The 57671-nt window shown below is 39.2% G+C and carries 50 protein-coding genes (2 of these 50 running past the window's edge); 21 read left to right on the forward strand and 29 right to left on the reverse strand.

The features are described 5' to 3' along the window. Positions 1–1134, forward strand: partial view of an ABC transporter substrate-binding protein gene (locus tag ANA7108_RS0122610; RefSeq protein WP_016953109.1) — the 3' portion only. 189 nt of this gene lie to the left of the window's left edge; 1134 of the gene's 1323 nt are visible here — the last part of the coding sequence; its start codon lies off the left edge, out of view; the stop codon is at positions 1132–1134. A 220-nt stretch (positions 1135–1354) separates the two neighbouring features. Here ANA7108_RS0122610 and ANA7108_RS0122615 read toward each other — a convergent pair whose 3' ends face one another. Further along, positions 1355–2257 carry a hypothetical protein gene (locus tag ANA7108_RS0122615; protein ID WP_016953110.1) on the reverse strand — a complete coding sequence of 301 codons (903 nt, stop codon included), beginning with the start codon at positions 2255–2257 and terminating at the stop codon, positions 1355–1357. A 691-nt stretch (positions 2258–2948) separates the two neighbouring features. On the opposite strand from ANA7108_RS0122615, the gene ANA7108_RS0122625 reads away from it, so the two are divergent. Then, on the forward strand, positions 2949–4988 hold the full coding sequence (locus ANA7108_RS0122625) for a hypothetical protein (protein ID WP_016953112.1): 2040 nt from the start codon (positions 2949–2951) through the stop codon (positions 4986–4988). Between the two features lie 226 nt (positions 4989–5214). Here the strand turns inward: ANA7108_RS0122625 and ANA7108_RS0122630 are convergent, their stop codons facing one another. The 4 genes from ANA7108_RS0122630 to ANA7108_RS0122645 form a co-directional block, all read right to left on the reverse strand. After that, positions 5215–6873 (reverse strand): glycosyltransferase family 39 protein, encoded by a 1659-nt coding sequence (locus ANA7108_RS0122630; protein WP_016953113.1) that lies wholly within the window; start codon positions 6871–6873, stop codon positions 5215–5217. Between the two features lie 87 nt (positions 6874–6960). After that, a complete protein-coding gene (locus ANA7108_RS0122635; protein WP_026104394.1) occupies positions 6961–7293 on the reverse strand; it encodes a multidrug efflux SMR transporter in 333 nt (110 codons plus the stop codon). Between the two features lie 36 nt (positions 7294–7329). Further along, positions 7330–7899, reverse strand: a complete 570-nt coding sequence (locus ANA7108_RS0122640) for a YqeG family HAD IIIA-type phosphatase (protein ID WP_016953115.1) — start codon at positions 7897–7899, stop codon at positions 7330–7332. 42 nt (positions 7900–7941) lie between these two features. Beyond that, positions 7942–8898, reverse strand: coding sequence for a decaprenyl-phosphate phosphoribosyltransferase (locus ANA7108_RS0122645; RefSeq protein ID WP_016953116.1), 957 nt, complete (start codon positions 8896–8898; stop codon positions 7942–7944). Between the two features lie 516 nt (positions 8899–9414). Here ANA7108_RS0122645 and ANA7108_RS0122650 point away from each other — a divergent pair. Next, entirely contained in the window at positions 9415–10398 is a 984-nt protein-coding gene (locus ANA7108_RS0122650) for a folate-binding protein YgfZ (protein ID WP_016953117.1), read from the forward strand. 184 nt (positions 10399–10582) lie between these two features. Here the strand turns inward: ANA7108_RS0122650 and ANA7108_RS0122655 are convergent, their stop codons facing one another. The 3 genes from ANA7108_RS0122655 to ANA7108_RS0122665 all read right to left on the reverse strand — a co-directional run bounded on the left by ANA7108_RS0122655 (position 10583) and on the right by ANA7108_RS0122665 (position 12770). Then, positions 10583–11320: a DUF5331 domain-containing protein gene (locus ANA7108_RS0122655; protein ID WP_016953118.1), complete on the reverse strand. Its 738-nt coding sequence runs from the start codon at positions 11318–11320 to the stop codon at positions 10583–10585. Between the two features lie 56 nt (positions 11321–11376). Then, the gene (locus ANA7108_RS0122660; protein WP_237741540.1) at positions 11377–11688 is read right to left on the reverse strand and encodes a ferredoxin; all 312 of its coding nucleotides are present in this window, start codon (positions 11686–11688) and stop codon (positions 11377–11379) included. A gap of 107 nt (positions 11689–11795) precedes the next feature. Further along, entirely contained in the window at positions 11796–12770 is a 975-nt protein-coding gene (locus tag ANA7108_RS0122665) for a cysteine synthase A (protein ID WP_016953120.1), read from the reverse strand. Positions 12771–13036: 266 nt separating this feature from the next. On the opposite strand from ANA7108_RS0122665, the gene ANA7108_RS0122670 reads away from it, so the two are divergent. The 3 genes from ANA7108_RS0122670 (at position 13037) to ANA7108_RS0122680 (ending at position 17674) form a co-directional block, all read left to right on the forward strand. Continuing rightward, complete coding sequence (locus tag ANA7108_RS0122670) at positions 13037–13342, forward strand: hypothetical protein (RefSeq protein WP_016953121.1); 306 nt, start codon at positions 13037–13039, stop codon at positions 13340–13342. 12 nt (positions 13343–13354) lie between these two features. Further along, the gene (locus tag ANA7108_RS0122675; RefSeq protein ID WP_016953122.1) at positions 13355–15436 is read left to right on the forward strand and encodes a dynamin family protein; all 2082 of its coding nucleotides are present in this window, start codon (positions 13355–13357) and stop codon (positions 15434–15436) included. 75 nt (positions 15437–15511) lie between these two features. Continuing rightward, on the forward strand, positions 15512–17674 hold the full coding sequence (locus ANA7108_RS0122680; RefSeq protein ID WP_016953123.1) for a dynamin family protein: 2163 nt from the start codon (positions 15512–15514) through the stop codon (positions 17672–17674). Positions 17675–17742: 68 nt separating this feature from the next. Here the strand turns inward: ANA7108_RS0122680 and petJ are convergent, their stop codons facing one another. The 3 genes from petJ to ANA7108_RS0122695 all read right to left on the reverse strand — a co-directional run bounded on the left by petJ (position 17743) and on the right by ANA7108_RS0122695 (position 20142). After that, positions 17743–18078, reverse strand: coding sequence for a cytochrome c6 PetJ (petJ, locus tag ANA7108_RS0122685; RefSeq protein WP_016953124.1), 336 nt, complete (start codon positions 18076–18078; stop codon positions 17743–17745). 270 nt (positions 18079–18348) lie between these two features. After that, positions 18349–18837, reverse strand: a complete 489-nt coding sequence (locus ANA7108_RS0122690; protein WP_016953125.1) for a GNAT family N-acetyltransferase — start codon at positions 18835–18837, stop codon at positions 18349–18351. A 135-nt stretch (positions 18838–18972) separates the two neighbouring features. Then, positions 18973–20142 carry an RpoD/SigA family RNA polymerase sigma factor gene (locus tag ANA7108_RS0122695; protein WP_016953126.1) on the reverse strand — a complete coding sequence of 390 codons (1170 nt, stop codon included), beginning with the start codon at positions 20140–20142 and terminating at the stop codon, positions 18973–18975. Positions 20143–20887: 745 nt separating this feature from the next. On the opposite strand from ANA7108_RS0122695, the gene priA reads away from it, so the two are divergent. Beyond that, a complete protein-coding gene (gene priA / locus ANA7108_RS0122700) occupies positions 20888–23455 on the forward strand; it encodes a primosomal protein N' (RefSeq protein ID WP_016953127.1) in 2568 nt (855 codons plus the stop codon). A 91-nt stretch (positions 23456–23546) separates the two neighbouring features. Here the strand turns inward: priA and ANA7108_RS0122705 are convergent, their stop codons facing one another. From ANA7108_RS0122705 to kdpA (ANA7108_RS0122720), 5 genes are all read right to left on the reverse strand, one after another. Next, positions 23547–24668, reverse strand: a complete 1122-nt coding sequence (locus ANA7108_RS0122705; RefSeq protein WP_016953128.1) for a sensor protein KdpD — start codon at positions 24666–24668, stop codon at positions 23547–23549. Positions 24669–24686: 18 nt separating this feature from the next. Beyond that, on the reverse strand, positions 24687–25295 hold the full coding sequence (kdpC, locus tag ANA7108_RS0122710; protein WP_016953129.1) for a K(+)-transporting ATPase subunit C: 609 nt from the start codon (positions 25293–25295) through the stop codon (positions 24687–24689). A gap of 174 nt (positions 25296–25469) precedes the next feature. Then, entirely contained in the window at positions 25470–25691 is a 222-nt protein-coding gene (kdpF, locus tag ANA7108_RS31445; protein WP_084776963.1) for a K(+)-transporting ATPase subunit F, read from the reverse strand. A 26-nt stretch (positions 25692–25717) separates the two neighbouring features. After that, positions 25718–27784: a potassium-transporting ATPase subunit KdpB gene (kdpB, locus tag ANA7108_RS0122715; protein WP_016953130.1), complete on the reverse strand. Its 2067-nt coding sequence runs from the start codon at positions 27782–27784 to the stop codon at positions 25718–25720. A gap of 73 nt (positions 27785–27857) precedes the next feature. After that, positions 27858–29543: a potassium-transporting ATPase subunit KdpA gene (gene kdpA, locus ANA7108_RS0122720; protein ID WP_016953131.1), complete on the reverse strand. Its 1686-nt coding sequence runs from the start codon at positions 29541–29543 to the stop codon at positions 27858–27860. Positions 29544–29853: 310 nt separating this feature from the next. On the opposite strand from kdpA (ANA7108_RS0122720), the gene ANA7108_RS0122725 reads away from it, so the two are divergent. The 9 genes from ANA7108_RS0122725 to ANA7108_RS0122770 all read left to right on the forward strand — a co-directional run bounded on the left by ANA7108_RS0122725 (position 29854) and on the right by ANA7108_RS0122770 (position 40752). Then, positions 29854–30963 carry a sensor histidine kinase KdpD gene (locus ANA7108_RS0122725; RefSeq protein ID WP_016953132.1) on the forward strand — a complete coding sequence of 370 codons (1110 nt, stop codon included), beginning with the start codon at positions 29854–29856 and terminating at the stop codon, positions 30961–30963. A gap of 9 nt (positions 30964–30972) precedes the next feature. Beyond that, positions 30973–31644 carry a response regulator transcription factor gene (locus tag ANA7108_RS0122730; RefSeq protein WP_016953133.1) on the forward strand — a complete coding sequence of 224 codons (672 nt, stop codon included), beginning with the start codon at positions 30973–30975 and terminating at the stop codon, positions 31642–31644. A 495-nt stretch (positions 31645–32139) separates the two neighbouring features. Next, positions 32140–33825, forward strand: coding sequence for a potassium-transporting ATPase subunit KdpA (gene kdpA, locus ANA7108_RS0122735; RefSeq protein ID WP_016953134.1), 1686 nt, complete (start codon positions 32140–32142; stop codon positions 33823–33825). A gap of 27 nt (positions 33826–33852) precedes the next feature. Further along, entirely contained in the window at positions 33853–34113 is a 261-nt protein-coding gene (locus tag ANA7108_RS27825; protein ID WP_016953135.1) for a hypothetical protein, read from the forward strand. Beyond that, positions 34110–36215 carry a potassium-transporting ATPase subunit KdpB gene (kdpB, locus tag ANA7108_RS0122750; RefSeq protein ID WP_016953136.1) on the forward strand — a complete coding sequence of 702 codons (2106 nt, stop codon included), beginning with the start codon at positions 34110–34112 and terminating at the stop codon, positions 36213–36215. Before ANA7108_RS27825 ends, kdpB (ANA7108_RS0122750) begins: the two co-directional genes overlap by 4 nt. A gap of 153 nt (positions 36216–36368) precedes the next feature. After that, complete coding sequence (kdpC, locus tag ANA7108_RS0122755) at positions 36369–36971, forward strand: K(+)-transporting ATPase subunit C (protein WP_026104396.1); 603 nt, start codon at positions 36369–36371, stop codon at positions 36969–36971. 152 nt (positions 36972–37123) lie between these two features. Then, positions 37124–38299 carry an anhydro-N-acetylmuramic acid kinase gene (locus tag ANA7108_RS0122760; RefSeq protein ID WP_026104397.1) on the forward strand — a complete coding sequence of 392 codons (1176 nt, stop codon included), beginning with the start codon at positions 37124–37126 and terminating at the stop codon, positions 38297–38299. 91 nt (positions 38300–38390) lie between these two features. Beyond that, positions 38391–38837 (forward strand): hypothetical protein, encoded by a 447-nt coding sequence (locus ANA7108_RS0122765; RefSeq protein WP_026104398.1) that lies wholly within the window; start codon positions 38391–38393, stop codon positions 38835–38837. A gap of 316 nt (positions 38838–39153) precedes the next feature. After that, positions 39154–40752, forward strand: a complete 1599-nt coding sequence (locus ANA7108_RS0122770) for a serine/threonine-protein kinase (RefSeq protein ID WP_016953140.1) — start codon at positions 39154–39156, stop codon at positions 40750–40752. A 462-nt stretch (positions 40753–41214) separates the two neighbouring features. Here ANA7108_RS0122770 and ANA7108_RS0122775 read toward each other — a convergent pair whose 3' ends face one another. From ANA7108_RS0122775 to ANA7108_RS0122800, 6 genes are all read right to left on the reverse strand, one after another. After that, positions 41215–41412 (reverse strand): NblA/ycf18 family protein, encoded by a 198-nt coding sequence (locus ANA7108_RS0122775; RefSeq protein ID WP_016953141.1) that lies wholly within the window; start codon positions 41410–41412, stop codon positions 41215–41217. Positions 41413–41983: 571 nt separating this feature from the next. Continuing rightward, positions 41984–42718, reverse strand: coding sequence for a Stp1/IreP family PP2C-type Ser/Thr phosphatase (locus ANA7108_RS0122780; RefSeq protein WP_016953142.1), 735 nt, complete (start codon positions 42716–42718; stop codon positions 41984–41986). Between the two features lie 18 nt (positions 42719–42736). After that, positions 42737–44422, reverse strand: a complete 1686-nt coding sequence (locus ANA7108_RS0122785) for an AarF/ABC1/UbiB kinase family protein (protein WP_016953143.1) — start codon at positions 44420–44422, stop codon at positions 42737–42739. 173 nt (positions 44423–44595) lie between these two features. Next, on the reverse strand, positions 44596–44919 hold the full coding sequence (locus ANA7108_RS0122790; RefSeq protein ID WP_016953144.1) for a DUF6825 family protein: 324 nt from the start codon (positions 44917–44919) through the stop codon (positions 44596–44598). A gap of 316 nt (positions 44920–45235) precedes the next feature. Further along, positions 45236–46234 carry an aspartate carbamoyltransferase catalytic subunit gene (locus tag ANA7108_RS0122795; protein WP_016953145.1) on the reverse strand — a complete coding sequence of 333 codons (999 nt, stop codon included), beginning with the start codon at positions 46232–46234 and terminating at the stop codon, positions 45236–45238. 177 nt (positions 46235–46411) lie between these two features. Beyond that, positions 46412–47605: an RNA-guided endonuclease TnpB family protein gene (locus ANA7108_RS0122800; protein ID WP_026104399.1), complete on the reverse strand. Its 1194-nt coding sequence runs from the start codon at positions 47603–47605 to the stop codon at positions 46412–46414. Between the two features lie 62 nt (positions 47606–47667). Here ANA7108_RS0122800 and ANA7108_RS31090 point away from each other — a divergent pair, with 62 nt between their 5' ends. Continuing rightward, a complete protein-coding gene (locus ANA7108_RS31090) occupies positions 47668–47847 on the forward strand; it encodes a hypothetical protein (RefSeq protein ID WP_016953147.1) in 180 nt (59 codons plus the stop codon). A 112-nt stretch (positions 47848–47959) separates the two neighbouring features. On the opposite strand, the gene mgtE is transcribed toward ANA7108_RS31090, so the two are convergent. Further along, entirely contained in the window at positions 47960–49309 is a 1350-nt protein-coding gene (gene mgtE / locus ANA7108_RS0122810; RefSeq protein WP_016953148.1) for a magnesium transporter, read from the reverse strand. A gap of 595 nt (positions 49310–49904) precedes the next feature. On the opposite strand from mgtE, the gene ANA7108_RS0122815 reads away from it, so the two are divergent. Continuing rightward, a complete protein-coding gene (locus ANA7108_RS0122815; protein ID WP_016953149.1) occupies positions 49905–50330 on the forward strand; it encodes a DUF4363 family protein in 426 nt (141 codons plus the stop codon). A gap of 38 nt (positions 50331–50368) precedes the next feature. Next, a complete protein-coding gene (locus ANA7108_RS0122820) occupies positions 50369–50644 on the forward strand; it encodes a hypothetical protein (protein ID WP_016953150.1) in 276 nt (91 codons plus the stop codon). A gap of 126 nt (positions 50645–50770) precedes the next feature. Here ANA7108_RS0122820 and ANA7108_RS0122825 read toward each other — a convergent pair whose 3' ends face one another. Next, positions 50771–51259: a hypothetical protein gene (locus ANA7108_RS0122825; RefSeq protein WP_016953151.1), complete on the reverse strand. Its 489-nt coding sequence runs from the start codon at positions 51257–51259 to the stop codon at positions 50771–50773. Positions 51260–51424: 165 nt separating this feature from the next. Here ANA7108_RS0122825 and ANA7108_RS0122830 point away from each other — a divergent pair, with 165 nt between their 5' ends. Together ANA7108_RS0122830 and ANA7108_RS0122835 are read left to right on the forward strand one after the other, a co-directional pair. Continuing rightward, on the forward strand, positions 51425–53320 hold the full coding sequence (locus ANA7108_RS0122830) for a serine/threonine-protein kinase (RefSeq protein WP_016953152.1): 1896 nt from the start codon (positions 51425–51427) through the stop codon (positions 53318–53320). Between the two features lie 317 nt (positions 53321–53637). After that, the gene (locus tag ANA7108_RS0122835; RefSeq protein ID WP_016953153.1) at positions 53638–54276 is read left to right on the forward strand and encodes an NADPH-dependent F420 reductase; all 639 of its coding nucleotides are present in this window, start codon (positions 53638–53640) and stop codon (positions 54274–54276) included. Positions 54277–54390: 114 nt separating this feature from the next. Here ANA7108_RS0122835 and ANA7108_RS0122840 read toward each other — a convergent pair whose 3' ends face one another. The 5 genes from ANA7108_RS0122840 to ANA7108_RS0122855 all read right to left on the reverse strand — a co-directional run. Then, positions 54391–55047 (reverse strand): hypothetical protein, encoded by a 657-nt coding sequence (locus ANA7108_RS0122840; protein ID WP_016953154.1) that lies wholly within the window; start codon positions 55045–55047, stop codon positions 54391–54393. Positions 55048–55289: 242 nt separating this feature from the next. Continuing rightward, entirely contained in the window at positions 55290–56093 is an 804-nt protein-coding gene (gene trpA, locus ANA7108_RS0122845; protein ID WP_016953155.1) for a tryptophan synthase subunit alpha, read from the reverse strand. Between the two features lie 153 nt (positions 56094–56246). Next, entirely contained in the window at positions 56247–56549 is a 303-nt protein-coding gene (locus tag ANA7108_RS0122850; protein ID WP_016953156.1) for a DUF3007 family protein, read from the reverse strand. A gap of 25 nt (positions 56550–56574) precedes the next feature. Further along, positions 56575–56784, reverse strand: coding sequence for an NAD(P)H-quinone oxidoreductase subunit L (gene ndhL / locus ANA7108_RS29145; RefSeq protein ID WP_084776965.1), 210 nt, complete (start codon positions 56782–56784; stop codon positions 56575–56577). An 818-nt stretch (positions 56785–57602) separates the two neighbouring features. Beyond that, a protein-coding gene (locus ANA7108_RS0122855) for a DUF4276 family protein (protein WP_237741541.1) crosses the window boundary here: on the reverse strand, positions 57603–57671 show its 3' end. 456 nt of this gene lie beyond the right edge of the window; the window shows 69 of its 525 coding nt (coding positions 457–525); its start codon lies beyond the right edge, outside the window; its stop codon occupies positions 57603–57605.

Here is a 57671-nt window from a genome sequence, read left to right on the forward strand (position 1 = left end):
ACTGGTGACTTAGCCTCTATTGGTCAGCAAATGGCTGGTTCCGTTCCCTTGCTTGTAGATACAGTCAACGCTTGCGGTGGTGTAAACGGAGAAAAAGTCACCTTAGTAGAAGTAGACGACCAAACCGACCCCAGAGCCGGTGCAGCTGGTATGACCAAATTAGCAACTGTAGATAAAGTCGCTGGTGTAGTTGGTTCCTTTGCCAGTAGCGTTTCTACAGCGGCTGTTTCCGTAGCTGTACCCAATAAAGTTATGCTCGTTTCCCCTGGTAGCACCAGTCCCATTTTCACTGACAAAGCCCAAAAAGGTGACTTTAAAGGCTTTTGGGCGCGGACTGCTCCCCCTGATACCTACCAAGCACTAGCTTTAGCCCAACTGGCTAAGAAAAAAGGATTTAAAAGAGTTTCCACCGTTGTCATTAATAACGACTACGGGGTAGGTTTTGAAAAAGCATTTGTAAAAACCTTTGAAGAATTAGGTGGAACAGTAGTTAATAAAGATAAACCAGTCCGCTACGACCCCAAAGCCCAAACATTTGATACTGAAGCAGGTGCTACTTTTGCTGGTAAACCCGACGCAGTACTGGCTGTGATGTACGCTGAAACGGGAAGTTTATTCCTCAAAGCAGCTTATCAGCAAGGTGTAGCAAAAGGAGTACAAATTATGCTCACAGATGGAGTGAAATCAGATACTTTTCCTGAGCAAGTTGGTAAAAGTGCTGACGGAAAATATCTGTTATCAGGAGCTATTGGTACAGTTCCTGGTTCTGATGGTAAAGCATTAGCAGCTTTTAAAAAGCTGTGGCAAGAGAAAAAAGGCGGTGTACCAGGAGAATACGCACCTCAAGCTTGGGATGCTGCTGCTTTGTTAACATTGGCAGCACAAGCTGCTAAAGAAAATACAGGCGTTGGTATTGCGGGAAAAATCCGTGAAGTAGCTAATGGAACGGGTACAGAAGTAACTGATGTCTGTGAGGGATTGAAGTTACTAAAAGAGGGTAAAAAGATTAACTACCAAGGAGCCAGTGGCAATGTAGATGTTGATGCTAATGGCGATGTTCTTGGTGTTTATGATGTTTGGACTGTCGGAGACGACGGCAAAATCAAAGTGATTGATAAAGTTAGTCCCAAGTAGTTGGGGAGGCAGGGGAGACGCGGTGACGCGGAGATGGGGAGATGGGGAGACGCGGTGAGAAAGAGATGGGGAGACGCGGTGAGAAAGAGAGATTGCCTTCTGAGAGTCAACTCCTTCCCCCTATCCCCGTGTCTTCTTTTTCCATATCTCCCCGCGTCCCCGTGTCCCCGTGTCTCCGTGTCCCCGCGTCCCCGTGTCCCTGTTCCCCGTTCCCTTTTAATTAAAATCCGCTAAAGTTGTAACCGACTCCTAACAAAAGACCGACATCAGTTTGATTAAAAAATCCTGCATTGATAGAGGCTGTGGCAGTAAAGCGACTATTTAGAGGTACATCAATACCACCAGTTACTAATACAGCCGTTTCTGAATTATCACCAGTTTGAATGGCTGCACCGACTCCTACATAAGGAGCAATTGCTAGGGATTCAGAAAATGGATCTCCACCTGCGGACTGGAAGGAGAAGTCGTAAGTGATGGGAATGAGAAATAGGGTATTATCTCCTAATATCACTGATGGTCTTACTGAAAAAGACTTTGTCACACCAACTTTGCTGATGATGGCGAAGTTACCATCGCCCAAAGCTGAATCTCCACCACTTACACCAATATTGGCACCTACTCCAAGATAGCTACTACCACCACGGGTTGATCTTCCTACATCAATATCTGATTGTGCAATTTGATTTGGCTGTGCGACTTGAGCCACAGATGGAGGGGAAGTAGACTCAGAAGCTACATCTGTCAGTATCATGGATGAGGTGGCAACTGTACCTGGGACGGGTATAATTGTCCGACTGGGTGTTTTTTCTGTAGCTGCGTTGGGAAACTGCTGTATTTCAGCAAAGGTCGAATCTGTGGATTCAGCGCTCACTTGGCTGTCTGGAATGATCTTGGCAGCAAGCTCAGTTGCTCCTGTTTCCGAGACAGGTATTATGTCTGTAGTGGTGTTGGCGAGCGCTGGTACTTTGGTCAAAGTGGCTGCTGTGGGTTCTGCACTCACTTGGTTGTCAGGCATTACAGGATCAATAGGCTGTGGTGTCTGAGCATTTGCGGATAGGCTGCTACCTAAAACTGCAAGGGCGGCTAGACTTGGTAAGCACAAAAGATTTTTACGCAAAAACATCATATTCACATTCACTCCTACAAGAACCTACAATAATTATGGCAAAAAGGGATTCTGTTGGTTTAATTCAACAAATTTGAGCAATACTCAACATTTAACATCAAAAAATCGATTTTTACATCTTTAATTTGACATATGCACTGCGGATTTTAGAGCAACCTATTGAATTATAAGTAGCTTGGCGCAATTAAATATAAAATCTCGCTTCCAAACCTCTCACGCCAGTTGCTACAACGGGGGTTAGGTCTATCTTATATTTTTTAACGCCCACCTGACTTGAAAATAAGACCCCACCCCTAACCCCTCCCCGCTGTTTCGTGGAGGGGAATAAGAAGTTTTTTTTCATGTGTTCTGGTGTACACAGTTCATGATGGCTACTTAAGTACTCCGACAGCAAGCCCTAAATATATTCTTTCCTTGTTACGAGTCTCCGGCAATGAATTTAATTTTCGGCGTTGCATAATTGCGGGATGATTTGAGAATATGCATCAATATATAATCACCGCGTCTGGAGTGTCCCCGCGTCCCCGCGTCAGCCTCAATCATCCCCTTATTCAGCAACGCCTAATTTTGCATTAGTCCACGCAGGCGGACTGAGTTTGTGTAATAGCTAAATTTTACGAAGTTAGTATAAAATTACGATAGTTTTATAAATTAAATAGGATTGCTACCTACATTCCAGCTAGGCAAAATGAAAAATAATGCTTTATCCACTTGCTTGTATGCGATCGCTTCAAAACTCTATTCTCAAAAGTTTTCTGTCATCTTTATCTCTATTCTGGCAATTATTCTGATTATATTTTCCCTAAAGACCAACCCCATCAAACAAGGGGATGGATATGAATATGCTTTAATACTCCAAAGTTTTTTTAATCACTTCAGTCCAGATATTCGAGAAATAGATATCACCAGTCTTCTTAAAATCGTTGATAATCAACCTAGTTCCTACGATGTTAAAGTAGTCCAAGGAATCCTGGAAGCCTTTAGAAATGGCGAAAATGAAATTTATCTAGGAATTATCAAATCTAGCCGTGGAGAGTATTTTGGATACCATTTTTGGCTATATCCATTGATAAACTTGCCAGCTAAAGCAGTTCTGGCTGTTTTTAGACTTAATGAACTCAAGGCATTTCAGTTAAATAACTCGCTATTAATCAGTATTACCCTAGGTTATGTTTTACTGTTCTCAAAACAGTCTCCTTTTGTAAAATGGGTGATTGCACTACTTTATTTATTAGGTTGTAGCTTCTTTTATCTCCAATGGCCGCACCCGGAAGTTTTCATCGCCGCAATGATTTTAATTTCAGGATGTGCTTTTCTTGATCAACGGTTTTATGTAGCGGCTATGGCTGCAACTTTAGCAACTTTACAAAATCCATCTGTAGTTTTTCTTTTAGCCTCTATTCTGATATTCTTTCTAGTTAAAAATTCAAATTCAGACACTCTCAAGCATCCTTTAATGTTTATCAAAAAACATATTTGGATGGGGATTATTTCTGTGTTTATATTTTTACCATACGGATTTTATTACTATCACTATCAAATACCTAATTTGATTGTTAAACGAGGTTTTGTTAATCCTAAATTGATTAGCTGGGAACGGTTTATGTCCACGCTTTTTGACTTAAATCAGGGATTAATTGTTGGTTTCCCCGGCATCATGATTGGTGTGTTTACGCTGCTGGTATATCGTCTCATTCTAGCTGTAGTCAAAAAGAAACGACCAAATATTCATAAATCCGACATTTTGTTAGTGGCATTTGTATTAATGCTTCAGCCGACATTAAGTCAAACAAATTGGAATCATGGGCAAGAAATCTTCAGTCGATATACCTTCTGGGCTGGAATGGCATTGATTGTCTGGCTAGGTTCTAATCTAGACGAAGTAAAAAGTTTCCTTAAATATTCCCTTTTACCTGTAGTTGTCTTATTACAAATTGTTCCCAACGAGATTTTTTTTAGACATCCTAGTGATGGACATTATGTGAAGATGAAATCTCAAGCTGCCTGGATTTTATCTAATTTTCCTACTTGGTACAATCCAGAACCAGAAATTTTTTCGGAACGGGTGAGAGAATATGAGCAATTTGGTGAAACTATCGCTCCTAATCGACTAGATTCTCCTTTCATTTATGTAGATGAAAATGGTTTGATTAGAAAAATTCTCATCCATCAAGATTTTGTAAAGCAAACTCAAGAACGTCTTTGTGGAACTGGTGGAAAACTGCTAAATTCAGGTTCACAAGATTCAATAGAAAAGTTACTGACAAATATTTCTTTTAATCGTCAAGATTGGGGTTATATTAATGGCAGTTTTCAATGTGCTACACCATTGAGCATAAATTTTACTGAAGATGGTAACTCTCGTAATTTCACTCGTCAAGGTTGGGGAAAACCTGAAACAGATGGAAGATTGATCAAGTCTCAGGAAGCAAGATTTATTCTCCCTCTCGCTAGTCAGAAATTAGGTGATGTGAATTTGACAGCAGGGATAAAAAACCTTTCAGTAAATCAGAACTTACCCATTAAATTGGAAGTGATTGTCAATGGTATTACTGTCAATCAATGGACTTTGAATACTTCTAATCAGATTGTTGAATATCAGACAATAATTCCCGCCAAAGTATTACAAGTTAAGTCTCCAACATCTATGAGTTTTCGTCTTGTAGGAGAATCAAAAAAGTCTTCCAAATCTATCAATTTAAAAATTATCACAGTTAAAATAGATTAGGTAATTCCTCAAATGTTATAATGCCATGATGGCTTAGAGGATGTTTGAAAAGTATTATATTTAACACCAAAATATTGAAACCTAACACCTAACCCCTTCTCTAGTAGGGAAGGGGAAGAGGAAAACAAGGGTTTCAAAGTCTCTCTCCTATTAGGAGAGAGATTTAGAGAAAGGTTTTTAGTAAACTTTTAGACTTTTCAAACAACCTCTTAAAGACTGTCATGAATTAACTCTTTTTTTCTAGTTGCCAAAATTTAACGACGCTGTAGAAAGTAGGATCATAATATCGTCTCCAAGTATATTCTTTTTCAACATCAAAGTTAGAATTTATCTTCATGACATAATCTAAAAGAGATGAACTATCGACGTTATGACTTAAGACAAAAACATTCTGATAATTATCGATAATAGTAGGTTCTAACTCAAATACTTCAGAATTAAGTTGTTTTTTCTTTGTTGGATACAAAAAGTCAAATTCACCTTTTAAATTATAACTTAGATCAAAAGGTAAGATTCCTTGACATATCACCAGCGAATTTTTATTTATATTAATAATTTTGGCAACTTTAGGAATATCAAAGCTACTAAGTTTAATCCACCAAGCGTCAGTTTGAGATGAAATTATACAGGAAACTATTGATATGGAAATTAATAAAGAAACGGCTAATTTCCAGAATTTTCTCCACATTTCCTTAGTATCAACCTTAAATATTCTGATGACAATTAAATGAGCAACAGCAATTTGGATGCCCAAATAGGCAGGTATCAAGTATCTAGAAACTGCTGATCTCTTTCCTCCTGAAATGATATCTAATAGTGATAGAGGTAATACATTAAAAAGAATGAGAATAATAATAAAAGACCATGTTTGTTTTTTAGTGTGGCGAATTAGAAAATATAAGGAGTAGAGTACAAGTATCAATATTATTGCCATACCTAAATATGACAATAAATCAAAATATATAAAAGAATAATTAAAATCAAAAAATAGACGACTAATATTCAATAACCAAGCTTTCACAAGTGATTTAATAGGAACAGCACCAGTTAACCATGATGTCATTCCTTGAGCAGATGATAAGTTATGCACTAACATAATTACCCAAGGACAAAATAACACCAGGCTAATCAGAGAACTTATCGCATAATTGAAGATAATTTTAGGTAGGCGGAAACTTTTATTAAATAGAATATACACACCATGAGCTATGGCGACTAATACAATATAAAGATGTGTGTAAAGTCCTAGGGTCAAGCTAAGAGTATATATAGCCCAATCGAATCTTTTACCAGATTGAATTGCTTTCAAAAATGCAGCACTTGATAATAAAATCAAGGCTGTTAGCCAACTATATGGACGTGCTTCTTGAGCATACAAAACATGGAAAGGAGAAACGGCTATTATTATGACCGCACACCAACTAATCATAGGGGATTTAAATAATAATTGAGAAAGCCAATAAATCCCAGGGAATGTTAATAGGCTAACTAGTGCCGATACACTACGGGTGACGGCGACTGAATCACCCAGTAATCTGACCCATGTTTGTACTGCGATGAAATAAAGGGGTGTAAGTTGAGCTTCTTCTTTTGAGAGACCATTTAATAGTCCCTGCAAACCTTTTTCTGGTTGAAATCGTTGGTATTTCTGTAAATCTTCTAATGTGAAGACTTTGTTAGAAATAGTTTTTTGCTTCAGTTCTGTCAGCGCTTCTTGATAAGTGTAGCCTGATACTCTCAGAGATGTATAAGTTTCATCAAACCAAAATACTTTTTTGTCAATATTCACAAATCGGAAGAATATTCCTAATGCCAAAATAGTAACTATTAAAAGTTTAATAATGTTATCCGGCTTAATTTGCTCAAAATAATTAGAATTTGACATAACTGTTGAGATTTATAAAAAGTGATGATGTACTTTGTCAGATCAATAAGATTAATATTTAGTTAGCATTAAAGTATGACTTAAGCTTTATTTCTTGAAAAGAATAGCCCAAATACCAGTTAATATTAACCCTATTCCTATTCCATGAGTCATTGATATTTTTTCTTGAAAAATTACAGCACTAACAAGTGTTGTTGCTAAAATTGTCATTCCTATGACGACGGGATAAGCAAAGGATAAATTAAATTTAGACAAAACTGCGATATAAAAAACTGTGCTGAGACCGTAAGTTAAAATCCCCCCAATTAAATAGATATTTAATGGATTTTGTCCTGCTCCTAATTTTAATAAACTTTGGGCAATTGTGTTGAGAATCACGGTAATTAAAATTAGGACAAATAACATAAATTGATTATTCATATTTAACCTTAAATAGTGGTTTATAAAAAAATGCTTTTAATTTAATCTGAATTTATCATACCCACGATAATCATTAAATTTTTCTAGTTCGCTATGATTTGGATAAGGTTTCTGTACCCATTTACCAGCGATTTTTTCCCACCATCGGGGTGGATGAGGTAATGTGGCAACTTGAAGACAGGAACACCCACAAAGCCATGATCCTAAAACATCTGTATGCAAGCTATCACCAATGACTATTACTTGTTTTGTCTGTAACTGCATCTTAGCCATTGCTTGTTTAAATGCCTTAGGAAAAGGTTTTTTAGCTGGACTAATAGCTGGTATATTTAAACGTTCACACCAATATTTAACGCGATAGGCACGTTTACCATTGGAAAGGATAAAAAAATTTAATCCTGCTAATTTTGCCTGTGTTAACCAATCTTCGGCTAGAGGAGATAGATAACGATCATCTTCAGAAATAATGGTGTTATCTAAATCAAGGATAATTCCTCTAATGCCAGATTTAGTTAGTGAATTAATATTAATTTGTGCTAGTTTATATACTTGTTGTGATAGTAGGCTTGTGGATGTTTTTGGAAATAGATCCCGAAAATTTATCATTTGTAAATGCCTAATAATTTACTATTAAAAAGTGGTTCATATTTACTGAATCACTCCTTTATGTTTACATAAGAGAATTATAAAACAGGTGATAATCCAACTAATCACTGTTACAAGTATTGGTAAGTCTTTCAACAAAACTTCTTCGGGTCTTTCACTGCTATTATTTTCTTGTTCTTCAAGACTGTTATCAATATTATCAACGGGGTCACTGATTAATTGATAACGAAAAACACCGTATAACACAAATGGCAATGTTACTAACATCCAAGAAGTTGAAGCTCCCTTGAGGTATGGTCCAGCACTCCATAGGGCATAGGTGAGGACAGTACCAGTAGTTACGACATTTTCCATGCGACTGAGCAGGGATAGAGAGTAGCGTTTGAGTACAGCACGGGGTTTTGTGCCTTTTAGTTTTGTTAACCTGAGTTCGGCTTTGCGTTTTTCTATACCTAAAAACAATGCCAGCATGGCTGTGCAGAGTAAAAACCACGGTGATAGTGTAATATCTGTGGCTGCACCTCCGGCTAAGGCTCGCAAAATAAACCCAGTAGCGATCGCACAAATATCTAGAATCACCATCCGTTTCAGCCGCAAGTTATAGGCTATTTGCAGTATTGCATAGGCTGTGATGGTTGCACCTAAATAGGGCGATCGCCACCAACTACTCACAAGAGAACCGCCTAGTAATACCACAGCCATTGTTAAAGCGACGGGGACACTGACTAGTCCTGCGGCAATTGGCCGTTGACACTTGACAGGATGCTGGCGATCAGATTCCACATCTGCAATGTCGTTGATTAAATAAAAACTGCTTGATGTCAAACAAAACAGTACAAAGGCCGTAGCACTACCTAGTAGGGTCGGCAAATTTAGGCTAAAGGCAAACAGTGGTGCTGCAAAAACTACTAAGTTCTTTGTCCATTGTCGAGGGCGCAGAGCCATTAAATAAGGCAATTTTTGGTTTTTAGAGACTGGCTTTTGCGCTTCTGATTCCATAACTTGACCTGGTATACCTTTGATAGCTTATATGTTTATATGCAGCAATTTCACAGCTATATTCTGTTTAGTAATCGGGGTGTTATATCAAGTCCGGCTAATTGCTTATCAAAAAAACTCTCCGCGTAAGAGCGTCCCCGTGTCTTGAGCGCGGTTCCCTAATGATAAGTCTTTAACTGGACATGATATTATGGCTCTAGCTATCCCCTTGTGCTAATTAAACCATAATTATGGTAAAAACCTCATAGTAAAAATTTGATGATTTTTTATGTGAAATGCTTACAAAATCAGAGTTACAGTCATATTTTTCCCGATTTTACAGATGGATAAGGGAATCAGTAAAAGCAGTATTCTTTTAATAATTTAAGAAATATATACTACGAGTTTCTCTGTGCTTTTATATTTTTTAGGTAAAGAAATTATGTAGATAGTTTCTTGACAACTAGTTGAAGCTATAAACCCTTATTTGCTAAGATTTTCGGAGACCTCTATTGAAAAAAGCAACTCTGCAACACTATGTCAACATCTGCAATTGAGGATAAAGACGCAGCAGCTATCCACGCAGCGGAGACAGGGGTTGCCGTCTGCGATAATGGCTTTCATTGGGGAATTATCCGTGTTTCTAATGATGATAGACTCCGCTTTTTACACGGACAAAGTACTAATGATTTCCAAGGACTGAAACCAGGGGCAGGCTGTGATACGGTGATTTTGACATCGACAGCCCGAACTATTGACTTGGTGACTGGCTATGTTTTAGATGATGCGGTCTTGCTGTTGGTTTCACTGAACCGCCGTGAGTTTCTCATGCAATGGTTAGATCGTTATATCTTCTTTGCTGACAAGGTCATATTAACCGATGTGACTGATGAAACTGCAACCCTGAGCTTAATTGGCACTCAAAGTAATGAAATAATTGCCAAGCTGGGTGCTGGGGATCTGATCGGTCAACCTTATGGGAATCATATCTTAGTTGATGGTGTGATATTTGCGGTGGGTAGCGGTTTGGCGAACCCTGGATATACGCTAATTTTGCCAGTTGCTGAAAAAGCAAAATTGTGGAATCAAATATTAGAATTGGGTGCGGTAGAATTGAGCGATCGCACTTGGGAAATGCTGAGAATATTACAAGGTCGTCCAGCCCCGGATTTTGAACTTACGGACGATTATAATCCCCTAGAAGTAGGTTTATGGCAGACAGTATCTTTTAATAAAGGCTGCTACATCGGACAAGAAACCATTGCTAGATTAAACACATACAAAGGTGTAAAACAATACCTTTGGGGAATTCGGCTTGATGCTGCTGCGGAACCGGGAACCGTGATCACAATTGGGGAAGAAAAAGTTGGTAAACTGACCAGTTACACAGAAACCCCTGATGGACATTTTGGACTAGGTTACATCCGCAGTAAAGCAGGTGGTGTAGGTTTAAAGGTACAAATTGGAGTCACTGAGGGGGAAATAGTCGCAGTACCCTTTGTGTCTCATGAATACCCCTAGTAGCGTAGGGCGGAAGTCAAAAGTCAAAATATTAGTAGGGTACGTCAGATGGCAGAATTTTGTTAATTGTGGGCAAATTATCGGGTCTGACGTGGTTGGTGATCTGGCCGAACCACACCATAGAAGAGATAAAATCCGCAATTCATATTTGATAAACTTTGTTAATGCGTAAGTTATAAAAACTTTAAAACTTGCGGGTGATTGTACCCTCCTGTTCCCACCTCACACCTTGACAAAATTCATCTATCCAAGAAGGTAAACTACGGGAGTTAGTGGTAGGTGAAATATGAGGAACTTGTTTGATAGGAATGCTCGTATTCCCATTGCTATTAGGTGCAGTAACTCTAGTTAAGGAAGGAACAGCTTTGGTTTGATGAGGTACTACTGTAGATATTGAGAGCGATCGCACTGGCTTGTCAATTTGCTTCCGTGTTTGTTCGCGTCCCATTCCCGAAAGCGGTTTGGTTGGAGAATGGTTATCAACCGATGTAGTTACTGCACCCACTGCAACAGGTTCCCGCTTGTCATCAACATTAGTAGTAATTCTTAATAACACCTGTTTAGGTTCTGTTTGTATTGGTGTATCTACAACCTGACTTTTAGTTGGCGGCTTACTAACAACCTGGTTTTTAACTAGAGAATGCTGTGACTTTAATAACCGTAACTCTTCTTCAGGATTGAAGTTAAGACCTAAAGCCGTAACTATTTGATCAGGATTATTATTTAACTCTAGAATAAAAGGGAGTATGTTTTTTAACTCAGGTTCTAAAATAGATAAAGTGGCTAAAAGATAACCAGAAGAAGGTCGCCTGACACCATCATAAGATTGCCAAATTCGCATTTTAACTAGCCACAAACGATTTTCCTCGTAGTAACTCAGCCACTTCATTTTCAATGCTTGACGTAGCTGCTGAATTTCCATTTATGCCCTCACTTTATGTGTATAAAATTGCAGAATTTATATATTTTCAATTAGCTTTATCCCCAGGGATGAAACCTATGATAAAGCATACATTTAACTCTTTTACCACCCAACAAATGTTCTTCTACCAGTCGAGGGATTTCTTGAGGTTTAACTCCGCAATACCAAACCATCTCTGGTAAGACTAGCACCATTGGACCATTACCACATTGACCTAAGCAGCCACTAGCTGTAACTGTCACATTAAGTATACGTGAATCCTGAAAAGCTGTTAATACTTCCTCTGCACCTTGCTTTCTACAAGAACGATGTTGACATACTTGCACACAAATAGGAAGAGATTGTTTGTGATTTGGGACGTTTAACATTAATTCATCCATCGCCATTTTGACTATAAACGCCAGTTATCTAGGATTAAAAATAGGCTAAAATCTTGTGCATCGCCACCGAATAGTGGCGATAAGTAAAAAAACTCCTAATTGATAACCAATCCTTTGCTTGCTAACCATTCACTATTAAATATCCGTGATTGATAGCGAGAACCACTATCACACAAGATCGTCACAATAGTATGTCCTGGTCCCAATTGTTTAGCTAAAGCCACAGCCGCACCCACATTAATTCCAGTTGAACCACCCATTAATAAGCCATCTTTTCTTAATAGTTGATAAACAACTCGTAAGGCTTCTGAATCATCAATTTGGATAGCATCATCAATAGATACGCCTTCCATATTGGCGGTAATCCGGCTATTACCAATACCTTCAGTAATGGAATTCCCTTCTATTTTGATTTCACCAGTTTTGATATAGCTGTATAGTCCACTACCCAAGGGGTCAGCCACAACACATTTCACGCCCGGATTTTGTTTTTTTAGGTACATTGCTACACCAGCATAAGTACCACCAGTACCAGTTGCCGTTACCCAACCATCTATTTTACCGTCAGTCTGTTGCCAAATTTCTCTACCTGTGGTTTCATAATGGGCGAGACGATTGGCTAAATTATCAAACTGATTAGCCCAAATGGCGTTTTCCATTTCCGCCGCAATTCTACCAGATAGTTTGACGTAATTATTAGGATCTTTGTAAGGAACCGCAGGAACAGGACGAACTTCAGCACCCAAGGTAGTCAAAGCATCTATTTTTTCTTGGGATTGAGTGTTGGGAATAATAATCAAGCATTTGTAACCTTTAGCGTTGCATATATGTGCTAATCCAATACCCGTATTACCCGCAGTTCCTTCTACTACTGTACCACCAGGTTTGAGAAGTCCTTTTTTTTCTGCATCTTCGATGATATAAAGTGCAGCACGATCTTTGACTGAACCACCAGGGTTGAGAAACTCTGCTTTGGCCAAAATTTCACAACCTGTTTCTTCACTAAAACTGTTTAAGCGAATTAGTGGGGTGTTACCAATCGTACCAACAAATCCATTTTTGATATCCATGTTGAATCTACCTGAGTTCTTCCCAATCAAATTTTGACATTTAACGAAATCTTAGTGCCATTGCTTTTCTGTCTTTTGGTCAACATTTTCCGAAAAGTAAGTACAAAAGATTGAATCTAAACTGGGTGCAGCAATGGTAATATTGCTTTGTTAATTTACTCCAGTAATTAGATAGCAATAGTGGTTTTACTGTTGTTTTCTTTTCAATTCCTGGCGTAAATTACAATACAATATACTAAATAATGTCCTAAACAAGGTGGACGCTGATGAAATCTCCTCATGAACATAATCAAAACATTCAACGCCAGGTAGAAAAGCGACTTCGAGAAATGGATGATCAACTCCATGCTATTGATGCACCTTTCTATAAAACACAGAAACATAAACCTGAACAATCTCAAAAACCTTGGCTAAAAACAGTAATTTTCGGTGGTAAACTTTTTGGTTTGGCTGTGGCAACTATAGTTGCAGTGCGAGTAGCTTCAGCTTTAGCGGGAATTGTGATTTTTGGGGCTTTGGTTTTTTTCGTTTATAAGCTTTTCTTGGAATCGAAAATTAAAAACTCTAAATAAAGTGGCATCACCATGAATTATCAAGTTGGAACTGATCAGTTTATCAATGATTTAGAACGAGTTTCTCAAGTTCGTTCGGAAATTTCTATTTGTTTAAGCAAAATCGCCGATACTATTAATCAAGCCGAATTTGTTGGAGATACTTCATCAGGTAAATTAAGTTTAACAAGAGATATTCAAGACATTACAGCCGCCAGTAAAAATCTCAGAAATGGTGTATTTAGGCTATTGGTTTTAGGTGACATGAAACGGGGTAAAAGTACGTTTCTCAATGCCTTAATTGGTGAGAATTTATTACCAAGCGATGTAAATCCCTGTACCGCAGTATTAACAATTTTACGCTATGGAGTAGAAAAGAAAGTTACCATTCATTTTAATGATGGCAAAATTCCCCAACAGCTAGATTTTCAAAGCTTTAAATATAAATATACCATTGATCCAGCAGAAGCAAAGAAATTAGAACAAGAGCAAAAACAAGCATTTCCTGATGTTGATTATGCAGTAGTTGAGTATCCTTTGACTTTACTAGAAAAGGGCATTGAAATTGTTGATAGTCCAGGTTTAAATGATACAGAAGCTCGAAATGAATTATCTTTAGGATATGTGAATAATTGTCATGCAATTTTATTTGTCATGCGGGCTTCTCAACCTTGTACTTTAGGTGAAAGACGGTATTTAGAGAATTATATCAAAGGACGGGGTTTATCGGTTTTCTTTTTAGTTAATGCTTGGGATCAGGTAAAAGAATCATTAATTGATCCTGATGATATTGAAGAATTAACAGCAGCAGAAACCAGACTAAGACAAGTATTTAAAGCCAATTTAGCTGAATATTGTTATGTAGATGGACAAGATATTTACGAAGAAAGAGTGTTTGAACTTTCTTCAATTCAAGCACTGAGACGCAGATTAAAAAATCCTCAAGCTGATTTAAGTAAAACTGGCTTTCCTGAGTTTATGGGGGCGTTAAATACCTTTCTAACGAGGGAAAGAGCGGTTGCTGAATTACGTCAAGTTAGAACCCTAGCTAGACAAGCTGTAAACCATACCCGCGAAGCAATTGATAGACGCATTCCTTTACTTGATCAAGATGTAGATGAATTGAAAAAACGGATTGATTCAGTTGAACCTGAATTCACAAAACTCAATAGTATTCGTGATCAATTCCAAAAAGAAATTATGAATACCAGAGATGATCAAGCGCGAGGAATATCGGAATCTTTTCGCAGCTATGTTTTAAACTTAGGTAATACCTTTGAAAATGATTTTTTGCGCTATCAACCAGAATTAAATTTATTAGACTTCTTGAGTAGTGGAAAGCGAGATGCTTTTAATATCGCCCTCCAAAAAGCCTTTGAACAATATATCACAGATAAATTTTCAGCTTGGACTTTAAATGCTGAAAAAGACATGAATTCAGCCTTTAGAGAATTATCTAATTCCGCAGCCCAATATGGTGCTTCTTACAATCAAGTTACCAATCAAATTACCGAAAAACTAACCGGACAAAAAGTGAATGTTAATACCCATGCTACCACAGAAGAGGATAACTCTCCTGGCTGGGCAAAATGGGCAATGGGTTTGTTATCTTTATCTAGAGGTAACTTAGCAGGTGTAGCTTTAGCTGGTGTGGGATTTGATTGGAAAAATATCCTTTTAAACTACTTCACCGTTATTGGTGTAGGTGGTATGATTACCGCAGTAACAGGAATTTTCCTCGGTCCAATTGGTTTTGCTTTATTAGGTTTAGGAGTAGGAATTTTACAAGCAGATCAAGCAAGAAAAGAATTAGTAAAAACTGCGAAAAAAGAATTAGTAAAATATCTTCCCCAGGTAGCGAACGAACAAGCACCAATTGTTTATGATGCAGTAAAAGAGTGTTTTAATAGCTACGAAAAAGAAGTAAGTCAGCGGATTAATGATGATATTAATTCTCGTAAATCAGAATTAGATAATCTTCTCCAACAGAAAAAAACACGAGAAATAAACCGTGAAACTGAATTTAAACGGTTTAAAAACTTACAGGAAAACATCATTGAACAATTGCAAAAAATCGAAGCTGCTTACAGCAACTTATTAGCTTATTACAGCTAAATAAAAGAAAAGATCCCCAACTTCTTTAAGAAGTCGGGGATCTATGTATGTAAAACTAATTAACAAGTAATAATCATGCAGCAAAAATATCAAGATTATAGTGAATTAACAGATGCTTTAAAATCCACCTGTAAATTATTGAATTTAGATAAAAATTCTCAACTACATCAAGATGTAATTTCTATTTGTGATTATTTAGCTAATCCTAACTTTAAAATTGCCGTATTTGGTCCCTTTAATCATGGTAAATCAACATTGCTAAATGCGATGTTAGGAAATCGTACCTTACCCATTGATTTAATTCCCACCACAGGTGCAGCAATTACCGTTAAATATGGTACAACTGTCCGCACTCGGATAATGTTAGTCGATGGTACAGAAATCTATCGCAGTGGTACAGAAGTTTTACAACAATTTGCGGTTTTAGATGGTAATAGACAGATGCGAAAAGATGTTGCTTCTGTTGAAGTGTTTTGTCCCCATCCTTTTTTAGAAACAGGAATCGAATTTATTGATTTACCGGGAACTAATGATAGAGAAGCACAAGATAATTTAGTAAAAGATAAATTATTAGGAACAGATTTAGTTATTCAATTATTAGATGCACGCAAACTCATGACTTTAGGAGAAAGAGAAAATCTCCGTGATTGGTTATTAGATAGAAATATTAAAACAGTTATTTTTGTCGCCAACTTTCTCAATTTGCTTGAACCAGAAGAACAAAAACAAGTTCAAAATCGGTTAGTATTTGTAGCTGAAAGTTTCCGCGCTGATTTACCTTCCGGGTTTAGTAATTTATATCGAGTTGATGCTTTACCTGCTTTACGCGCTAGATTAAAAGGTGATGTTGCGCTTGCGAATAGCAGCGGTTTAGCTGCTTTTGAAACAGCTTTGCAAAATCTAGTTGGTATTTTACAGCAAAATTATGGTGATCTGCGTTTACCAAGATTGCAAACTATATCTTCTCGACTACAAACTTTATTAGTTGATCAAATTTACAAATCTGCTCAAAAAATTAAAATATTTGATGATAAAGAAATTGCTAAATTAGAAATTCAGCAAAAAGCCCAAAACCTAATTTTTCAAGGTTTTAAAACTAGTATTCATGAATTAGAAAGTTGGTTATCTTTACCTAATTTATTAGCAAAATATCAAGCTGATATTGCAGTTGCACTTGCTGAAGATAATTTGCAATCTTGGCAAAAAGGAACCTTTAAAAAAGACTTAACAGAATTACAAAACTCAGTAGTAAAATGGCTGTATCAAGCTTATAATTTTTTTAAATCAGAACGTCCAGAAGATTTACAAATTCCCTTTCCTCATGCACCTGAATTAACTCTACCTGTAAAACCAACTACTATTAATAGTAGTGATGTAACTGATCCTAGTTCTATTGCTGTAGGTGGTGGAATTGGATGGTTATTAGGAGGTCCCGTGGGTGCTGCTGTGGTGGGAAGTATTTCCTATATCTTAAATAAGAACTTGCAAAAGCAAGATGAACAATCAGTTAAAGATTCTTATAATCAACAAGTTGCTAAAATTTGTATTGCTGCGGCTGAAAATTATTTATCACGTTTTAGTAGTCAGGGTTTATCTATCTTGGCTGAATATGAACAAAAAGCGGCAAAAGTAATTTGTGTTGAAGTGAGTAAAGAACCAGTGGAAATTACTCAACAAAGGCAAGATTTACAAAGATTGCAAAATCAATTTAATCAGTTATTGTCACAGTTAGAAAAAGCGAATATTACTAGCAAATATCAACCTTATCAAGATAAACCTAAATCTGCAAATCCTCAACCACCAAAACAACAGGTTTATACACCTCCAAAAGAAAATACAACTCGGAATCCTCAACCAAAGGTAGAACCTCCACGTCAACAGGTTAATACCCCACCATCTCCACCAGCAAACCCAGCAGAAGTAGAAGCGAAATTTCGGGATTGGGAACTAGAACAAGAAATAGCAGAAATTAAAGCTAATATGAAATCACCTAGTTCAAATCAAAAAGCACAAACTCCGCCAAAAACACCAGCACAAAATGATAAAATTACTCCCGCTTATCGAATTTTAGGATTGCAATCTAATGCTTCTTTTGCTGAGGTGAAACAAGCTTATAAAATATTAGTAAAAAAATGGCATCCTGATTTATTTGTTAATCAACCGCAAATGCAAAAACAAGCACAGGAGAAGATGCGGTTAATTAATGAGGCTTATAATATTTTAGTGGTTAATAAATAGGTATTATTAAAAACAATAGCGGGACGAAAAGCCCCGCACATTGTTAGGTAATTAGATTAGACGTGAACTTACTTCTTCCAACCGTTATCTGCTTGTTCCAGTACGTAAGCAGCTACATCTTCAATCTGGGCTGGTTTTAAGCGACCTTTAAAAGCAGGCATAGCACCTTTACCGTTTGTAACTTGGGCAATAATTGCCTCTGCTGAGTACATCTCGTACTTTACCAAATCCGCCTTCTTGAGGCTTTTAGCAGCGTTAACCAAATTCTTGCCACCTGCGTGACAAGAAGCACAGTTAGCACTAAATACTTTGCTTCCATCAGCAGCATCTGCCAAAGCTGGACTACTGAAGGCAAAGGTGAAGATAGCTATGCCTAACAGTAATACTGAAATTATCTTTTTCATCTCGTGTTCTCTCTACAACAACGGCTAATTCTGTCAAATCTCCTTCATAATTGTGATTTGAGCAGTTGCTTGTGTCAAACGACAGGCTGTCAAACTTGGCTTTGACAACTAAAGATTTTAATTTGTAATTCCGAGAAGACGGTGCTAGTTTGAGGATTGGTACAAATGTAAATTTATATAAATGGAAATTTTAAGATTAGCAAGAATAAATTAATAATGAAGAAGAAAAGGAAAAGCATATCAAAAACTTTATCCTTTATCCAGAAAAATTTATCCTTTAGCTGCTAACTTTTTGATTGTCTCTTCTGTGACCCGACAGATTCGCCAATCATCTAAAATATCTGCTCCCATGCTGCGGTAAAATGCTTGTGCTGACACATTCCAATCCAAAACACTCCATTCTAAGCGCCCACAATCACGCTCTACAGCTATTTGGGCTAATTTAGCTAGAAGTGCTTTACCAATACCTTGACGGCGAAATTCTGGTAAAACAAATAAATCTTCTAGATAAATTCCTGGCTTAGTCAAAAATGTAGAATAGTTGTGAAAGAATAGGGCAAATCCCACAGCTTGACCCGCAGATTCTACTAAAATTGCTTCTATATATTTTGGTTCACCAAATAAATGCTCTTTTAATGCTTGAGCATTACCAGTGACAGCATCAGATAATTTTTCATATTCTGCTAATCCCTGAATTAATTCAAACAATACAGCACTATCACTGGGTTCGGCAAACCTAATCTTTAAATTAGAAGACATCATGTAATTTTAGATTTCAGATTTCAGATCAATTTTAGATTTTACCTTGTCAGTGAACAGAAATGATATGCAGGAGTTAAAATTCTGACATTGGTGAAGGAAGTTAATCTAAAATCCAAAATCTAAAATCTAAAATCATATCAACCAACCCTTTAAACGTTTAGCAATGTGAGGACGGCGTAACTTTCGCATGGCTTTACTTTGGATTTGGCGGACTCTTTCGCGGGAAAGGTTGAACATATTCCCAACTTCTTCTAAGGTGCAGGGTTCGCTGGTTGTCAGTCCATAGCGTAAAGAAATTACGTCTTTTTCTCTTGGTGTTAATACGTCTCCTAATACTTCCCAAATCTCCTGACGCATCATGTTTTCATTCATTTTGGCTTCTGGAGATTGGTTGTCTTCATCTTCCAGCAAGTCCATTAATTCCGTGTCTTCTTCCTTCCCAACACGGTGATTGAGGGATAAGGCTTGACGACGCAGTTGTTGAAGTTGACGTAGTTGTTGGACGCTAATTTCCAAAGATTCCGCCATTTCGGCTTCCGAGGGGTTACGAGCCAGTTTTTGCTTGAGTTCCCTTTGCGCCTTTTTGAGTTTGTTAAGTTTTTCTACAATATGGATTGGTAGGCGGATAGTGCGGGCATCATTAGCGATCGCTCGTGTAATCGCCTGTCTAATCCACCAATAAGCATAAGTAGAGAACTTATAGCCTTTATCGGGGTCAAACTTTTCTGCGGCGCGATTTAAGCCCATAGCGCCTTCCTGAATCAAATCTAGAAACGGAACCCCCCGGTTGAGATAACGCTTGGCGATAGATACCACTAACCTCAGATTCGAGCGAATCATTTTCCGCTTCGCTACTCTTCCTTGATATAAGCGACTTTCCAGTTGTTTCTCTGTCATGTCAAACTTGGCGGCCACTTCGCTTTTGCTTGGTTCCTGTCCCAGTTCTAATTCCAAAGCATCTTGTAAGTCTTTGACTTCTTCTAAAAACCTAACTCGCCGCGCTAACTCTACTTCCTCATCAGGTTTTAAGAGAGGGTAACGCGCCATTTCTTTAAAAAACGCGCCTACTGCATCATCATGTTCGGTTTTATTGTATCCCGAAGGACGAGCAGCTGCCATCTCATCCCCATCCCGTTCATCTGACTCCAAATTTTCTACAATTGAAGAGTCTTCAAATACTACCGCATCTAAACTATCAAGTGATGGTTCTTCATTATCAGCTGCGTTCTCCAGTATTTCCATCGTTCCCAATTCAGCAATATTCATAGTTTCCTTTAGGGATTGTTGCTTTGTTTGGTACATAAATTAGTGACAGAGGCTCGTTTGAGGATTGGTAGTTTTTCTTAAGAGATAAATACATCCATTTACCTAGACAAATACAATCTTCTCAAGAATTCCTGATTTGGAACGAAAATCTGTACCTGTTTGTCATGTTTTTCGGTTATGTTTAGATACAACCTATATGGGCTTTGCACCCAAAATACCATCTTCTCCGACTACCAGCAGACATATTCCCCATTTTTTTATTAATCACCAAATATGTCAAACCCCCCTCAAACATTCTCAACCTTAACAAATATAAAAATTCCATCTAAAAAACCTTATATCTTAATTTTTCATGTAGTTTCATATATTTTTAGTGGGGTTAAGCGATAGAAGTACAGGTCTAGCAAATGATACAAATTACGAAAATGCTGGATTAAAATCCGGAAAATATTAATTGTATAAAAGCATCTCACATAGAAAAAATATTGAATATCTATCAATGGGCGGAAAAAAAATATTCCCTATTTAGTAGTTCAGCAATTAACTCTTTAATATCTAAGATACTTTCATTTGTGTAGTTAGCATCAAATATTTATTGCACGTACTGTGGAAATTAATTTATCTAGTGAATAACACCAGTTAAAACTTATCAAGTATGATGAGTAATAAAAGTATTGCGAAATACTGTTTGCTGGTAGTAATCCAAGCAGTTAAAGTTAAGTAAGCCTGGTGAATGTTATCCAGGTATATGAGCAAATATCTGTTTAAAAAGTCGATAATCATGTATATTAAGAGCGTAAAATTATCTTCTGTAGCGGTAGCTGAACCTGGGGAGTCATACCAGTCAAAAACAACTATTTATCGCTGGATTGAAACACTCGTAGATTGTCCAGGAAGCTCAGACCTCTATACATACGAAATACCAACCCAGTTAGAAATAAAACCAGGGGATATTTTGACTGTTCCCTTCGGGACACAACAGATAGGAGCGATCGCTATTCGTTTGTTATCTCAACCACCAGCAGATTTAGCAGTAGAAAAAATTCGAGAAGTAGAAGATGTAGTCAGCAAAGGATTTTTTCCTAGCACCTACTGGGAATTGCTCAATCGCATCGCCGCTTATTACTATACGCCCTTAATTCAAGTAATTCGAGTAGCTTTACCACCGGGAATATTAGGGCGATCGCAACGTCGTTTACGTTTAACACCCTTGGGAAGAGATCAAGATGTTTCTAGCAATACTTTTGTTTTCATGTCACCAACAGCGCAACAAGTTCTAGAACTGTTGCAAAAAACCCCCACAGGTGACTATAGCTATCACTATATCCAACAAAAAGTTAAATCGGCATATCGAGGAACTCGTGAATTAATCCGCTTGGGATTAGCAGAAAACTACCTAGAACCACCACGACTAAATCAACCCAAACTGCAAAAAGCAGTCACATTATTAGATAACAATGATCGAGATTTAACAACCCGTCAAAGAGAAATTATTGAAGTATTAAAACGACAAGGTGGAGAATTATGGCAAAATGAATTATTACAAACTTGCAGCGCCAGTACCTCTATTTTGAAAGCCTTAGAACAAAAAGGCTATGTAGTAATTGAAGAACGGGAAATATTACGGAGAGAACAAAGTCCCTTAATGGCTGGGGATCAAGCCAAATCCTTAACAACAGCCCAAACTCACGCCTTAAAAACCATACAATCATTAAATGGATTTGCTCAAATTTTATTACATGGGGTGACAGGTTCAGGAAAAACCGAAGTTTACTTACAAGCGATCGCACCCCTCCTCAACCAAGGAAAATCAGCCCTAGTATTAGTACCAGAAATTGGACTCACACCTCAACTTACAGACAGATTTCGCGCCCGTTTCGGTAACAAAGTCCAGGTTTATCACAGCGCTCTTTCCGACGGTGAACGCTACGACACATGGCGACAAATGTTTACAGGAGAACCCCAAGTAGTCATAGGGACTCGCAGCGCCATTTTCTCGCCTTTACCCAACTTAGGTTTAATTATTCTTGATGAAGAACACGACAGCAGCTTTAAACAAGATGCGCCCATTCCCACCTACCATGCCCGCACAGTCGCCCAATGGCGTGCAGAATTAGAAAATTGTCCCCTCATTTTAGGTTCAGCTACACCATCCTTAGAAAGTTGGGTTTCTGTAAAAGCAGAGAACACCTCCCCATCTCCCCATCTCCCCACCTCCCCATCTCCCCATCTCCCCACCTCCCCATCTCCCCACCAACCCAATACCCAATACCTATCACTTCCCGAACGCATCAACTCCCGGCCTTTACCACCGGTAGAAATAATTGATATGCGGCGAGAGTTACAAGCGGGAAATCGTTCTATATTTAGTAGACAACTGCAAGAAGCCCTAGAAGAGCTAAAAGAGAGAAAACAACAGGGAATCTTATTTATTCATCGTCGGGGACATAGCACCTTTGTTTCTTGTCGCAGTTGTGGTTATGTGTTGGAATGTCCCAACTGTGACGTATCCTTGGCTTATCATCATGTAGAAGCAGGAGCGCCCGAATTATTGAGATGTCATTATTGTAATTATGGGCGATCGCATCCTCCCCACTGTCCCGAATGTAGTTCACCCTATCTCAAATTTTTTGGGAGTGGAACGCAACGAGTAGCACAAGAACTTAACAAACAATTTCCCCACCTCAAATTAATTCGTTTTGATAGTGACACCACCCGCAACAAAGGCGCACATCGTAACTTACTCAGCCAATTTGCAAACGGTGAAGCAGACTTATTAGTAGGAACACAAATGCTCACCAAAGGATTAGACCTACCCCAAGTTACTCTTGTAGGTGTAGTTGCGGCTGATGGCTTACTGCATTTATCAGACTATCGCGCCAATGAACGCACATTTCAAACCTTAACCCAAGTTGCAGGAAGAGCCGGAAGAGGGGAAGATCCGGGAAGGGTAATTATTCAAACTTATACCCCAGAACATCCAGTAATTGAAGCCGTAAAAACCCACGATTATCAATCTTTTTGTGATGCAGAATTAGAACAACGGGAAGCACTTAATTATCCTCCCTATGGCAGATTAATATTATTGAGATTGAGTAGCCTTGATCCCATCCAAGTGCAAAATACAGCCCAAATCATAGCCACAAATTTTAGTGATCAAGAAGGATTTGAAATCTTAGGACCAGCACCAGCTAGTATATTACGAGTAGCTAATCGTTATCGCTGGCAAATATTACTGAAATTTACTGCTGATGCACTACCAAATTTACCCGATTGGGCAGAAATTAGAGGGCTTTGTCCTTCTTCGGTCAGTTTAACGATTGATGTCGATCCAATTAATATCATGTAGTCAAGTTAAGTTAAGATCCCCGACTTCTTGAAGAAGTCGGGGATCTATTTCCTGGACTGGAAATTTTTTAATTTTTAATTTTTAATTGTTATTACTTGTCAGTAGCGATAATGTGCAAATCTATTTTTTTATCTCTAATTAAATCCATTAATCTCTGCGTAAAAGAGCCTTTAATAAATCTTTTCCAGCGGGGTTGATGGCTTTCACCAATGACTATTTGCGTAATGTGATGAGTAGCAGCAACCTGAGCAATTTCTTGAGCAACATTGCTACTTTTAACGTGCAGAAATTCACCACCAAATTCTCTACAAAGTCTCTCACAAGTATCAATATACAAACTTTCTTTCTTAGTCAGAAACCTTTCAGGATCGGCAATGAATACCGTATAAAGCCGAGCATTCATATAATTAGCAAGTCGCGCCCCACGGCGTAATAATTGGAGAGAATTGGGATAAGTAGACACACATACTAAAACTCGTTCATGGATATTACAACTTTGCTTATTAGCAGTCGAAGTATTTCCTTCTTCCTCAACAGTATCCGCTACTTCTCTTAAAGCTAGTTCCCGCAAAGCAATCAAATTACGACGCTGAAAAAAGTTTTGTAAAGATTGCTCAATTTTATCAGCAGCATAGATTTTGCCTTCACGCAGACGCTCTTCTAAAGTTTCTGGAGTAACATCAATAACAACTACCTCATCAGCTTCATCTAGCAGACGATCTGGAATGCGTTCCCGCACCACAACACCAGTAATTCTTGCCACTAAATCATTCAAACTTTCCAAATGTTGAATGTTAACAGTAGAGTAAACATCAATACCTGCTGCTAAAATTATTTCTACATCTTGATAGCGTTTTTCTCTAATTGAACCTGGTATATTTGTATGAGCTAATTCATCAATCAAAACCAGTTGGGGAGAGCGTTTTAAAATTGCCTCCGCGTCCATTTCTTGCAGGTTAATATTTTGTTGAATACTAGCTTTCCTGGGAATTATTTCTAATCCTGTGGCTTTGAGAGCAGTGTCTTTACGTCCATGAGTTTCTAAAATGCCTATAACAACATCAATCCCCTCTTGTTTAAGTTGATGTGCTTCTTCCAGCATTTTATAAGTTTTACCCACACCGGGAGCCATCCCAATGAATATTTTATGCTTTCCGCGTCGAGCAGGACGGATATAAGAACTGTCAAGAGAAGAAATAGAGGGATTAAACATACATTAAGTTCTTACTGATTACTTCATTTTATCCAATGATAGATTCAGCTTTAAAACATTCACCCCCGGTTCACCAAATATCCCCAAAAAGCGACCATCAGTGTGTTGAGAAATTAAAGTTTCTAATTGCTTTGGTTGAATTCCTCGTGCTTTTGCTACCCGTGCAATTTGTACTTTTGCACCTTCAGGGGTAATGTGAGGATCAAGACTAGAACCAGAAGTGTAAACTAAATCAGCAGTAGGTTGAACACCCGCTTTTTTAAGTCTATTGATTTCACCTTCATTACCATTAATACGTTCTAGCAATGCTGGATTACTAGGAGCTAAATTACTAGCACCAGATACACCAGTTTTCAAAATATCAGCTTCATCCTTTTTTGTATTAACCGTACTGTAATTAGTCGTGCTGGGACGACCCCAAAAATACTTTTCACTCGTAAAAGATTGACCAATTAAAGCTGAACCAATAATCACACCTTGAGAGTTTTTAATTAAACTACCATTCGCTTGACCAGAAAAAGCAACTTGTCCTAAAACTAACATAAGTAACGGATAAATAAAAGCCGTTATCACCCACAAAACCAAAGTCGAACGAATCGCCTTACTAACTTGATGTTTCTGACTCATATTAAAAGCTCCCTAATTTAAAAATCACAACAAAAAATTCTCTCTGCGCCTCTGCGTCTATGCGTGATAAAAAACTTATTAAAATCTCTCCTAACCCAGATCCCCGACTTCTTTTTTTATCTTGTCAATAAATTATGAATCGATCTCAGAAGTCGGGGATCTTATTAGTCCTCATTAAAACCTCTCCGGCTGAAAAATTACAACAAACAAATAAACACAAAGACACAGAGTAACAAGCCCCAACAAAGTAATCGTATAAGCCGAAAACCGCGATTCTGATCCTGGTGTTACTGCTTGGACTGCTGGTGCTAATAATACGTTAAAGCAAAGTAGTAAAAACAGACCGAGAGGAACACGATTTCGTTTATAGTTGATGATTTCTGATAGTTGGTTCATAATTTAAGAAAGTGAAGGAGTTTTGATTAGGCTAGTCCTACAGATGCAATGAAAACGTCAATAATTTTGATAGCAATAAAAGGAGCAATCACGCCACCTAATCCGTAAATAAAGATGTTTCTTTGCAAAAGTTGGTCAGCAGTGAGAGGACGAAATTTCACACCGGTTAATGCTAAAGGAATCAGAGCCGGAATAATCAAAGCATTGTAAATCAGTGCTGATAAAACAGCAGATTGGGTACTTACTAAACCCATAATATTTAAACCACTCACACCAATACCAGGGAAAATTGCGGGAATAATTGCAAAGTATTTGGCGACATCATTAGCAATTGAAAAAGTTGTCAAAGCACCACGAGTAATTAGTAATTGTTTACCAATAGTGACGATATCAATTAATTTGGTCGGGTCAGAATCCAAGTCCACCATATTTGCAGCTTCTTTCGCTGCTTGTGTACCAGAATTCATTGCTACCCCCACATTTGCTTGAGCTAAAGCCGGAGCATCATTAGTTCCATCTCCAGTCATAGCCACCAATTTTCCTTGAGATTGTTCACTGCGAATTACTTCAATTTTATCCTCTGGAGTTGCTTCAGCAATAAAATCATCTACACCAGCTTCTTGAGCTATGACCGCAGCCGTAAGACGATTATCACCTGTCAGCATTACAGTTTTTATTCCCATACGTCGCATTTGATCAAATCGTTCTTTAATCCCCGGTTTAATAATATCTTTGAGATAAATTACACCATAAATATCACCATCTTGACACACTGCTAATGGTGTTCCGCCTAATTTAGAAACTCGCTCATAAGCTGCATCTAATTCTGGTGTTAATTGTCCATTTCGAGAACGGACAAATCCCTTAATTGCATCTACAGCACCTTTGCGAATTTCTACACCATTTGGTAAATCAATTCCACTCATGCGAGTTTTTGCTGAAAATTCAATACCTTCTGCATTTTGGGGATTAAAATCTAACTTTGCTCCTAAAGCTTCTGCTAATTTAACAATTGATTTTCCTTCGGGAGTTTCATCAAAAATACTTGATGCCAAAGAAATTTGAGCAACTTCATCCAGAGCATGACCTTTGACTGGAATAAATTCCTCCGCCATGCGATTTCCTAAAGTAATTGTTCCCGTTTTATCTAAAACCAAAGTATTAATATCTCCACAGGCTTCTACAGCCCTTCCAGATGTAGCTATGACATTAAATTGAGCAACCCTATCCATACCTGCAATCCCAATTGCACTTAATAAACCACCAATTGTTGTGGGAATTAACGCCACTAATAAGGCAATTAATACCGCAATACTTACAGGTGATTTAACATAAACTGACACTGTAGGTAGAGTAGCAATTACCACTAAAAAAACTTGAGTTAGCACTGCCAAAAGTACAGTTAAAGCAATTTCATTGGGGGTTTTAGTACGAGAAGCCCCTTCAACTAAAGCAATCATTCTGTCAATAAAACCTTGACCTGGATCTGATGTCACCCTAATTGTTAATTCATCAGAATTAATGCGAGTTCCTCCAGTTACAGAACTAGCAATATCAGTTCCTGGCTGTTTCAATACTGGTGCAGATTCTCCAGTAATAGCAGATTCATCTACAGCAGCCACCCCAGCAATTACTTCTCCGTCTGCGGGAATAACATCACCAGCAATAACTTTAATTTGGTCACCACGACGCAAAGTAGTAGAATTAACTTCTTGAATAGAACCGTCAGGGAGAAGTTTTCGGGCTGTGACATCTGATTTTGTCGCTCTTAAAGAATCAGCTTGAGCTTTTCCTCTACCTTCAGCAACAGCTTCGGCAAAATTGGCAAAAACAAGAGTAAAAAACAAAATAATCGTAATTAAACCATTAAAAAGTCGTGGGTTATTACCAGGAGTAACACCAAAAAGATTCGGTTCAATAGTTACTAAAGCCGTAATAATTGTCCCCACCCACACCAAAAACATCACAGGATTTTTCAGCATATTGCGTGGGTCTAATTTGACAAACGCTTGCTTAAATGCACGAGAATAAATTCCAGTAGTTTTAACTTTGGGAGTATGTTTACGTTCTTGTCGAGTTTTTGTAGTTTTCATGGAAATTTAGTTATTTTTTAACGCAGAGGGGCGCGGAGGTTAGCGCGGAGGTACGCTGAGGTTTTGGTTTTTGTTAACTTCCTTTTGCAATCAAAAACCATTCAGCAATGGGACCTAAAACTAATACAGGAAAGAAGGTTAACGCCCCAAGAATTAAAATTACTCCACCTGTAACTCCGGTAAATAAACGAGTATCAGTTCTGAGGGTACCGGCAGTCATGGGAACTGGTTGTTTTCTAGAAATACCATCTGCTAGTAACAATAAAGCGATGATAGGAATGTAACGACCGGCTAAAATGCTGACACTGGCACTGAGATTCCACCACAAGGTATTATCTCCCAAACCTTCAAAACCAGAACCATTATTAGCAGCAGCGGAAGCATATTCATAAACTACTTGAGAAACGCCATGAAATCCTGGGTTACTAATACCTGAAAGAGTATCGGGAAAGGCAAAAACTATCGCCCAAGGAATTAAAACTGCGAAAGGATGAACTAATAAAACTACGCTGGAAAGAACTATTTCTTGTTTCTCAATTTTTCGTCCTAAAAATTCTGGTGTTCTTCCTACCATCAAACCAGTGAGAAATACTGCCAAAATCAAGTAGATAAATAAATATGCCGTGCCGGTTCCTTGTCCTCCCCAAATAATTTGTAAAAATAGATTTGAGAGTGTAGAAAATCCTCCAGGAGGCATTAAAGAATCGTGCATTCCGTTGACAGCGCCACACATTGTTGCTGTTGTCATCACTGCCCAAAGTGCTGTTTGCGCCCAACCAAATCTGACTTCTTTTCCTTCTAAATTGGGTTGCTGTGATCCTAATAAAGAATTAACAAGAGGATTGCCTTGATATTCACCAATTGCTGTTATTACTACCAAAAAAAGAAAGATGATAAATACCATCCAAAATACTAGCCAAGCTTGTTTGAGATTATTAGCAAATACCCCGTAGGTGTAAATAAAGGCTGAAGGGATAGAAATCATTGCCCAAGTTGCTAATAAATTGGAAAAACCGTTGGGATTTTCAAAGGGGTGGGCTGAGTTAATACCAAAAAAACCGCCACCATTTTCACCTATTTGTTTGATTATCTCATAATGGGCAACTGGTCCGCGTGCGATCGCTTGAGTAGCACCTTCTAATGTTGTCGCTGTTGCCACTCCTGCAAGGGTTTCCGGTACACCAGCCATGATTAATAATAATCCCCCGACAACGGACATAGGTAGTAAAATTCGGGTAATTGCTTTAGTTAAATCACCGTAAAAGTTGCCTAATCCTCTCCCCGTTAAACCACGAATAAAGGCAATACCCACTGCTAAACCTGTCGCGGCTGAAGTAAACATTAAAAAACCTAAAGCAAAGGTTTGACTGGCATAACTGTATGTTGTTTCTCCAGAATAATGTTGTTGATCTGTGTTAGTTAAAAAAGAGAGAGTGGTGTGTAATGCCAAATCCCAACTTGGCGCTTTTAACTCTGTAGGATTTAGTGGTAAAAATCCTTGAGTCATCAATATCAAAAATACCAAAATCGCCATAGCAAGATTACTATAAATCACAGCTTTTGCATATTGCCAACCTGTCATCTCATCTTCTGGACGAACTCCACTTAATAAGAAAATTATTTTTTCTAAAGGATTTAACACAGAGTCGAGCAGTGTTCTTTCTCCTAGAAAAACGCGAGCGATATATCTCCCTAATAAAGGAGTAGTGGCAATGACAAGAATTAATGTCAATGCAATTTGCATCCAACCTTGTAACATGAATTATAAAAACTCCTAGCAGTATCAGTAAAATTCAGTAAAACCAATTTTTGAATTATTCAGCCATATCGTAGTCTGGATGAATTTATATCATTGATGATTTTCGGAATAAAAACAAGGAATACAATGATATAAAAACTGTTTATTTTTTATATTTATCTATCTACCTAAAGATATATATCAGTGTTTAGTAAAGTTTAGGGAAAATCTAAACGCTAGTAAACAAGATACCCGAATTCTTTAATAAGTCGAGGATCTAAACTTTGATAATTGCTATAGTTATATAAGTTGAGAAAAGGTAACTTAGTAAATGGTATATTTTAAAAATAAATTAATAAACAATAACTTACGCGTTGGTAAAATATTACTGATTGTGACTATATTTATCTTTCTAGGAGTTTTAGAATATTCCACCCCAAATGATTATGTTTTTGGATATCTCTACAGTGGAGCAATTTTATTAGTTAATTCTTGGTTTGGGGGAATAGCAACAACAAGCGCAACATTTGTTGCTGTTTTTCTAACCATGTTAAATGTGTGGATACCCGTAAGGGAAGTCATTCAGGCTTCTACTATTGCGAGTCGAGTAATTGCAGCAACAGCATTAATAGTCACAGGATTTTTAAGTCAACGATTGCGAAAATCTCAAAAAGCCATTGCACTTACTCAAACTCAACTAGAAGCCCAATCCCAATTAGTGAGGCTGCGAGAAGATTTTGCCTCCACACTTACCCATGATTTAAAAACTCCACTTTTAGGTGCAATTGAAACTATTAAAGCCTTTCAACAAGAAAAATTTGGTGCAGTTTTACCAAGCCAACAGAAAGTTTTGGCAACAATGGCGCGGAGTCATGAAACTTCTTTAGATTTATTAGAAACTTTGTTAGATGTTTATCGCAATGATACTGAAGGCTTAAAACTGGATTTAGCTCCTGTGGATTTAAGTATTTTAGCAGAAACGGCAGCGGCTACTTTGATTGAATTAGCGGCAAATCGTCGCATACATCTATCCTTAAACTATGGTAACTCCGATTGGAAGCGATCGCTTTGGGTTAACGGCGATGCTTTGCAACTGCAACGAGTTTTTAGCAATCTCCTCATCAATGCTATCAACCATTCTCGACGCGGTGATCATGTCGAAGTTGTCTTAGAACCCCAAGCTTCCTATCAAGTAGTGAAAATTTTAGATACGGGTGCAGGGATTCAACCCGAACAGTTTCCCTACTTATTTGAACGATTTTACCAAGGAAATAGCGATAGCGGCGGGCTTTCCCAACGCCAAGCTAAAGGTTCTGGATTAGGGCTTTACTTATCTCGGCAAATTATTGAAGCCCATAACGGTATAATATGGGCAGAAAACAGAGTTCCCAATGGTGCCATTTTTGGTTTCAAGCTCCCTGTTTTGCCATTTCAGTCTTAAATACATTAGATGTCTTCTACCAAAATAAAAATCCTTCTAGTTGAGGATGATGAACTTTTCCGTTTGGGCTTGCGTGTGCGATTGCAGCAGGAAACTGGTTTGGAGATTATCGCCGAAGCAGAAGATGGTGAAATGGCCATTGAGTTAGTAAACCAGCATTCTCTCGATGTCGTTCTTTTAGATGTAGGATTACCAGGAATCGGGGGAATTGAAGCCTGTCACCAAATTAAACAAAAATATCCTAATTTGCCAGTTTTAGTCCTCACTTCCCATGCTGAAAAATCCCTAATTGCGCGGTTAATTGCAGCGGGCGCTCAAGGCTATTGTCTCAAAGGAATTGTCGCTGAAAAATTGGTTTTAGCTCTCCGTTCTGTAGCTGCTGGAGCATCTTGGTGGGATGAAACTGCAACTAAAGAAATTCGTTCTTCTTTTGCATTTGATTCATCTCATATCCGTTCAGAAAATATTTTAAAAGCCTCCAATCCTCTTACTCACCGAGAAGAAGAAATTCTCACACTTCTAGCCGCCGGCAAAACCAATCATCAAATAGCTGAAACTCTTTACATTACAGATGGAACTGTCAGGGTTCATGTTCATGCAATATTGCATAAGTTGGGAGTCGGTGATCGTCAAAGTGCTGTTGTTGTCGCTTTACAAAAACATTTAATTAATCCCTTATAACTGAAATAGTCTTTAATTAAAAATTACGAATTACGACCTGTGGTACTAGACTTTACAGCTTTAATCTGGCAATATGTCCTGGCATAACTAATTATATTCACCAAAACTCGAAAATATAGAATATAATCATCAGCTAATCTTAGTTATGTTTGGCATGAGATATTTTAAAGGGTGTAATCTTATACTAGAAACCAGTAATAGTGTAAAAAAGTTATCATTGGTTTCTATATCTTGAGAGGCAGGAGAGATAATGTGTTGTATAAATATAGGAATCCTATAGATAATGCTAACTAGCGAAAAAAATGAATAAGAGTAAGATAGAAATATTTTTAACATCAACTTCAACAAACATCTAGAAAATAGTAAATTCAGATTTACTCTCTTGAGGTGATCAGAGCAATCACTCAATTCTTAACAATCAAATTTACGAGTAATTCATCTGTTATCTCTAAGTATTGACAGGCTAGAACTTCAGTTTAATTGAGTACAAACTAAATGGGACAAGGTTTTTTACAAATTGCGTTAACGCTGTGTATCGTCATATTCATTACTCCCAAATTGGGAAAATACATAGCCAGTGTATTTTTAGGAGAAAGCACAATACTTGATCCTATTATCAACCCAATCGAGAAAATTCTCTATATACTAGGGGGTGTCCGCAAAAAAGATGAGATGACTGTTTGGCAGTATATTCGGGCAGTAATATGCACCAATTTCATCATGGGAATTTCTGTATATTTACTAATTTCTTTTCAAAGACTTTTACCCTGGAATCCTAACGGCTTTGGGGCGATGAAATGGGATACGTTACTGCACACGACTATTTCTTTTCTAACTAATACTGACCAGCAACATTACGTAGGAGAAACAAGCTTAAGCTATTTTAGCCAAACTGCTGCTTTAGGCTTTTTAATGTTCACTTCAGCAGCCACAGGTTTAGCGGTAGGAATTGCTTTTATTCGCGGGTTGACAGGGAGAAAGTTAGGGAATTTTTATGTGGATCTCACTCGTGCAATTACGCGCATCTTACTACCTCTTTCCATTATGGGTGCGATCGCACTTATTATCTTAGGTGTACCGCAAACATTAAAAGAAACTCTAGTTCTCCAAACCTTAGAGGGAGGAACTCAGTATATACCTAGAGGTCCAGTTGCTTCCTTTGAAATCATCAAAATGTTAGGTGACAACGGCGGCGGTTTTTTTGGTGCTAACTCCGCCCACCCCTTTGAAAATCCTAATGGCGCTTCTAATTTAATAGAAATTATCGCCATGATTTCTATCCCCACATCCTTAATTTACACCTACGGCGTATTCGCCAATAACCTCAAACAAGCTTGGTTACTATTTTGGATGGTATTTATTATCTTTGTAATTCTGATTTGGGTGACTGCCGTTGGTGAACTGCAAGGAAATCCCATCATTAACAAAAACCTGGGAGTAGAACTACCAAACTTAGAAGGGAAAGAACTGCGATTTGGCTGGGCAGAAACTGCATTATGGGCAGTTACAACTACTGCTACCATGTGCGGTGCTGTTAACGGGATGCACGATTCCCTCATGCCTCAAGGCATATTTTCTACTTTATTCAACTTATTTCTCCAAATTATTTGGGGAGGACAGGGAATAGGCACAGCTTACTTATTCATTTACCTAATTCTTACCATGTTTATCACTGGGTTAATGGTAGGACGCACCCCAGAATTTTTCGGGCGCAAAATAGAAAAACGGGAAATATTCCTTGCTAGTGTAGTGCTGCTAATTCACCCTGTCATAGTTTTGATTCCCAGTGCGATCGCTCTAGCCTATCCTATCTCCCTAGCAGGAATCAGCAACCCAGGCTTTCATGGTATTTCTCAAGTGGTTTATGAATACGCCTCAGCCTCAGCAAATAATGGTTCTGGCTTGGAGGGGTTAAAAGATAACAGTCTCTGGTGGAACTTAAGTACCAGTTTTAGCATTTTAGTAGGGCGTTACATTCCCATTATTGCCATCCTCCTCTTGGCTGATAGTATGTCCCGCAAACCGAAACAACCAGAAACCCGTGCTACCCTCAGAACTGATTCTCTCCTATTTACAACTGTCACCGCCGGCGTAACCATCATTTTAGGAGTACTGACTTTCTTCCCAGTTTTAGCTTTAGGGCCTATAGCCGAAGGTTTTAAATTAGCCTCTGGAAGTTAGGCGACACGGAGATGGGGAGACGCGGAGATGGGGAGACGCGGAGACGCGGAGACACAGGGACGCGGAGATGGGGAGACACAGGGACGCGGAGATGGGGAGACACAGGGACGCGGAGATGGGGAGACACAGGGACGCGGAGATGGGGAGACACGGAGACACGGAGACACAGGGACGCGGAGACACGGAGACAGGAAAAAACTTAATCACCAATCACCAATCACCAATCACCAATCACCAATCACCAATCACCAATCACCAATCACCAATCACCAATCACCAAATATATGAATTCAGCTGCAACTACTCCAAAACCTAAATCTTCCCGTCCTCGTCCTAGCGATCGCCGTCAAAAACGCCAAAAAAAACGGGTAAGTACCCAGGGACTATACACTAGAGCAATTAGGGATACGTTTGTTAAGCTGCATCCCCAATATGTGATCAAAAATCCTGTCATGTTTCTGGTTTGGGTGGGAACCATCATCACCCTAGCCGCAACGATATATCCCCCAATATTTGGGACAGTTAACCAGAAAAACCCGGAACTTTTCAACGGCTTGATCACAGTGATTTTGTTCTTCACCATTGTGTTTGCCAATTTTGCCGAAGCTTTAGCTGAAGGACGAGGTAAAGCCCAAGCAGATGCCTTACGATCCACAAAATCAGAAACCATCGCCAAAAAAATCGTCGTCGATGGCACAATCACAGAAGTCTCATCTAGCAGCCTTAAAAAAGGTGATACTGTCTACGTCGTAGCAGGTGATATCATCCCCGCTGATGGTGAAGTGATTTTGGGTGTTGCTTCCGTCGATGAATCAGCCATTACTGGGGAATCGGCACCAGTTCTCAAGGAATCAGGTTCAGATGTTGCCAGTTCTGTTACTGGTGGTACTCGCATCATCTCCGATGAATTAATTATCCGCATTACCGCTGACCCCGGTAAAGGCTTTATTGACCGGATGATTGCCTTAGTCGAAGGTACAGAACGCCGCAAAACACCTAATGAAATAGCCTTGACGGTACTGCTGGCAGTTCTCAGCCTGATATTTTTATGTGTGGTCGCAACAATACCTGCCTTCGCTTATTATGTGAACAGTCCAGTCAGCGTACCCACACTCATTGCCCTTTTAGTCGCCCTGATTCCCACCACCATTGGCGGCTTACTCAGCGCCATTGGCATCGCAGGTATGGATCGCGTCGCTCAATTTAACGTCATTGCTACTTCAGGAAGGGCAGTTGAAGCTTGTGGGGATGTCAGTACTATTCTACTAGATAAGACGGGTACAATCACACTTGGAAACCGCTTGGCAGAAGCTTTTATTCCTATCAGCGGTCATACAATGGACGAAATTGCCAATATCGTCTTAGCAGCTACTATATTCGACGATACTCCAGAAGGTAAATCTATCATCCGACTAGCAGAAAGGTTAGGCGCAAAGTTTGACCTAGACCGAAAAAAATCACAAGGAGTAGAATTTTCCGCCAAAACTCGCATGAGTGGCACTAATTTACCAGGTGGGAGGGAAGTAAGAAAAGGCTCAGTTGCTGCAATTAAAGGGTTTGTCACTTCCCGCAATGGCCGCGCCACCCTAGAACTGGATACTGCTTACGAACAAGTTTCCCAGCAAGGAGGTACACCACTCGCCGTTTGCCTAGATAATGAAATTTACGGTGTAATTTATCTCAAAGATATTGTCAAGCCTGGAATCCGTGAACGGTTTGACCAAGTGCGGCGAATGGGAGTGCGTACCGTAATGCTCACTGGAGACAACCACATTACTGCTGCTGTCATTGCTAAAGAGGCTGGAGTAGATCAATTCATCGCTGAAGCCACACCAGAAGACAAAATCAGCATCATTCAAAGAGAGCAAGCTGAGGGTAAACTAGTAGCAATGACGGGAGACGGGACTAATGATGCTCCCGCTTTAGCACAAGCTAATGTTGGCATGGCTATGAATACAGGTACTCAAGCCGCCAAAGAAGCAGCAAATATGGTGGATTTGGACTCTGACCCCACAAAATTGATTGATATCATTGGCATTGGTAAACAATTGTTGATTACTCGTGGGGCTTTGACGACATTTTCTATCGCTAATGATATTGCTAAATATTTTGCCATCATCCCAGTAATTTTTGCGGCTGCTAATCTAGAAAGCTTGAATATTATGAAGTTAACCAGTGCTAATTCGGCAGTACTATCGGCACTGATTTATAACGCTTTAATTATTCCGGCTTTGATTCCTTTAGCATTAAAGGGCGTTAAGTTCCGACCTCTGACAACTAATCAATTTCTGCAACGCAATATCTTGATTTATGGATTAGGTGGTGTGATTGCTCCATTTATTGCTATTAAATTCTTGGATATCCTCATTACATTGGTAGGGTTAGCCTAAATACAGCAGGAATTGAAGAAAAGACAGGGAGACACGGAGATGCAGAGATACGGAGATGCAGAGATACGGGGACACGGGGACGCGTATAACCTTTAAAATAGGGATTCAGAACCCACAATCTAAAATCTAAAATCTAAAATCTAAAATTGAATTATGATATTTATTCAAGAAGCTATCCGAGCCATAAGGATGACTCTGTTGCTTTGGTTGTTGACAGCAATTATCTATCCTCTAGCAATCCTGGAAATGGGTCAGTTTGCTTTCCCATTTTCCGCTAATGGTAGCATCATGTTAAACATTAATAATGAACCAATTGGTTCGGCTGTGATTGGTCAAATTTTTACATCAGAACGATATTTTCATGGTCGTCCTAGTGCAGTGAGATATAGTCAAGGGAAGAAAGCCAAGCCAACAGGTATATCTGGCGCTAGTAATCTCGCTCCTAGTAATCCAGACCTCACTAATAGGATTCGGGACGAAGCAAGTCAATTCCAAGATGACAATATACAACCGCTGGCAGATTTAATTTACACGTCTGGTTCTGGTTTAGACCCTCATATTTCTTTGAAAGCAGCGCGACAGCAATTAGCAAGAGTTGCACGGGCAAGAAGCATCAAAGATGATGAGATCATACCTTTAATTAATAAGTATACCGATGGCAGGTTTTTAGGAATATTTGGTGAACCGGGAGTCAATATTCTCCGGTTAAATTATGCTCTTGATTTACAAGATGTAACCCGTAAGCAAAATCAATAATTAGTTTCAAGTAGGACTTGCTGAATAAACCTGAATCCTTACATTCTTATGAATAATTTTCTTAGTAAAATCTCAGTAAGATATTACAGGTTTTGACATCGGCACAAGTATGAATTAAACTACTATTGCAATTAAAATAAAAATCTCTGCCAATGCACCCGACTCGCGTTATCGGCTTAATGAGTGGCACATCTGTAGATGGCATCGATGCCGCTTTGGTAGAGATTTGTGGCACAGATTTGGATTTAAAAGTTCAATTACTAGCCGGGGAAACCTATCCCTACCCCAACCAAATCAGAGAACGTATTTTAGCAATTTGTGCTGGTGATCCAATTTCAATGGCAGAATTAGCAGAAATAGATGATGCGATCGCTCTAGCTTTTTCCCAAGCCGCCCAAAATATTCAAATTGGTCATCCACCAGCTACCTTAATCGGCTCCCACGGTCAAACAGTTTACCATCGACCACCACGGATAAATGGTGAGAAAACTTCTCTCCCTCTGTCTTTGGGCTATAGCTTACAACTGGGTCGAGGTGCTTTAATTTCCCGCCTTACAGGTATTACTACTGTTAGTAATTTTCGGGTGGCTGATATTGCGGCTGGTGGTCATGGTGCGCCTCTTGTTCCTAGAGTCGATGCCTATTTGCTCAGTCATCCACAGGAAGGGCGTTGTATTCAAAATATTGGTGGGATTGGTAATGTTGCTTACATACCCCCTCGACGTGACAACTGGCTCTCTCGAATTCTTGGTTGGGATACAGGCCCTGGAAATAGTTTGTTGGATTTAGCTGTACAATATTTTTCAGATGGTGCTAAAAGTTATGATGAAAATGGGACTTGGGCTGCTAGTGGTACTCCCTACCATCCACTGGTAGAAAAATGGCTTAGTCAAGATTATTTTCATTTATCACCACCTAAATCTACCGGGCGGGAGTTATTTGGTGTTACTTACTTGAATAATTGTTTACAAGATGCCCAAGTTTACCACCTCAGCCCCGCAGATGTGTTAGCAACAATCACAGAACTGACAGCAGCTTCGATTGTTCACAGTTATCGTACCTTTTTACCAGAAATGCCACAAAGGGTATTATTATGTGGTGGTGGTAGTCGAAATCTTTACTTAAAACATCGGTTAGAGTTATTATTGGCACCAATTCCAGTTTTAACTACAGATGATGTCGGCTTAAGTGCAGCTTTTAAGGAAGCGATCGCCTTCGCAGTGTTAGCATATTGGCGACAGCTAGGTATTCCTGGAAACTTACCCGCTGCAACTGGAGGGGAAAAAGAAGTGCTGTTAGGAGAACTTCACAGTAATATTACTGAATGAAGAATATTTTTTGTTGATTTTTCCTGAGATACACTATGTTAAATATATAGCTTTATTTTTACGTATTGGTTCAAAACAAGGACTATATTCAGTGACTCACACTTTTTTATTAGAACCAGGACGCTGGATCATGCAAGGAAGTTGGTTGGAACGTAATGGTATGCCAATCAGCTTTAAGGGTATGACTTTAGTAGTTTGGAACCGTGAGAACTGGTTTTCTATGGCAACAAAGTTGGTATTTCCAGGCAGCGATCGCTCAGAAATATCTTGCCAATATAAAGGAAGACTGCATGATGGTGATCGTCAATATACTTTTTTACTCCAGCACAATCTTTTAGGACAGGTTGAAGGTGAAGGTTGGATTTGTCCAGATACCATCGTACAGCGTTACTGGGTATTGGGCGATCGTGAACGTCGTAGCGGTTTTGAAACTTTACACCAGGTTTCAGATAATAACTACTATCTCACTAGCGGTATCCTAGCAGGTCATTTTTTAACCAGTACAATGGAAGCAAGCTTAGAGCGTCAACCTACATAACAAACAGGGTACTTTTAACAGGAAAGAAGAGAAAAAAGACATGAATATGTGTACTGACTTTTTTGATTAAAAAGCACAGGCTGAATCAACAAAAATCAAATAAGAGTTCTATATTTAGATACTTATTTTCTATGTAATCATTTAATAGATTCACAACTATTAGCCATGTTAAAAATTGTATATCTGAATATACTTAAAAAATTGGATGATTTCGTTAACACTCTACTAGTTTTTTACCCAAAAAAAGAAAAATGCAAAAATTAGACCTCTATCATAATTTAATCCACGATTGTTGAACATTGGAGTCGAATTATCTATGTCAGACCCCAACATTGGTCGTTTACTTAGCAACCGTTATCAGCTTCAAGAGCTAATTGGCACTGGAGCAATGGGACGAGTGTATCGTGCTAAGGATATTTTGTTGGGAGGTGTACCCGTTGCCATTAAGTTTCTCGCTTTATCCATGCAAAACGAAAAAATGCGTTTGCAAGAACGTTTTGAGCGAGAAGCAAAAACCTGTGCTTTACTAGGTCAAAAAAGCATTCATATTGTCCGTGTAATGGACTATGGAGTAGATGAAAATCAAACTCCATACTACGTAATGGAATACTTGCAAGGACAAAGCCTCAGTACTGAAATCCGCAGCCAAAATATGCCTTTATCTAGATTCCTCAGTATGGCTCGGCAAATTTGTCTAGGCTTACAGTGCGCTCACAATGGTATCCCCGTCGATGGAGTAATTTGCCCAATTATTCATCGTGATATTAAGCCCAGCAATATGCTGGTGATTCAAGATGCCAGTTTTGGGGAATTAGTCAAGGTGTTAGACTTTGGAATTGCTAAGTTAATCATGTCGGATAGTGATCAGACGAAATTCTATTTGGGTACTCTGGCTTATTCTTCTCCAGAACAAATTGAGGGTAAGGAATTAGATAATCGTTCGGATATTTATAGTTTGGGTGTGATGATGTTTGAAATGCTCACAGCTAAAATGCCACTGATGGCATCAACTCAGACGTTTGGAGCATGGTATCAAACTCATCTGTTTCAAAAACCACTATCATTTGCTGAAGTTAAGCCGACATTAAAAATACCAAAGCCAGTTGAAGATTTGGTGATGAGTTGTTTAGCCAAGAAAGCCAGCGATCGCCCTCAAAGTATTAATCATATCCTCGCTGTCTTAGTAGCCGCAGAACAGGAGGAGAAGATCCGTAAAAAGAATAGTCAAAATATTCCTTTAGTCAATCAAAGTTTCACAACTCATACCAATATTGAAAAACAGACAAAACCTGAAAAGCGCCTAGCCCCAGCAATTGACAAAAAAAACCAAACTGAACTAGGTTTATCCCCCATCAGCGATGAGATTGCTCGTCTCGCTTCTTGGCCTTCAAATAAACCAATCGCTGATATTTTTTTTCCCCAAACTATCCATAACCATGGCGAAGCTTTACCAGCCTTGTGGGTAATGCTACCTGAACAAGAAATTCGCAAGCGCTTAGTCTGTACCCGCTACAATCAATTTCTGTTCATTTCTCTACCTCATCCCATGCTGTTGTGGATTACAGTCATCTATAACCGCAAACATGGAGCTAAATGGTTACCTTACTACATTAATCTCAAAACCACCTTTGGCCAGGAGATCGTCCGCTTACTGCAATATAAAGGTAATTATCGCTTGTTATTCTTTGCACGAGAAACACCCAGTCGCTGTACTCATGTTCTATCTTCCAATATTGCCTCTATTCAATGTCAGCGACTGCAAGAGTGGCTGCAAATGAGCAAGATATCGACATTATCTGGGGACTCACAATACAGTAAGGAACTACTGAAAAAAGAATATGAAAAGATTAAACCGCTAATCTTAGCCAAATTAGAAGCAATGGATACTGATTCACCATTTGACTTGTCTGGTTAACTTTAATTTTTTTATATTACAAAAAATATATGTATTTTTATAGCAGTCAATCCTCAAAAGTAAACTTTTATAAACAAAATATCTTTAAGTTAAGAAATTATAGTTAGATAAATTTGGAAGTGAAAAATTTTCAATGTCTAATTTAAGTATAAATAAACAATTTTATACAGACACTGAATTAATTAAAGTCCATAAAAATTTATTTAGCCAAGTAACATACATTATGGCTACGCTCGATAGGGCAATTCAATGTAAAGACTAATGATTAACTTGATAGACCTACAGTATAAAAGACTCTTAAAGGTTTGATTGAGGTACAGGTTAATTTACTGATACAAGTTTTTGAATTTAAGAAAGTTGCGATCGCTGATCGAAGTTGACGCCCCAGCATCACCAGCTTTTTTCCTCCTTGGAACCTAGCAAGAGAAGGAGGTCGCCCACTGCGACACAAGAAGATTTACTCTATGCCATAGTGGAGCCTGGATCTAGTCCCCACTGATGCTTGAGAAGTTCTTTATAGGTTGCCTCCCGCACAACCATTTGCTCATACAGCTTAACTAAAAAGTCTTGGGCTTGTTCGTGGCTCATGTGCTGTACTTGAGTAGCAAATGAGCGGATATTAAATTGCTGTTCTAAGGAAAGCTCAACTGGTTGATTCATAGTTAAAACCAAAAAACAACGCGTAAAAGTGATATTGCTTACATAAAAGCCAAGAGGACAATACTTAAATCGGTATATGCCCTACATCTATTTTTCTGTATTAAGAACTATAACAATTGTTTGACAAAATGCCTAGTTCTCTAAGATTGGATTTTCTGCTTGGATATTTTGCACCTAGAGCTACTAATATGTAACTTAAGTCTGCTAACTAAGTTATATTTATTGCGGATAAATAAACTAGGGTTGCAACTCAAGTGGGTTTTAGAATGCGCCTAGGGTTGGTTGAATTCTCTCCTTACATTTACGACTGGCAAGGGTGAAAGGTGCGAGATGTTTATTGCTGAGATTATGTAAATTTAGCCTCATCGGGTAAATTTAGAGGTTAAAGATATTTTTATCAATTTGTAAATAAGAAAAATGCTCAGATTGAACAAAATGCTGAGTATATTTACTCGAATTGTCAATAGTCACTGGTAATTTGTCAGTTGTTGATCATTTAACCAATGACTAAAAACAGAGAAATGGTATCAGTGACTCATTTCCAATCACCAATGACTATTAACCAATTAAATTAAGAATTTTCCTCGACAGCGACAATGACAATAGTGATGTTGTCATGACCACCTTCTTCCTTAGCAGCTTCAACCAAAGAGAAGGCTGCTTTATCTAGCCAGGGTGTATCTTTGAGGTAGCTAGAAATTTTTTGGTCAACGAGTTCCTCAGTTAGTCCATCACTACATAACAACAAGCGATCGCCAACTTGTAGTTCTAGTGGTTGCACATCAACATGATGCACATCTTCACGCCCCAAACAGCGGGATAAAACATGGCGATAGGGATGCAACCTAGCCTCATCGACAGAGAGATCACCCATTTTTATGGCTCTGGCTATCCAAGTATGGTCTTCTGTGATTTGTTGCAGTTGCGAGTCACGAAAGCGGTATAGTCGTGAATCACCAATGTGGGCGCACAGAGGCTGTTCTTGTCGACGGAAAAGTACGACTACAGCAGTTGTCCCCATATCAGATCGTTCCGGGTGATTTTGCTGATCTTGCAAAATAGCTGCATTCGCTGCTAACAAAGCCTGCTCTAATAATTCTGGTGACGATTGAGAAGACTGCCAATTTGCTGTCAAATAAGCCTCTATTTCCTGGGTAGCAATGCGACTAGCTTCTTCACCTCCTGCATGACCACCCATACCATCAGCAACTATGAAAAATCGTCCTTCTGGGTCTATGTGGTAAGCATCTTGATTATTAGAACGAATAAGTCCCGGATCGGTACAACCGGTAAAGTTAAGTTTCATAAATTTTTTTGGAAACAATTAATACATACGATCATAACGGTCGAGGCGTAAAAGTAGACGGATTAGTATGATTGAGACTGCTGCTGCGATTAAACCAGCCAAAATTGCCAACCATAGTTCATGATTCACTAAGAGAATCGTAGCTGAAACTGTAAATCCACTGATTATTAGAGCGTAGCTTGTTCCTAGTTGAATGTTACTCTGCCTGCGTAGTAATCGTTCTGTTTCTACAGAGCGAACCCGCACGCGAATATCTCCACGTTCTAGCTTATCTAGTGTATCCTCTAATCTTCGTGGTAATCCTAAGGCAGTACTACTGACTTGCACCGCTTGACGACTTAATTCATTCAAGAAACTATTCCCCTCTGAACCATTGTTGTCGGTAATAAGCTGCATAGCATAGGGCTGGGCAACTTCCATAAAATTAAATTCTGGATCTAGTCCCTTGCCTACCCCCTCTAGGGTAGAAAAAGCCCGCATTACAAAAGTGAAAGTTGCAGGAAATCTAAATGGTTGATCGTAAGCTATTTGGTAAAGGTCTTCACTAATAGCGGCAACTGATTGGTTTTCAAAGGGCTTATCCATGAAATTGTCCAGCATATACTGGACAGAACGTCGTACAGGCCCCATGTCGTCTGTGGGTGCGATCGCACCCAAATCTATGAGAGACTGAACCACACGATCGCCATCTTTTTGAGCGATACCAAACAGCGTTTCCATTAGTCCTTCGCGGACATTGGCTTTAATCCGCCCCATCATCCCGAAATCATAGAAAATCAAAGCCCCATCTGGGCTAACTGCTAGATTACCAGGGTGAGGATCAGCGTGGAAGAAACCATTATTAAGTAGCTGGTGTAAGTAAGCTTGAGCGCCATAACGAGCGATCGCTTTTCTATCTACACCCGCCGCCTCTAAAGCTTCATATTGGCTAACTTTAATCCCCGGAACATACTCCAACGTAATCACTCTTGAGGTGGTGTAACGCCAGTAAACCCGTGGAACCTTCACCCAGTCATAAGCGCGAAAGTTACGGCGAAAAGTATCAGCATTGCGACCTTCATTGAGATAATCGATTTCTTCCCAAAGAATGCGACAACATTCTTCATAAATGCCCATCCAATCTCGTCCCCGTCCCCATTTGGGATGGCTTTGAAAATAACGAGCAATACCTTTGAGAATTTGCAAATCGATTTCAAATAACTTCTTTAGTCCAGGACGCTGTACCTTGACAACAACTGATTCCCCAGAATGCAACACAGCCTTGTGAACTTGCCCCAAACTAGCAGCAGCTAGAGGAATGGGTTCAAAACTCTGGAAGAGTTCGGGAATTTCTTTACTAAGTTCTTGTTCAATAATCGCTTCTACTTGCTCATAGCTGAATGCTGGAACTCTATCTTGTAGTTTAGATAGTTCTTCCACGTATTCACCAGGGAAGATATCAGCACGGGTAGAAAACAGTTGCCCTACTTTAATAAAAGTCGGTCCCAAGTCCAAAAACGTATTTCTAATCCAGATAGCTTGGGCTTTACGCCTAGCTGATTGCTTTAACTCAGTAACGCCACCAGGATAACTCCAAGCTTTGTTAAAGCGCCAAAGTTTAAACATCAAGGTCAATACAAACGACCAAATGTCTATAAAGCGCCTTTTGCTAGAATAGCTTTCACGATTCCAACGGTATGCCTTATCTGAGTAACCTTGTTCCATATTTTTTGCTTACCGTTGGTTTTCAACCGAATCACCAGTAAAAAAAGACACTCTAAATTTTAAACTCTTGTTATCAACTTTGAGCAAAAGCCAATTGGGGTTAACTGAGGAGTGGTGATTGGAGATTTGGTACTAGAAAAAATCCTTACCAATTACCTTTTTCCCAATTATCTCTATTTGGAACTAGTGCGATATTTTTGCAATTCAGTCCGCAACAGGGCGATTTCTGCTCGTAATTCATCGATATCTGCTTGCAAGTCACCTGAACCAGAATCAGTGGGAGTAGTACCTGTGGTTGTACCAGTTTTTGCAGCTTCAGCTGCCTGATTAGCTCTGGCTATGACTTCATCTGTAAACTGGCGCAGCTGTTCTCTGGCCTCGGCATCAAATTTGCCCAATTCACTCAGAGCATCGGTCAAAGCGACCTCTACCCGTTCATTAATTACTTCGGCTACTGCTCTGCCTACGAAAAAGGCTTGCACAAGTGGATTACTCATAAATTTTTGTAAAGTTGCTCCGCAAGAAAATTATAGCTTGACTAGATACGGTAATGCTTCTCTTTGTGAGTTTTGGGTAGGAGTATAGTCAAGTCAGATTATTCGCTTCAACGTATTCTTAGGGATATGTACAATAATCATTAAAATTAAAGCAAATTTGTTTTGACAAGTAATGATTAAGCGAAGATAATGTGGATGTGAACAGTTACCCAAAAAATTAATTATCTCATCCTCATAGCATAAAAATCACTTTTCCTCTTTCTGTACCCCTGCCTTAAAAGTGATGGGATATTTTTTTATTTGCAACTCTCTAAATTCATGAAACCTTACCACTACCGATAAAATACAACAACGCCATTCGCACTGCAACACCGCTGGTAACTTGCGATTGAATTAAACTAAATTCAGGATCATCCATTAAATCAGAACTAATTTCCACACCTCGGTTAACTGGACCTGGATGCAAAACCTTAACGTTAGGTTTACAGAGTTTTAACTTGGCGCGAGTAATGCCAAATAGTTGATGATATTCTCTTAAACTTGGTAATAAATGCGCTGTCATGCGTTCTTTTTGTAACCGCAGTGTCATGACAAAATCGGCATTTTCTAAAGCTGGTTCTAGTTGCCAATGTGTAAATAACCGTTGAGAATTTTCTGTGGCTCCTAAATATTCAGCAAAGAATTTAGGTAATAATGTTGGAGGCGCGGCCAGATGGACTTCTGCACCACTAGCGGTGAGACTCCAAATGTTAGAACGAGCTACGCGAGAATGGAGAATATCGCCAACAATAGCAATTTTTTTACCTGCTAATAATTCTATGCGAGGTTGGGCTGGATCTATTAAGCTACAAATGGTAAATAAATCAAGTAATCCTTGAGATGGATGTTCATGTTGTCCATCACCAGCATTGAGAACACTTACTTTTACACCTAAACGATCCATTTCTTGGGCGATCGCTTGGGGAACACCTGCATCCTTATGGCGGATCACCATAATATCAGTTCCCATTGCCAAATAAGTCTTGGCTGTATCCAGAATTGTTTCTCCCTTTGTCATGGAAGAGGTAGCAGCCGCAAAATTTAACGTATCCGCACTAAGTCTTTTGGCCGCAATTTCAAAACTGCTGCGGGTGCGGGTAGAAGGTTCAAAAAATAAATTTGCTACCACTTGTCCCTGTAAAGTTGGGACTTTCTTTGTGCGTCGTGATAGTACCTCTTGAAAGGAAGCCGCAGTTTGTAAAACGGCGTTATATTCAGCCGTTGTGAAATCAGCTAGAGAAAGAATGTGATGACGATTCCAAGTAGTAGTAGGCATAAATAGCTATTAGTTGCAGTTGTAGAGAATGATACTAAGTGTTCTCTACAGCTTGTGAATTTGTATATGCAGTCGCAATGATAACACCTGTGTTCTAGCACTTTTCTGTGCCAATCTGATTCAGTTTAAGTGACACACTCCACACACTGACCTGAGTACAGGTACAGTGTGGGCTTCTCAACCAATCCGGCTATTGCTTAGGAGGCGTTGAGCTTTAAGAACCGCGTGACCGTCGGCTCTTTTTAAAATATTCCGCGCTGCGTTATGATCGCGGTGAAGACTACACCCACAATTAGGGCAGTCATGCCATCGAATATGCAGTTTTTTAGGAACTTTCACACCACAATTAGAGCAATCTTGACTTGTACCAGATGGATTCACAGCAATCGCACACAACCCAGCATTTTCGGCTTTGGTTGATAGGATTGACAAGAAACTACCCCATCCAGCATCGTGTACAGATTTTGCTAACATAGAACGAGAAAGACCTTTGACGTTTAAATCTTCGTGAACTACAACATCATATTTTTTCAGTAGATTATTGACTATTTTAAAGTGAAAGTCTTTGCGTTTATCAGCTACTTTTTTGTGTTGTTTAGCAACTTGCTTAATAGCTTTTTTACGCCGATTACTCCCCTTCTTACGGCGTGAAATACGTTTTTGAATAACTCGCAATCGCCTCTGAGCCTTGCGATAGTGTTGAGGAATTGAAACAACATCACCATCGGAAGTTGTCAAAAAATCTTTTAAGCCGAGGTCAATACCTGTAATTGAGTCTGGATTGAAATCAGGCTTAATACCTGGGACTGTTGTATCTTCAAGGCTTAAAGTCAAATAATAACCATCAGCTTTTTTAGTAACAGATGCAGTCTTGATTTTAAAGCCATCTGGAATAGGACGATGCAAAATAACTTTAACTTTACCGAACATCGGTAAAGTTATTAAATTACCTTGTAAACATCCATCTTTCATCTGTGGATATGTAAATGTGCGATCATGGTCACGAGACTTAAACCGAGGTCGTCCACTTCGTTTACCATTGCTATCACCTTTTAAAAAACGGTCAAACGTTACCTTGACTCGTTTAACTATATCCTGTAGCACCTGCGAGTAAATTTCGCCGTACCAAGGATGAGTTTTTTTAAGTTGGGGTAGCGTTTTCTTTTGTGAATAATAATCTGGGTTATCCCGCAATTCTGGTATGTGACACACAAGAGGACAAGCATTAATCGGTGAACGGTTGCATTCGTACCAATCAAATCTATCAGCCAACAAATAATTGTACTGTGAACACAACATAGACAGCCATCTGTCTATCTCGATAGCTTGTTTTGTTGTTGGTCGTAGTTTGTACTGGTACGCTGTTCTCACTTGTCTACTCTCAACCATTAAGAATATACTACCATAGTAGTGACAACAACGGGTAGACAAATATGAAAACTACTAGATTAAATGTCAGGATGTCTGAACGCAGATTAAACAAACTTCGCTCTTATGCTGTAATGAAAGATAAAACAGTCACGCAGATAGTCGAAGACTGGGTTGACAGACTGCCAAATATAGAGAGTGTTAAAAATAACGCTGACCCCCTCCCTATCAATACGCAGGATTGAATTGGTCGGAGGTCGCGTTATTTTTAACCGCCTTATATATCGCCACTGAACGGAGTACCGTTTCAGTGGGAGGCTTACGGCGTAATAGCTAAAGCCCTGACTAAGAGACAATTTAATGTTGTAAATGAAACACATTTAAAGCAATAGAAATCATACTGAGAAAGGTTAAAAAGCCGATGGTATCCAGGAGTGTTGTCACTAATGGACCACTCATTAAAGCTGGATCTAGTTTGAGATGCCTCAAACCCATTGGTAGCAGAGTTCCCAGAGTAACAGCCACCATTGTATTTGTAGCCATAACTGCCCCCGCAACTAAAGCTACCCATCTTTCTTGGGGTTTAGCCCAAATTAGGGAAAGGGCAATCATCGTTAGACCTAAAGCGACAGCTGTTCCTAAACCGGCTAAAAGTTCTTTGCGGAGAATTTTTCCAGTATCTTCGGGTGTGACTTCACCCACTCCTAAACCGCGAATGGTGACTGTTAAAGCTTGTATACCTACAGTCCCACCTGTATTGGAAAATATGGGCATAATCACAGCGAGAACTGGTACAGCAGCGATGACTTGTTGAAAGGGAGCGATCGCACTGGCAGCACCAATATACAATCCCATAATCCCCAATAACCAAGGCAACCGTTTCCGAATTGTGATGTGTGCGGGAGATAAAGCTTCTTCATCACCACTTACCCCTGCCAATTTTTGGATATCTTCTGTGGCTTCTTCTTCTAAAATATCGACGACATCATCAATCGTAATAATACCGACTAATCGATCTTCCCTGTCAACTACAGGCATGGCGATTAAGTCGTAACGCTGCATAATTCGGGCGACTTCTTCCTGTAAGGTTTCTGTTTTAACTTTGACAACGTGGGAACTAGCAATATCTTTAATTAAAACATCGGGAAAGGTAAATAATAGCTGACGCAAAGAAACAACACTGACTAAAGTGCGATTATCATCCGTAACATAGGCATAGTAAATTGTTTCCTTATCTTCGTCTTGAAGGCGGATTTTACTTAAGGCTTCACCGACTGTTAAACCTTCTCGTAACCGCACGTATTCAGTTGTCATTACTCGGCCTGCAGTCCCTTCAGGATAGCCAAGAATTGTCGCGGTAGCTTGTCTTTGTTCGTTACTAAGTTGTTGTAATAACCGTTTGACTACTCCTGCTGGTAGTTCATCAAATAATTCTGCCCGTTCATCGGGACTCATTTCTTCAACGAGGTGTACTACCTGGGCATCATGGAGGGAATTGATTAATTCTTCCTGTACTTCTGTGGGTAGATATTCAAAAACATCTATGGCCTGAGGCTTGTTGAGCAGACGAAATGCGATTGCTCGCTGTTTTTCAGGTAATTGTGAGATGTATTCCCCCACATCCACTGGTTGCAAGCAGTTTAAATCACATTTCAATTGGTTTAAGTCAGCAATATCTAAAGAATTGCGAACGTCTTGTGTCAGCATTATAAACACCTCCTAATATCTCCCCCGCGCTGGGAGACTATCTCGCCAGCTTAGAGGAGGTTGCTACTGCCATCTGGTGGACATTTGTCCATAAAATCTCAAAAACTCACTCAATATTGATAATTTAATCAAGCCATTGTCAGTCTATCATCCTAACCCAGAATGGTTTTCTCGGATAGATGCCTGGTACTAATACCTCTGCTGGCAGTACTTTACACTAGAATGGCTTTTGCCACCTTGATTTTTGTTTAATTTAGTGATCCTACTACTGTATTAATCTGTGTCAAGTCAATTAGCCTATTTACTCACAAACTTCACAGGCTCAAAATATTTGGTTTACAAAAAATAGTTTTTTTTTAAATTTAAAGAGATAAAAACAGAGCTATTTCATTCTAAAAATTAGCTAAAGTGTGACTAGAAAAAAAAACAGAGCCACTGATCTGCTGCCGTTTTTTCAAAAATTTAGCGATGATATAACTTGATGCTCAAATTACGGGCAGATGAAAGGTTTGCTGATATAGTAAATGATATCGTCGGTTGTTGACGATTTTTCAGGATTTAAAATACTTTACACAATTTATTTCAGAGAGGTATTATGAAACGCTTAATCTACATTATTCCCATAACGGCAATTAGTTTACTGACATTAGTAGGCTGCAACAGCGCAGAACAATCTACTACTGAAACTCCCACTGCTACTGAAACAACTGGGGGAACAAAAGTATCTGCTACTCCTGGTGCTACCCAGGGAGGTTTTGATAGTTTAAGCAGCGTAGTTTCAAAAACAAAAGCTGCGGTGGAAGCTGGCAAATTTGACACGGCTCAACAAGAATTTGATAAATTTGAAGACTATTGGTCTAAAGTTGAAGATGGTGTCAAAACTAAATCTTCAAAAACTTATAATGCGATAGAAGATACTGTTACCCAGGTGAAGGGTGATCTGAAAGCAAAAGATAAAGCAAAAGCTCTTAAGCAATTACAGATACTGAATACAAATATAGCCACTGCTTCCAAAGGGTGAAAAATAACTAACATAATTTCCAATGGAGATTTTGGATAATGCGTTCATTTCGCAAATACCACCGGACTCTGGCGATTATTCTGGCTTTACCACTTTTTGTAACATTGCTAACTGGCATTGCCGCTACACTAGTTGGTGAGTGGTCAGCTAACCTTGGTGTTCCACGTAGTTTATTGCTTTCTATTCATCGCGGTGAAATCTTTAATTTACAGGGAATATACCCGATTTTGAATGGAATTGGACTATTGGGTTTATTGGTGACTGGATTGAGTATGACGAGTTTATTTGGTAGAAAAAAGTCAAAATCTCAGTAGCGCTAAAAAAAGCATAACTGCCATTTCGTTAACTCCTTGTGTCCTCAAATATCTTATTAGTCCACTTTCGTGGGCTTTGTCTGTCTACATTCCCACACAGCACACGCAACACCACAACCCCTATTTTCACTCTTCTGGTAAACTATCAAATACTTGTTTAACTAAGTCTTTAGTCTTATCTTCCAAATTCTGCCAATCCACTTCGCCCGAATCATCGATTAAACTAGTATCAATACCCACTGCGAAATTTTCACAACCGTAATTTAGAAAACAGACTTGGTAACAAATATCCCACAAATCCACATTCACTTGCTGCTCTTGACGTTGCAAGCGCAGATGGTATCCTGGATGGGGCATAGGCAAACGAGTCAGAGTTTCCTTAATTTCCTCTATCTGTTCCGGTGTAGAAGTTTCCATAGCTACCAACAACTGATTTACCAAAGCTTTTGTTTCATCAGTAGTGTGAGATGGCCAAATCAGGACATCGTGGTAAGTTCCTTTCCAGGAAGATACATCAAGATGCTTGCGAATATTATCAACAACGCGAATAAAAGCAGGTTGCATAAGGATTTCAGCTTGCTGCCATGTAGTGGAGTTTGTTATCTTAGGTGGCATCGCTAATTAAGGGAGATACTGAACAAAAAGTAAAAATTTGTTGGTTTTCTGAAAAAACTATGTTGTTAGTCTAAATCTTTTCTCAAGATAGCGGATTTCCTCAAAGAAAATTTGGAGATATTGACTACTATCTGGAAAATTAGGTGTTAAAACTGGGGAGGGAATATGATAGGCAAATTATTAGACCATCGATACCAAGTCATACGCATTTTGGCAACGGGAGGATTTGGTCAAACCTATATTGCCCAAGATACCAGACGGCCAGGTCATCCTATCTGTGTTGTTAAACACCTCAAACCGAACAGCACTGACCCCAAAATTTTTGAAACGGCTAAACGTCTATTTAACAACGAAGCCGAAACTTTAGAAAAACTGGGTAATCATGATCAAATACCCCGTTTACTGGCTTATTTTGACGAAAACCAAGAATTTTTCCTAGTCCAAGAATATATTGACGGACATACCCTGAATGAGGAACTGATACCCGGTCAACCTTGGAATGAAAGCCAGGTTATACAACTGTTGCTAGAAGTTCTGGGTATTTTGGAATTTGTTCATCAAGAAGGTGTTATTCACCGCGATATCAAGCCAGATAATATCATCCGTCGTGCTGCTGACTATAGATTAGTTTTAGTAGATTTTGGCGCAGTTAAACAATTAAGCTCTCCATTAGTTACTGCTGGGGGACAACTTACCGCTACAGTGGCTATTGGTACACCGGGTTATATGCCTACCGAACAAGGACAAGGTAAACCCCGTCCTAATAGTGATATTTATGCTCTTGGTATTATTGCTATTCAAGCATTAACAGGAGTCTCAGCCAAGCAATTACAAGAAGATCCGAATACAGGTGAAATCCTCTGGCAACATTTTATTCCTGTGAACTACCGCTTGGCAGAAATCCTCAGTAAGATGGTGCGTTATCACTTCAAAGACCGCTACCAAACTGCTACGGAAGCATTGCAAGTCTGTAGAGAGTTGTTAAATCTTACTTCTGCATCTTCTGCATATTCAGCGTCTCCCAAACAAATTAGCTACCAACCCCCCAAACCCTCATCTCAAGTATTTTCACAGCATACGGTAGCTATTGCTCCCGCTAATCCGGTAGTTAGCAAACCTGTTCGTAAAGACTGTTCTAGCCAACCTGATCCATTACCTTTATTAATTGGCATTTTATTGGCAGGTGGTGCAGCTGCTTTGGTAACAAATTTGTATCCCAATGTGAAAAATGTAGCTGCTAATTGGACAGGGAACAACAGCACATCAGCTAAAAACTGCTCGGCTACGGTGGCGGCTAATTCTAATATCCGCTCTGAACCGAGTGCGATTAATTCTGATAATATTTTGAAAACTGTCGGTGAGGACAGTGGGTTCGATGTGAGTGGTAAACGGACGAAACGAGGCTGGATACAAGTTAAGCTCAAATCTGGACGTTTGGCTTGGGCGCACTCGGATGTCATTACTAATCAAGAACAATGGATTGCTTGCTTACGAGATCAAGGGGTTTCTATTCAAACTGTGGAAGACAGTCCCTTAATTGCATCTCGACCTATTCCTGTAGTGACTCCTGGGACGGAAACGGCAGTAAAATCGACTTCTCAACCTGAATCAGCCCCTGTTAGTGCCAATCAGGAGAAAATTGTCGAAACAGCTAGACGGAAGTTTGAATCAGGAGATTTGCCTGGTGCGATCGCTATACTCAGATCAATCCCTGCTAATGCTGCTTCTGGAATTAAAGAAACAGTCGAAATTATTAATCAATGGCAAAGTGATTGGGCAAAGGCAGAAGCGCTGGCTAATGAAATTAATCAAGCTATTGATAACGGCCAATGGGATAAAGTTCTAGCTTATCGAGATCATCCAGAAAAGTTACCCAATATAAAATATTGGCAAGATAAATTAGAACCAATGTTTAAACAAGCCGCAGAAAATGTTGCTAAACAGGCTATATATGAGAAAAGTAACCAAGTCAATCAAAATACTTCTCACCAAAAAATAAAAGCATCCGATGATAAAACACCAACTCCTCAAGAAAACAATCACAACGATTTGACAAATTAAAAAGAGATTGCTCCACGATCAGAAGATAAACGAAAATAGTGGCTGAAAACCCAGCCCTATATAGATTTTATCAATGTCTACCCAGCTAATAACCCACATTTTCTGCTTTAAATTGTTTAAATGAAAGTACATACTTCCATAATTACGGCTCTTAACCATGTACAAGCAGGAGAATAATTATTACTTTGATACCAACGCATAAATACAGAAAATCCTGGCATTAATACTGGAGTAGCTAAAATTTTTAATTGTTGACTTTTAGCAAATTCAGGTACTCAAACAGCAAAGCTAGTATTAGAACTATTGGGACTCGGTTTATGAAAATTGCATTTATTGGTATTGGTAATGTGGGTGCAGCACTTGGCGATCGCTTACAAAAATTAGGCCATGATGTAACTATAGCTGCCCGTGACCCGCAATCAAAATCAGTTCAGGAAGCTTTAGCACGCAATTCTGCCCTGAAAGTCGAGTCACCCACCACAGCAGTTAGTACCGCAGAAGTTGTATTTCTCGCTACACCTTTTCCTGCGATCAATTCTGCTCTTACCCCACTGCAATCTGCTCTTGATGGTAAAATTCTAGTGGATTGCACTAACCCTGTAAGTGCTGGATTAAAGCATGGTTTAGATAGCAAAATTTCTGGTAGTGAAACCATACAACAGATAGTTCCCCACGCTTATGTAGTCAAAGCCTTTACCATTTATGGCTATGAGAACTTTGAAAATAGTCAGTATCCCGGTTATGGTGATTTGCAACCAGCAATGTTAATCGCTGGTGATGATTTAACCGCTAAAAAAACAGTGGCTGACCTATGCTCTCAATTGGGTTGGGAAGCAGTTGATACAGGTAATCTGTCCATGAGTCTTCATCTTGAACATATGACTTTACTCTGGATTAAAATGGCCAGAGTCCAGGGATTAGGAGTAGATTTTACCTGGGCAATGTTAAAACGATAATCTACTAACAGCAATCTCTTTCCTTTATTCCTAAGTTCACAGGCATTCTAAGATTATATGGGGGCGTATTGCATACGCCCCTGTGCCTAGAATTATTAAATTTTTTTGACTTGTTTAGTGTAATTCGTCGTATTCTGCTGTTTCCATGCGTCTGGCTTCTGTGCGAGTGGAAGGTAAAAACTCAGCCCGTCGAACAGTTGCTAGAGGTGGTGTAGGACCATTGTAGGGGTGAATTACCTGTACAGTGCGGGTAGGACGATGTTGTTTTGGAGAAAACAAAGCCAAGACACCAGCTACAACCACTCCACCACCAATGGTTAGAGTTGCCCCACCAACTGCCCAAACTATGGGTGAAGACCACCAAGGATTTTGTTCAGGTGGTAGTGCAGCTACTTTTTGTTGATTGAACTGCTGGGCTGATTCCCACTGCTTCTGGGTTAAATTTTGGGCTTGCAGCTGAAGTTGTTGGTTTTGCAACACTAACTGTTGGTTGTCGTTTTTCAACTTCTCCATTTGCATATTCAGCTTTTCCATTTCTAGACGCTGGTCAGAATTGGGCGCAACAGGCTGTAGATTTGGATAGACAGGTTGCCCGTAAGGTGAATATTGCACAGGTTGCTGCATAACCTGGGGCTGAACAAACGCGGCTGGCATTTGTGGGGCAGCAGCGAAGTTAGATTGTTGTATAGGAGTATTTGTTCCTTTCAGCAATAGGAGAGCCGCCAAACCAGCTACAGCAACTCCGCCGATAAATGCCATACTTTCACTCATCGCTTTTACCCCTTAACCACGACGGCAGCATAACTTAACTTTGACTGACTCACGCTCACACTCATAATTATTTGCCTGCTTTGACTTAAATATAAGACTCAAACTATAAGCAGATTTTTCAGGTAGTTTTTTTTTACCTGGTATGTGCTGTTAATATTCAAGACTATATCAGTCAAATTGTCCACTAATGGATGATAAAAAAACTACGCTGTTATACTTTTTAATCTACTTTCTCCAAATCATCAAGAGGAAGTTTTGATAGCTGTCTTCAAATTTTGGCAAAATTGAGCGATCGCACTGAGTCCTTCTTCGGGTGTTCCTTCTGCTAACCGCTTGACAATAGCACTACCGACAATTGCGGCATCTGCGCCCCATTCCTGGACTTGACGAGCTTGTTCTATGTCAGAAATACCAAAGCCCACGCCGATAGGTTTATCTGTAACCTTGCGAATTTGTGTGAGTAAATCGGAAACTCGGCTTTCCATTTGCGATCGCATTCCTGTTACCCCAGTCACACTGACCAAATAGATAAATCCTTGAGAAGCACGAGCGATCGCTTCAATCCTCTGGGCAGAACTTGTAGGAGCCACCAACAGAGTTAAATCTATTCCCACCTCACTCGCTGGTTGCAACAATCCTCCTGCTTCTTCTAAAGGTAAATCAGGAACTACTAAACCCGCTACACCAGCCGCCTGAATTTGCTGGAGAAACTTTTCAATTCCTCGATGTAAAATTGGGTTGTAATAGGTAAATAAAATAATTGGTGCTTTTAAACTGGGAGTAGTTGCTTGTAGCATTTCCAGCACCCGATCCAAAGTAGTACCACGCTCCAAAGCGCGAGTAGCTGCTGCTTGAATCACGGGACCATCTGCCAAAGGGTCAGAATAGGGAACACCTAACTCAATAATATCCGCTCCAGAGCGATCTAAAATTTGTAAAGCCTTAGCAGTGGTTTCTAAATCAGGATCACCGGCAGTAATAAACGGAATCAGAGCGCACTCTTGATTCCGTCTCAGGGTTTCAAAACAACGAGAAATTGCAGTCATTAGTCAGTTGTCAGGGAATTGGGAATTGGGAATTGGGAATTGGGAATTGGGAATAGTTAGAAGGTTATTCTCCGCGTCCCCGTGTCTCCTCATCTCCGCGTCTCCCCATCTTCCCATCTTCCCTGTCACCTGTCACCTGTCACCTGTCACCTATCACCTGTCACCTAATTCTATTTCAGCTTGAATTTTTGCTAATTCTTCAGGAGTGAGTTCATCTAGTCGCTTTTGCAGGAAAGCTTTTTCATATTCTTCCCGTTGTTGATGGTAGGTCATTTTTTTACCCCCTGCACGGAAAAGATATGTGGCTAACCAGCCTATCAAGCCAACAACCAGTAAGAATTGGCTCCAAATACCAGCATTCTGACCATCTAAACCGATTAGCTGCAATCCTGCATAAGCCAAGCCACCAGCCACAAAAACACCTAAGCCAATTCCGATTGCATCAATGCGTCGCATGAGAATAATGACCTACCAATCTAAATTAAACAATTTGTCTACGCCGGGGTCGCAAATTCACAATCGGGGAAAGCAGCAACAAACCCGGAAAGAAGAAGAACACTAAAAAGTACATAAACCCACGCTCTATAGAGCTTGCTGTGTACCAACGCAGCTTTAGATAAAGCATTACAACCATTGGTACTACCAGAAGATAAGCTCCGGCCAAAATCAGATACAGTAGCGCTACAACCATAATTCTTTGTCGGATTATATGAAACTATTTGGTGCGTCCATTTCTCATGATATGCTGAATGGCTGAACCAAGGGAAGTATCATTCTTGGTTTTTGCCAGGAAAGCAAATAAATTTTCCAACTACTTGTCATAATTGGAAAAAACAGCTAAGATTATGATATAATGTGATTTCGCAATCAAACGCGGCTGAGTAGCTAAGTTAAAAAACTCATAACATGAGTAGATAATTTAGGTGCTAAATAAAAAAAGTAGTATTTGAAAAGAAAACTTTTAAAACTACTTGCACAAAAGACGCAATTGATGGTGGAATAGATGAGGAGGTTTTTTTACCTCCAGATTCAGAAACCCTTGGGGGTGTGGCGGAATGGTAGACGCTACGGACTTAGAAAACTGAGCCTTGATAGAGAAATCTTTCAAGTGGAAGCTCTCAAATTCAGGGAAACCTAAATCTGTTTACAGGTATGGCAATCCTGAGCCAAGCCCAGAAAATTTTAAATTAAGATTTTATTTTGGTTTTCAATTTAAAATTCAGAGATTAAAAATTCAGGGAAGGTGCAGAGACTCGACGGGAGCTACCCTAACGTAAAGCCGAGGGTAAAGGGAGAGTCCAATTCTTAAAGCCTAAAGTTGCTCAAGTAACAAGGCAGCAGTGAAAGCTGCGGAAGAATGAAAATCCGTTGACCTTAAACGGTCGTGGGGGTTCAAGTCCCCCCACCCCCATTAAAAAATAATTTATAATTGTGAGTTTACTGATAACTGTGCAGTAAGGGAGAGCTTATCCTTCCGACAAAAGTGGTAAAGTATTGCTTCATGTTACTCTAGTTGAGAATTTTGTTGATGCCATCGAGAAAAACTTGAAAACTACGAGATTTGTTTTCAGTCAAGGA

The sequence above is a fragment of the Anabaena sp. PCC 7108 genome (assembly GCF_000332135.1).
Classification (GTDB): Bacteria; Cyanobacteriota; Cyanobacteriia; order Cyanobacteriales; family Nostocaceae; genus Anabaena.

Bases quoted from the DNA above. Each gene is read 5' to 3' on its own strand.
- kdpA (WP_016953134.1), top strand. From the start codon at position 32,140: ATGGGACAAGGTTTTTTACAAATTGCGTTAACGCTGTGTATCGTCATA.
- mgtE (WP_016953148.1), bottom strand. From the start codon at position 49,309: ATGCTGACACAAGACGTTCGCAATTCTTTAGATATTGCTGACTTAAAC.
- petJ (WP_016953124.1), bottom strand. From the start codon at position 18,078: ATGAAAAAGATAATTTCAGTATTACTGTTAGGCATAGCTATCTTCACC.
- ndhL (WP_084776965.1), bottom strand. From the start codon at position 56,784: ATGGTTGTAGCGCTACTGTATCTGATTTTGGCCGGAGCTTATCTTCTG.
- ANA7108_RS27825 (WP_016953135.1), top strand. From the start codon at position 33,853: ATGGGGAGACGCGGAGACGCGGAGACACAGGGACGCGGAGATGGGGAG.
- ANA7108_RS0122850 (WP_016953156.1), bottom strand. From the start codon at position 56,549: ATGCGACGCATTGATGCAATCGGAATTGGCTTAGGTGTTTTTGTGGCT.
- ANA7108_RS0122770 (WP_016953140.1), top strand. From the start codon at position 39,154: ATGTCAGACCCCAACATTGGTCGTTTACTTAGCAACCGTTATCAGCTT.
- ANA7108_RS0122790 (WP_016953144.1), bottom strand. From the start codon at position 44,919: ATGAGTAATCCACTTGTGCAAGCCTTTTTCGTAGGCAGAGCAGTAGCC.
- ANA7108_RS0122815 (WP_016953149.1), top strand. From the start codon at position 49,905: ATGAAACGCTTAATCTACATTATTCCCATAACGGCAATTAGTTTACTG.
- ANA7108_RS0122625 (WP_016953112.1), top strand. From the start codon at position 2,949: ATGAAAAATAATGCTTTATCCACTTGCTTGTATGCGATCGCTTCAAAA.
- ANA7108_RS0122630 (WP_016953113.1), bottom strand. From the start codon at position 6,873: ATGTCAAATTCTAATTATTTTGAGCAAATTAAGCCGGATAACATTATT.
- ANA7108_RS0122760 (WP_026104397.1), top strand. From the start codon at position 37,124: ATGCACCCGACTCGCGTTATCGGCTTAATGAGTGGCACATCTGTAGAT.
- kdpA (WP_016953131.1), bottom strand. From the start codon at position 29,543: ATGTTACAAGGTTGGATGCAAATTGCATTGACATTAATTCTTGTCATT.
- ANA7108_RS0122705 (WP_016953128.1), bottom strand. From the start codon at position 24,668: ATGTTTAATCCCTCTATTTCTTCTCTTGACAGTTCTTATATCCGTCCT.
- ANA7108_RS0122670 (WP_016953121.1), top strand. From the start codon at position 13,037: ATGAAATCTCCTCATGAACATAATCAAAACATTCAACGCCAGGTAGAA.
- ANA7108_RS0122820 (WP_016953150.1), top strand. From the start codon at position 50,369: ATGCGTTCATTTCGCAAATACCACCGGACTCTGGCGATTATTCTGGCT.
- ANA7108_RS0122775 (WP_016953141.1), bottom strand. From the start codon at position 41,412: ATGAATCAACCAGTTGAGCTTTCCTTAGAACAGCAATTTAATATCCGC.
- ANA7108_RS31090 (WP_016953147.1), top strand. From the start codon at position 47,668: ATGAAAACTACTAGATTAAATGTCAGGATGTCTGAACGCAGATTAAAC.
- kdpF (WP_084776963.1), bottom strand. From the start codon at position 25,691: ATGAACCAACTATCAGAAATCATCAACTATAAACGAAATCGTGTTCCT.
- ANA7108_RS0122660 (WP_237741540.1), bottom strand. From the start codon at position 11,688: ATGTTAAACGTCCCAAATCACAAACAATCTCTTCCTATTTGTGTGCAA.
- ANA7108_RS0122665 (WP_016953120.1), bottom strand. From the start codon at position 12,770: ATGGATATCAAAAATGGATTTGTTGGTACGATTGGTAACACCCCACTA.
- ANA7108_RS0122675 (WP_016953122.1), top strand. From the start codon at position 13,355: ATGAATTATCAAGTTGGAACTGATCAGTTTATCAATGATTTAGAACGA.
- ANA7108_RS0122615 (WP_016953110.1), bottom strand. From the start codon at position 2,257: ATGTTTTTGCGTAAAAATCTTTTGTGCTTACCAAGTCTAGCCGCCCTT.
- kdpB (WP_016953136.1), top strand. From the start codon at position 34,110: ATGAATTCAGCTGCAACTACTCCAAAACCTAAATCTTCCCGTCCTCGT.
- kdpC (WP_016953129.1), bottom strand. From the start codon at position 25,295: ATGAGTCAGAAACATCAAGTTAGTAAGGCGATTCGTTCGACTTTGGTT.
- ANA7108_RS0122835 (WP_016953153.1), top strand. From the start codon at position 53,638: ATGAAAATTGCATTTATTGGTATTGGTAATGTGGGTGCAGCACTTGGC.
- ANA7108_RS0122785 (WP_016953143.1), bottom strand. From the start codon at position 44,422: ATGGAACAAGGTTACTCAGATAAGGCATACCGTTGGAATCGTGAAAGC.
- ANA7108_RS0122690 (WP_016953125.1), bottom strand. From the start codon at position 18,837: ATGTCTTCTAATTTAAAGATTAGGTTTGCCGAACCCAGTGATAGTGCT.
- ANA7108_RS0122680 (WP_016953123.1), top strand. From the start codon at position 15,512: ATGCAGCAAAAATATCAAGATTATAGTGAATTAACAGATGCTTTAAAA.
- kdpB (WP_016953130.1), bottom strand. From the start codon at position 27,784: ATGAAAACTACAAAAACTCGACAAGAACGTAAACATACTCCCAAAGTT.
- priA (WP_016953127.1), top strand. From the start codon at position 20,888: ATGTATATTAAGAGCGTAAAATTATCTTCTGTAGCGGTAGCTGAACCT.
- ANA7108_RS0122650 (WP_016953117.1), top strand. From the start codon at position 9,415: ATGTCAACATCTGCAATTGAGGATAAAGACGCAGCAGCTATCCACGCA.
- ANA7108_RS0122725 (WP_016953132.1), top strand. From the start codon at position 29,854: ATGGTATATTTTAAAAATAAATTAATAAACAATAACTTACGCGTTGGT.
- ANA7108_RS0122730 (WP_016953133.1), top strand. From the start codon at position 30,973: ATGTCTTCTACCAAAATAAAAATCCTTCTAGTTGAGGATGATGAACTT.
- ANA7108_RS0122645 (WP_016953116.1), bottom strand. From the start codon at position 8,898: ATGGAATCAGAAGCGCAAAAGCCAGTCTCTAAAAACCAAAAATTGCCT.
- ANA7108_RS0122695 (WP_016953126.1), bottom strand. From the start codon at position 20,142: ATGTACCAAACAAAGCAACAATCCCTAAAGGAAACTATGAATATTGCT.
- ANA7108_RS0122795 (WP_016953145.1), bottom strand. From the start codon at position 46,234: ATGCCTACTACTACTTGGAATCGTCATCACATTCTTTCTCTAGCTGAT.
- trpA (WP_016953155.1), bottom strand. From the start codon at position 56,093: ATGACTGCAATTTCTCGTTGTTTTGAAACCCTGAGACGGAATCAAGAG.
- ANA7108_RS0122635 (WP_026104394.1), bottom strand. From the start codon at position 7,293: ATGAATAATCAATTTATGTTATTTGTCCTAATTTTAATTACCGTGATT.
- ANA7108_RS0122830 (WP_016953152.1), top strand. From the start codon at position 51,425: ATGATAGGCAAATTATTAGACCATCGATACCAAGTCATACGCATTTTG.
- ANA7108_RS0122825 (WP_016953151.1), bottom strand. From the start codon at position 51,259: ATGCCACCTAAGATAACAAACTCCACTACATGGCAGCAAGCTGAAATC.
- ANA7108_RS0122840 (WP_016953154.1), bottom strand. From the start codon at position 55,047: ATGAGTGAAAGTATGGCATTTATCGGCGGAGTTGCTGTAGCTGGTTTG.
- kdpC (WP_026104396.1), top strand. From the start codon at position 36,369: ATGATATTTATTCAAGAAGCTATCCGAGCCATAAGGATGACTCTGTTG.
- ANA7108_RS0122655 (WP_016953118.1), bottom strand. From the start codon at position 11,320: ATGGAAATTCAGCAGCTACGTCAAGCATTGAAAATGAAGTGGCTGAGT.
- ANA7108_RS0122780 (WP_016953142.1), bottom strand. From the start codon at position 42,718: ATGAAACTTAACTTTACCGGTTGTACCGATCCGGGACTTATTCGTTCT.
- ANA7108_RS0122640 (WP_016953115.1), bottom strand. From the start codon at position 7,899: ATGATAAATTTTCGGGATCTATTTCCAAAAACATCCACAAGCCTACTA.